The organism is Pseudomonas sp. yb_2, from assembly GCF_043103905.1.
Taxonomy (GTDB): Bacteria; Pseudomonadota; Gammaproteobacteria; order Pseudomonadales; family Pseudomonadaceae; genus Aquipseudomonas; species Aquipseudomonas alloputida.
This window is the reverse complement of the sequence record NZ_JBICKH010000085.1, coordinates 56102-113772: the sequence shown is the minus strand read 5'-3', so window position 1 is coordinate 113772 and position 57671 is coordinate 56102. Positions and strand designations below refer to the sequence as shown.

Here is a 57671-nt window from a genome sequence, read left to right as displayed (position 1 = left end):
GACAGCCTGTTTGCCGGCAAGGCAGAATTAGGCAGCAACGAAACCGGGCGCTTTGCCCTGTACTGGTCGCAGCCACGCGCAGGCCAATTGACCTCGATGGCCCTGCCCGAACATGACATGGCCAACACCGAGATCGGCCCCAGCGGCCAGCCGGCCAACACCTGGTGGGTATGCCCACGCACCTCCGGCAAGGTGTGTGTGGTGGAGCCCTACTTCTACGACATCGACGGCCAGCAGGTACTGATGACCAGCATCGTGTTCCCGCTGGCGGTCAACGGCAAGATCATTGCCACCCTGTCCATCGACATCAACCTCAATAGCCTGCAGGCGCTGAGCCAGGAGGCCAGCCGCAGCCTCTATGAAGGCCGCACCACGGTCGGCATTCTGACCCCGGTCGGCCTGCTGGCCGGCTACAGCGCCGATGCCAGCAAGCTGGCCCAGCGCTTCGACCAGGTAGACCCGACCAAAGGCGCCGAGTTGGTGCGCAAGCTGGCCGATGGCAAGCTGACCACCCTTCACGACCGGCAGCGCTTGAAGGTGCTGGCGGCATTCCGGCCAATCCCGGACGCCCAGCCCTGGGGCGTGTTGCTGGATGTGCCGGAAAACGCCCTGACCGGGCCGGCCGAAACCCTGAAGCAGGAACTTGACGCGCTCAATACCAGCGGCACCTTGCTGGAACTGAGCCTGGGCCTGGCCGCCGCCATTGTCGGCCTGCTGCTGGTATGGCTGATGGCCCGCGGCGTTACCCGGCCGATCCTCGGCGTGGCCGCCATGCTCAAGGACATTGCCAGCGGCGAAGGCGACCTGACCCGTCGCCTGACCTACCAGAAACAGGACGAACTGGGCGAACTGGCCGGCTGGTTCAACCGCTTCCTCGACAAGTTGCAGCCAACCATCGCCGAGGTCAAACGCTCGGTGCAGGCCGCCCGAGGCACGGCCGACCAGTCCTCGGCGATTGCCACTGAAACCAGCGCCGGCATGGAGCAGCAGTACCGCCAGGTCGACCAGGTGGCCACCGCCTCGCATGAAATGAGCGCCACCGCCCAGGACGTTGCCCGCAGCGCCGCCCAGGCTGCGCAGGCGGCGCGCGATGCCGACCAGGCCACCCGCGAGGGCTTGGCGGTAATCGACCGCACCACCAGCAGCATCGGAGCCCTGGCCGCCAACATGAGCGACACCATGGCCGAAATAGAAGGCCTGGCGCAGAACAGCGAGAAGATCGGCTCGGTACTGGAAGTGATCCGCTCGATCGCCGAACAGACCAACCTGCTTGCGCTCAACGCTGCCATCGAAGCTGCCCGCGCCGGAGAGGCCGGCCGTGGCTTTGCCGTGGTCGCCGATGAGGTGCGCAACCTGGCCCAGCGCACTCAGGAGTCGGTGGAAGAAACCCGTCAGGTCATCGAAGCCCTGCAGAACGGCACCCGCGAAGTGGTCGGCGCCATGGACCACAGCCACCGCCAGGCCCAAGGTGGCGTGGAGCAGGTCGGCCAAGCCGTCACGGCATTGCAGCGCATTGGCCAGGCGGTGACGGTGATCACCGACATGAACCTGCAGATCGCCTCTGCCGCCGAGGAGCAAAGTGCGGTAGCCGAGGAAATCAACAGCAACGTGGCGACCATTCGTGATGTCACTGAATCCCTGTCTGGCCAGGCCAACGAGTCGGCGCGGGTCAGCCAGTCGCTGAACAGCCTGGCCAACCAGCAGCAAGCGCTGATGGACCAGTTCCGCGTCTGAAGCGAACGGGGCCACGCCAGTGGCCCTGAAACTGACAAAACCTCGTCGTCTACACTTGCCCCACTGCCAAGGCGTGGCGAACGACGAGGTTTACATGAAGAGCATTTCAACGCTGCTGGCCGGGCTGCTGTTGACGGTGGGTTTGGCCAGCACCGACAGCGCCGCATCGGCAGAGCAACCTGCGCCTATCCACTTTGGTGCCATCGGCTGGGAAAGCGGCGCCCTCACCACCGAGATCCTGCGCCTGATCGTGGAGCGCGGCTACGGCTACCGCACCGACACCCTGCCTGGCAGCACGGTCAGCATGGAGGTGGCCCTGGCGCGCAATGACCTGCAAGTGATCGCCGAGGAATGGGCCGGGCGCAGCCCTGCCTGGATCAAGGCCGAACAGGCCGGCCAGGTGTTCGCACTGGGCGATACGGTCAAAAATGCAGAAGAAGGTTGGTGGGTACCGGCCTATGTGATCGAGGGCGATGCCGCACGCAACCTGAAGCCCGTGGCGCCTGAGCTGCACAGTGTCGAGGACCTCAAGCGTTACCCGCAGGTATTTTCTGACCCCGAATCGCCCGGTAAAGGGCGTTTTCTCAACAGCCCAAGCGGCTGGACGTCTGAAACTGTCAACAGCCAAAAGCTCAAGGCCTATGGCCTGGATGGCCTCTACAACAACTTCCGCAGTGGCTCCGGCGCCGCGATGGACGCCGAGATCGGTTCGGCAATCCGGCGCGGCAAACCCGTGCTGTTCTACTACTGGAACCCGACCCCGCTGATGGGGCGCTACAAGCTCATCCGGCTGGAAGAACCCCCGTTCGATGCCCAGGCCTGGGCCACCCTCACCGACCCCGCCAACCCCAACCCGAAAGGCAGCCGCTCGCTGCCGGCAAAGTTGTCGATTGGCGTGTCAAAAGCCTTTCGCGAAAACTACCCAGACCTGGTCAACGTGTTCGAACAGGTAGACCTGCCCATCGATCGCCTGAACAAGGCCCTGGCCGTCATGAGCGAAAAACGCACGCCCCCGCGCGAAGCCGCCCTGACCTTCCTTCGCGATAACCGCGAGGTGTGGAAAGCCTGGCTGCCGGCGGACATCGTCGCCAAGGTCGAGGCCAGCCTGTGAGCAGCGGTTTCCCGCAGACCCTGCAGTTTTCCTTTGCCGACAGCATCAACCGCCTGGTCGACTGGTTGGTATTGAACTACGGCGACCACCTGCGCAGTTTGTCTGACCAGTTGCTGCAACTGCTGGTCGGCCTGGAGAACCTGTTGCGCCTGTTGCCTTGGTGGCTGTTGTTGTTGCTGGTGGGTCTGCTGGCCTGGCACGCCAGCCGCAGCCTGCTGCGCAGCGCCGTGCTGGTCGCGCTGCTGGCCCTGATCGGTATGCTCGGGCTCTGGGACAAGTTGCTGCAGACCCTGGCCCTGGTGCTGGTCAGTACCGGTTTGTGCGTACTGGTGGGTGTACCGCTGGGCATCCTGCTGGCCGCCCGGCCACTGGCCAGACGGCTGCTGTTGCCGGTCCTCGATGTGATGCAGACGCTGCCTGCGTTCGTTTACCTGATCCCGGTGCTGATGCTGTTTGGCCTGGGCAAGGTGCCTGCCGTGTTCGCCACGCTGATCTACGCCCTGCCGCCGCTGGTGCGGTTGACCGAACTGGGCTTGAGCCAGATCGACCCCTCGTTGCTGCAGGCCGCACATGGCCTTGGCGCCAGCCGCTGGCAGCGGTTGCGGCGCATCGCCCTGCCCCTGGCGCTACCAAGCATCATGGCCGGGCTCAACCAGTCGGTCATGATGGCCCTGTCGATGGTGGTCGTGGCGTCGATGATCGGCGCCCGTGGGTTGGGTGAGGATGTGCTGGCGGGGATCCAGACCTTGAATGTTGGCCAAGGGATGGAGGCCGGGCTGGCAATTGTCGCCCTGGCCATGGTGATCGACCGGATCAGCCAGGCCTATGGGCGTAGCAGTCGCTGAGCCGTATCGGCAAGGCCTGGAAGCAGCCTTGTGCTGCGAGAGGGCCGGGCCTGACAATACGCCTCTGTCAGCTGAGAACCGGACCTCAACCGCATGTCCCTGAAAGCCCTGCGCACCTTGGTGACCATCGCCCGCCACGGCACCTTTGCCCGCGCCGCCGACCTGCTCAGCCTCACCCCCTCGGCGGTCAGCCTGCACATCAAAACCCTCGAAGACGAACTGAAGGTGACCTTGTTCGACCGTAGCCGCAGGCAGGTGGTGCTGACCGAAGCCGGCCAGTTGGCGGTGGCCCGCGCCGAGAGCCTTCTGGCTGCCTATGACGAACTGGCCGATGCCCTGGCCAGCGGCCCAAGCCTGCGCGGCCGCTTGCGCCTGGGGGCGATCCACACGGTGCTGGCGCGGCGTTTGCCCAAGGCGCTGGTGTGGATCAAGGCCCATCACCCGCAGCTACACATCAGCGTGGCCTCGGGTATGTCGGCGGAGCTGGCGCGGCGCGTGGAAGACGGTGAGCTCGATGCAGCGATCACCACCGAGCCGGTCAGCCCTTACCCGCAGAACCTGGACTTCACACCGCTGTTCGAGGACCGTTTCTGGGCCATTGCCAGCCCTGAGCTGGCCGGGTATAGCGTGCCGCAGTTGCTGTCCAGCCAGCCATTCCTGCGCTTCGACAAGCGTGCCTGGGCCGGCCGGCAGATCGAGCAGGAGCTACGCCGCCAGCAGGTGCAGGTGAGCGAACTGATGGAACTGGACAGCCAGGAAGCCCTGGCGCGCATGGCGGTAATGGGCCTGGGCGTGGCGGTCATCCCCATGGCGGATGACGACCTGCAACGCTTGCCACCCGCCACCTGCCTGCCGTTTGGCGAGCCGCAGCTGACCCGGCGGGTGGTGTTGCTGGAGCATGAAAAAAGCCAGCGGCGGCATTTGAGTGCGGTGTTGAAGACCGCCCTGGAAGCCTGACGCCAGGCTGATCCAAAGCGCGATCTGCACCCACCAACATGCATTTTTCCTCAACGGTCACTGAAGAAAACAACGTTTTTACAGATCGATCCGCCCCCGTAGTCTGTGCACGTACCCGACCACGGAATGCTGACCATGCTGCACTTGCTGCTGACCACCCTGCTCCCCATCATCCTGCTGATTGCCCTGGGTACCTTCCTGCGCCTTCGCGGTTTTCTTGCCGAAAGCTTCTGGCCTGGTGCCGAGCGCCTGAGCTACTACGTCCTGCTGCCGTCGCTGTTCCTCCATGGCCTGGCCACCGCCAACCTCGATGGCATACCGGTGCTGGGTATGGCCGGCGCACTGATGCTCTCGACCCTGGCCGGTGCCGTGTTGCTGGTGCTGTATCAGGGCGCGGCGAACCATGATGGAGCCGATTTCACTTCGGTGTTTCAGGGCGGTATCCGCTTCAACAACTACATCGGTGCCACCCTGGCTGCGGGGATTTACGGCAGCGCCGGGATTGCCCTGGCGGCGGTGGCCAACGCAGCCATCGTGCCCTTGGTAAACCTGCTCTGCGTGCTGGTGTTCGCCCGCTTCAGCGCCCGTCACAGTTCGCCAGCCACAGTGCTTCGGGCGATCTTCGCCAACCCGTTGATCATCGGCTGCGCAGGGGGGCTGGTGCTACGGGCCACGGGGCTGGGCTTGCCGGCCGGTATCGACGCCACGGTCAAGGCCTTGGGCCAGGCCGCGCTGCCGCTGGGCCTGCTGTGTGTCGGCGCTGCCCTGGGGGGCGCCAGCCTCGGCCAGCAGGTACGGCCGCTGATGGCAGCATCGGCGTTCAAGTTCCTGGTCATGCCACTGACCACCTGGAGCGTTTGCCGGCTATTCGGCCTGAGTGGCCAGGCAGCGGTGGTGGCGGTGTTGTTCCAGGCGCTGCCAACCGCTTCGTCGTCTTATGTCATGGCCCGGCAAATGGGCGGCAATGCGCCACTGATGGCTACCCTCATCGCCCTGCAGACCGTGGCTGCGGCCGCCACCCTGCCTTTGGTATTAATGCTTACGCTTGGCTAGACTGAAATTCTGCCCAACTGCCTGGTAATGTGCCCATGCGCCTTCACTTGATGCTGATCGGCTTGACCTCGGCCCTGCTCGCAGGCCCCCTGTACGCCGCTGACCCGGCCAAGGCCGCCGTTGCCGAGGACAAGGCCGCAGTGCTTGAAGAAAAGGTCGTCGAAGATGCGCCGCCCCCCAGGAAGGCAGAGAAACTGACCCCAGGCGAAACGCAGGCAGTGGACCCGGCTGGCCAGGCGCCGCTGGATGACAGCATCACCTGTCTGGCACGTACCATCTACTGGGAAGCCAAGGGCGCCGACGCCAAAGACATGACCGCGGTGGCCAGTGTGGTGCTCAACCGCCTGGGCCACGATGGCTTTCCCGATACCATCTGCGCGGTAGTCAAACAGGGGGTGGAGACCAAGGCCTGTCAGTTCTCATGGTGGTGTGACGGGCGCCCGGACCAGGTGGAGGAACCGCAACGCTACGACGTTGCCAAAGAGATCGCACGCAAGGCACTCAACCAGCAGTTGAAAGACCCCACCGGCGGTGCGTTGTACTTTCACGACCGCACGGTGCGCCCCGACTGGGCGAAGGCTTATCGCAAGACCGCGCAGACCACCCACTTCCTCTTCTACAAGCCGAACCAGACGTTGGCCCATTGACACGCAAACAGCTGACAACGCTGGCCCGATGCGAATGACTGGCACCTGACCGCACTTTTCCACTGGCCTGGGGTCTACTCCCTCTTTTGCCGCCAGTAACGATTGCCGGTGTTTTCATTGCCTTGCACGACCTCGGGCCAAAAGCCCCGGGCTTGTGTAGGATGAGCAGCGCACACCACGACGCTGCCAGTCATAGGGAGATCCACATGCGCGTCCTGACATCCGTTGTCGCCTTGTCACTGGGCCTGGTCGTTTCGACCAGGGCGCTGGCAGCCACCGGCGAAGAGGCGCAGTTGATCGATTCGATCAATGTCTACCGCAGCAAGGCCCAGCCCTGCGGTGGCGAGGCGTCGTTGGAACTGCCGCCGCTCAACAGCGACACACGCCTTGCGCTGTCGCCAGAGGGCACCCGCGACCTGCAACAGGCCATGACCCGCGCCGCCTACCCCATGGTCAGCGTCCAGGCCATCAGCCTGTCGGGACCACGCGACGCACGCGCCGCCATGCATGCCATCGAGGAAAGCTTCTGCCAGGTGGTGCTCGACCCGCAATTCGTCGATATCGGCGTCAGCCAGGAGGGCCGTGACTGGCGCATCGTGCTGGCACGGCCGCTGCTCAGCGGCCGCCTGGGCGACTGGCAGGCCGAGGGACAGAAGGTGCTGCAGGAGGTCAACGCCGCGCGCAAGGTGCCACGGCAATGCGGCGGCCAGCCGTTTGCCGCCGCCCCGCCACTGAGCTGGAGCACAGTGCTGGCTGGGGTCGCCGCCAACCACACACGGGCCATGGCCAACCAGAACTTCTTCGACCACATCGACAAAGATGGCCGCACACCCGGTGACCGGGCGGAACTGGCCGGGTACCTGTACCAGCAGATCGGCGAAAATATCACCGCCGGGCGTGACACCGCGCAAAAGGTCGTCAACGGCTGGCTGGACAGCCCAGGGCACTGCGCCACGCTGATGAATCCGGACTTCCGTGAACTGGGCGCTGCCTATGCGATAGACCCCAAGAGCGATGCAGGGATCTACTGGACAGGGTTGTTCGGGACACCGCAGTAGATCACGTGAGCGGGTAATGACCTGCACGCAACTGCAGGGCCGTACACCCAAACCGACGCCGCACGCACTTGCCAAGGTAGCTGGCATCACCCAGGCCCACCTCATCGGCAATCTGCGCCAGGCTGTGGCTTGAGTTGAGCAAACGCCAGCGCGCCTGCTGCAAGCGCATCTCCAGCCACCAGGCCTTGGTGCTCATCCCGTGGCTGGCCTGGAACTGCCGGTCCAGTTGACGCCGGCTGATGCCCAGTTCTGCGGCCAGCTGCTCCACGGCCAACGGCGTGCCCAGGTGATGGCGCATCAGTGCTTGCGCCCGCTGCACCTGGCGCCCCTGACCAGCACCCAGCTCCAGCGAGCGCAAGGCGTGACGGCTGTCGCGGGTCTCGTCCACCAGCATGTCAGCCAGCCCTTTGAGCGCACGGGTTCGCCCGCAAGCGCGTGACAGTAGTGCAACGGCCAGGTCTATGGCGGCAGTACCACCGGCGCACGTGATGCGGTTGCCATCGATGCAGTACAACTGCTCGCGCAACAGCTGCAACTGCGGAAACGCAGCACGAAACTCGGCTTCGTGACGCCAGTGCACCACTACCTTGTGCCCCTGCAACAGGCCGCAGGCAGCCAGCAGGAAGGCGCCATTGTCGACCCCCACCAGCTTGACTCCCGCCTTGGCGGCCTGCCTGAGCAACGCCTGGTAACGTGGCGCCAGCGCCGCGGTGGCCATGGCACTGCGACCGCCGAACACCACCAGGTAGTCGAATAGGTCAAGGTCGAGCTGATCGGCAATGGCCTCGACCTGCAGCACCGCGCCACTGCTCGACGGTACCGGCTCGAGGCTGAGCCCCGCCACCATCCAGCTGCAATAGCGTTGTTGGCTGTAGTCCTCGTCGTCGGCGCTGAAGCGCAATTTGTCGAGAAAGGCGCCAAACGGCAGCAAGGCAAAATCCGGTAACGGCATGATCAGCAAGCGGATGTCGGGCGGCATGAAACCACGTCCAGAAAAGACCCTTTTATGACCAGATAATACTCTTTCAGCGTGAGCGTTGCGCCATAGACTGTCGCCCTCTCTCGAACAAGGCAGTTTTCAACATGGCACTGGACACCTGGCTCATCTACCTGCTGGCCAGCATCGGCCTGTCGCTGACCCCGGGGCCCAACAGCCTGTTGGCGTTGACCCATGGCGCGCTCTATGGCGCACGGCGAACGCTGTTCACCATCGTGGGCGGGGTCTTGGGTTTCAGCGCCCTCATCGCCTTGACCATGTTCGGCCTCAGCGCACTGCTGCAGACCTCGGCGGCAGTGCTGAGCGTCCTGAAGTGGGTGGGTGGGGCTTATTTGATCTGGCTGGGCATTCAACTGTGGCGCAGTCCAGGCCTGCAGCTGGAACTGACCGCGCACAGCGCGCGGCTAGGCAATGCCGGGCTGTTTCGCCAGGGCCTGCTTTCGGCCATGGCGAACCCCAAGGTGCTGCTGTTCTATGGTGCCTTCCTGCCGCAGTTCATCGACCCACAGCGAGGGCTGGTGCTGCAATTTGCGGTGATGGCCGCGACCTTTGCCAGCGTCGAGTTTCTGGTCGAATACCTGCTGGCGCGCCTGGCGTTTCGCATTCGGCCATGGCTGGCCAAGGGTGGCAAAGGTTTCAATCGCTGCTGCGGGAGCCTGTTTGCCTTGATTGGTTTGGCGCTGCCGCTTGGCCGATAGCGGGCCCGCGAACACGGGCTAAGCCCGTGCCCTGCAACGCGTAACGGTTCAACCCCGGCGTGCTTTGAGTAGAAACACAACCAGCGCCACACCCGGCAACCCCGCCCCCACCAGTGCCACGCCATGCCAGCCAAACTGGCTGAACAGCGCACTGGCCACCGCCGACCCCAGCGCCCCGCCGAGGAAGATGCTGGTCATGTACACCGCATTTAGCCGCCCGCGGCTGGCCGGGTCCAGTGCGTACACTTCACGCTGGCCGATGACCATGTTCATCTGCACCGCAAAGTCCAGCAACACGCCGGTAAGGCCCAGGCCAATCACGCTGTAACCCGGCACTGTCAGCCCCAGCAACAAGGCCGCCGGCGCCAGCAACAGCGCCAGCAGCGAGCCGGCCCGGGCATGCCCGGCATCGGCCAGGCGGCCGGCCATGGGCGCAGCAACGGCACCCACCGCGCCGACAAGGGCGAACACGGCGATCTGGCTTTGTGACAGGCCAAGCTCCCCGGCAAGCGCCATCGGCACCGCCGTCCAGTAAAGGCTGAACGCTGCAAACATCAATGCCTGGTACAACGAACGCTGGCGCAACAGCGGATAACGACGCAGCAGTGTGAGCAGCGACAGCATCAGTCCGGCATAGCTGGCTTTGTGCTCGGGCCGCCGCTGCGGCAAGGTCAATGACAGCAACAGGATGATCGCCAGCATTACCCCGGCGGCGCCAATGAACACCGCACGCCAGCCGAAGTGGTCGGCCACCAGGCTCGACAGAGGTCGCGCCAGCAGGATGCCCAGCAGCAAGCCGCCCATGATGTTACCGACCACACGTCCACGCTGCTGCTCCGGCGCCAGATGCGCCGCCAGCGGGATGAGCATCTGCACCGACACCGAACTGAAGCCGATCAGCAGTGCGTAACCCAGGAACAGTTGCCCCTGGCCACTGCTGCTGGTGCCCGCCAGCAGCAGGCTGACACAGGCCAGGACCGCGGTGGCCACCATCAGGCGGCGGTTTTCCAGCAGGTCGGCAAGCGGTACCAGCAATAACAAGCCCAGGGCATAGCCCAATTGAGTGAGGGAAACGATCAGGCTGGCATGCTCGGTGGACAGCCCCAGGTCCGGGGCGATCAGCCCGACGATGGGCTGGGCGTAGTAGATGTTGGCAACGATCGCGCCGCAGCAGAACGCCAGCAGCACTACCAGAGCCCGGCTCAGGCTGGCAGCTGCCGGTTGCGCTGTCGCAAGGGAGGGGTTCATGCGAAGTTCCTCGACAAGGGTTGGGTATATGCCGGCCACCTTACCCATGGACGTCAGCGCCGAGAATCCGGCGGTGGCGCAATGCGGCTTTGCGCACTGCGCAACACTAGTGACCGTGTATGAGCAAATTTTCGCAAAAGTCGATGAATGCGTTTACCCGCCGTGAGCCCCGGTGGTTGGGCATATACAGGGCGTTGATGCTGCTATTGGCTGCGCCAGGACTGGCCTGCCAGTCGGGGAATATTCGCTGCAGGCGCCCTGCCAACACATCCTCGCGTACCAGCCAGTCGGCCAGCAGTGCGATACCACTGCCTGCCAGTGCCGTTTCACGCAACATGTCGGCATTGGCGCTGCGCAAGGGCCCGCTTACGTCCAGTTCCAGGCTGTCCTGGCCACAGGTCAGGCGCCAGGGGCGCGCTTTCTGCCCATAGCGAAAGCGCAGGCAGGCATGGTCAAGCAACTCCCGGGGATGCTGCAGTGGCTCACGCCCGGCCAGGTAGGCCGGGCTGGCCACCAGCCAACGCTGAAAACGGCCGAGCCGGCGGCACACCAACTCGTCATTGGGCGAGGGGTCGCCCAGGCGAATCGACAGGTCATAGCGCCCGTCAAGCAAGTCGTCCAGGCGGTCGCTGAGGTCGATGTCCAGTTCCAGTGCCGGGTGCTGCGCCAGGAATGGCCCCAGGTGCGGGGCGATGACCCGCCGGCCGAACTCCACTGGCAGGCTCAGGCGCAGTACACCCACAGGCTCCTCGCCGCGATCGGCGATGCTGGCATCCGCCTCGTCCAGTGCTTCAAAAATGCCCCGTGCCCGCTGGTAGTAACGGGCGCCAGCCTCGGTCAGGCTGACCTGGCGCGTCGAGCGGTTGAGCAAGGTGGCGCCCAGCGACGCTTCCAGGGCATCGACCAGACGTGTCACCGACGATGTCGCCAGCCCTAGCCTGCGCGCGGCAGCAGAAAAGCCTTGGGCATCGACAGTGGCCACGAACATTTTCATCGCCAGAAGCTTGTCCATGTTCAGCCCGTCTTCCAAAACTCGGAAAGTTCTTACAAACAGCCGGGCGGGTCAAGCCGCGCGCGCCAAGGCGATTGCGTCCATAGTGGAATCCACCCATTTCCAAGGAGGCTTACCATGACCCTGAACAACCTGCTGACCGCCCTGCCGCCCTGCGACCCCGCAAGCGCCGAACGTGTCGACGAACTGCTCAGCCGCCCTGGCATCCGCGTGGAGCGTATCGTCTCCAGCGGGCAGGCCAGCCCACCCGGCTTCTGGTACGACCAGGCCGAAGGCGAGTGGATCATGTTGCTCAGTGGTGCTGCCGCCCTGCGTTTCGAGCACGAGCACCACACCCGCCTGCTGGCGCCGGGCGATTGTCTGGACATCCCCCCGCACGACCGCCACCGCGTGGAATGGACCGCGCCCGGCACGGCCACCATCTGGCTCGCGGTGTTCTATAGCAGCAGCACCCCATGGCCGGCATGAAGGGGCCATGCCGGCCCGTGCACAAGGCGCAGTTGTCCCGTCGCCGTGCAAGGTTGGGCTTACGACCAAAGCATGAATACAAATCGAAGACGCGTCATAAACGCCTCGTTCAATGCGTTTTTCAGCACCTTATCTATACTTTTGGCCACATCTTCGTAAGTTCAGCCCTGCGACAATCAGCCTCGCTCAATTATGTACCAACTTGTTAATTAGCAAGCTAAGGGCTTAAACTGCGCGCATTCCACCTGCTGAGATCCCTGGCATGAAAGAAACACCGCGCGCCTCTGGCGCCACAAACTTCATCCTGGTCGGCCTGGGCGTGATCATCGCCCTGCTCGGCCTCCTCCTCGCTGCCGGCGGCGTCAAGCTCGCCGGTCTGGGCGGTTCCTGGTACTTCCTGATCGGCGGCTTGGCCATGGCCATCGCCGGTGTCCTCATTGCTCGCCGCAAGAAGGCGGGCGCCTGGCTGTATGCCGTGTTCCTGGTCGGTACTGCCATCTGGGCACTGATCGATGCGGGCCTGGTGTTCTGGCCGCTGTTCTCGCGCCTGTTCATGTTCGGCGCAATCGGCATGGTCGTGGCGCTGGTCTACCCGCTGCTGGCGCGTGCCAACGGCGCCAGCGCCGGGCGCGGTGCGTACGGCGTAGCCGGGGTAATGGCCGTGGTACTGGTGATCGCTGTCGGCAACATGTTCGTTGCCCACCCAAGCGTCGCGCCCACCGGCAAAGGCCCGGGCATGACCCCGGTCGAAACCGGCAAGGAACAGAAAGACTGGGCCCACTACGGCAACACCGAAGGTGGCAGCCGCTTCGCCGCGCTTGACCAGATCAACCGGGACAACGTCAACAAGCTGAAAGTGGCCTGGACCTACCAAACCGGCGACGTTGCAATCAGTGACGGCAACGGTGCCGAAGACCAGCTCACCCCGCTGCAGATCGGCAGCAAGGTGTTCATCTGCACCCCGCACAACAACCTGATCGCACTCGATGCCGACACCGGCAAAGAGTTGTGGAAGAACGAAATCAACGCCCAGTCCAAGGTCTGGCAGCGTTGCCGTGGCATGGCCTACTTCGACGCCACTGCCGCCATCGCCCAGCCAACCCAGCCGAACAGCTCGCCGATCACCGGCGTTAGCGTAGCGGCCGGTGCCAACTGCCAGCGTCGCCTGCTGACCAACACCATCGACGGCCGCCTGATTGCCGTCGACGCCGACACCGGCGAGTTCTGCCAGGGCTTCGGCAACAACGGCCAGGTCGACCTCAAGGCAGGCCTGGGTGATGTCCCGGACTCCTACTACCAGCTGTCCTCGGCACCGCTGATGGCCGGCACTACCGTAGTGGTCGGCGGCCGTGTTGCCGACAACGTTCAGACCGACATGCCAGGCGGTGTGATCCGTGGTTTTGACGTGATCACCGGTGAAATGCGCTGGGCCTTCGACCCGGGCAACCCGGAAGACCGCCAGGCTCCGCAGGGCGACAAGACCTACGTGCGCAGCACCCCGAACAGCTGGGCACCGATGTCCTACGACCCGGCAATGAACACCGTGTTCCTGCCGATGGGCTCGTCCTCCACCGACATCTACGGCGTTGAGCGCAGCAAACTGGACCACACTTACGGCGCTTCGGTGCTGGCTTTGGACGCCACCACCGGCAACCAGAAATGGGTGTTCCAGACCGTGCACAACGACCTCTGGGACTTCGACCTGCCCATGCAGCCAAGCCTGATCGACTTCACCAAGGACGACGGCCAGTCGGTGCCTGCGGTGGTGATCGGCACCAAGGCCGGGCAGATCTACGTGCTCGACCGCGCCACTGGCAAGCCGCTGACCCAGGTCGACGAAGTACCGGTCAAGCCAAGCAACATCCCAAACGAGCCGTACTCCCCAACCCAGCCCAAGTCGGTGGGCATGCCACAGATCGGCGCGCAGACCCTGACCGAATCGGACATGTGGGGCGCCACCCCGTATGACCAGCTGCTATGCCGCATCGACTTCAAGAAGATGCGCTACGACGGCCTGTACACCGCGCCGGGTACCGACCTGTCGCTGAGCTTCCCGGGTTCGCTGGGTGGCATGAACTGGGGCAGCATTTCTACCGACCCGGTACATGGCTTCATCTTCGTCAACGACATGCGTCTGGGCCTGTGGATCCAGATGATCCCGTCGCAGAACAAAGGTGGCGCGGCTTCCGGTGGCGAAGCACTGAACACTGGCATGGGCGCGGTACCGCTCAAGGGCACCCCGTATGCCGTGAACAAGAACCGCTTCCTGTCGGTCGCCGGCATTCCATGCCAGGCACCGCCGTTTGGCACCCTGACCGCCATCGACATGAAGACCCGCCAGGTGGCCTGGCAGGTGCCGGTAGGCACCGTTGAAGACACCGGCCCGCTCGGCATCCGCATGCACCTGCCGATCAAGATCGGCCTGCCAACCCTTGGCGGCACCCTGTCGACCCAAGGCGGCCTGGTGTTCATCGCAGGTACCCAGGACTTCTACCTGCGCGCCTACGACAGCAGCAACGGTAACGAAATCTGGAAGGCTCGCCTGCCCGTGGGCAGCCAGGGCGGCCCGATGACCTACGTCTCGCCGAAGACCGGCAAGCAGTACGTGGTGATCACTGCTGGCGGCGCCCGCCAGTCGACTGACCGTGGCGACTATGTGATTTCTTACGCTCTGCCGTAAAACCGCGTCGCCTGCTTCGCGGGCAAGCCCGCTCCTACAAGGCCCCTGTAGGAGCGGGCTTGCCCGCGAATGCCCCTCAAAGACAACCCGAGATTCTGTAATGCCATCCGCAATTCGCATCACCCCCACCCTGCTGCTGGCCCTGGCCAGCACCACTGCCCTTGCCAGCGACGATCTCATGACCCGCAGCACCCTGACCGGTGACTGGGGCGGCCTGCGCCATCAACTCGAAGAAGACGGCGTCAAGATCACCGGCGACTACAGCGGTGAAACCGCCTACAACGCCCACGGTGGCCTGCACCGTTCGGCGCGCTATTCGCAGAACGTCAAGCTGGGCGTGCAGTTCGACCTGTCGAAACTGTACGGCCTGGACAACGGCGGCAAGGTCCAGCTGACCATCAACGACCGCCGCGGCAACAGCGCCTCGGAAGACCTGGTAGGCAACCGCCTGCCAATCCAGGAAAACTACGGTGGCCTGTACACCCGCCTGACCGAGCTGAGCTACGAGCGCACACTGTTCACCCCGGCGCTCAACGTCAAGCTGGGCTACATGGCCATGGGCAACGACCTCGGCGGCCTGGACAGCGGCATCCTGTGCAATTTCATGAACGCCGGCTTCTGCGGCCACCCGCTGAACATGTCGGGCGGCAGTGGCTGGACCAATTACCCCAACGCCCACCTCGGCGTGCGCGTGAAGTACGACCTGTCACCTGCCTGGCAGTTGCGCGTGGCGGCGTTCAACGTCGACCCCGAAAGCAACGGCAACTCCAGCCGCGCCTGGCACCTGGGGCCCAAGCACACCACCGGCACCGTGGTACCGGTAGAACTGGTATACAAGCTGCAGGGTGAACTGCCAGGCGAGTACAAGCTTGGTTTCTACTACGACAGCTCTGATGTGAAACGCATCGGCAGCGATGATGAAGTGTCCGGCCGAGGTGGCCATTACCTGCTGGTCGACCAGGCGGTGTGGAACGACCAGGCCTCCCCAGGCCGAAGCCTGCACGCCTTCGGCCAGTACTCGGCGTCGAGCAAGGCCGCTTCGCCGTTCACCAAGTGGTATGGCGCCGGCGTGGTGCTGTACAAGCCGTTCGAAGGCCGCCCGAAGGATACCGTGGCACTGGGTTACGGCCGCGCCGTACCCAACCCGCGTAGCCGCGATGTGCTGGAAGATGCCGCGTTCAACGCGGGCCAGCAGTTCCCGGACATCGACAGCGCCGAACAGTTGATCGAACTGAGCTACGGCTACCAGGCCACGCCATGGCTGAACCTGCGCCCGGACGTGCAATACATCATCGAGCCAGGGGCGTTCTCGGGCAAAGACATCGACAACGCACTCGTGGTCGGCCTGCAGGTCAAGGCGACCTTCTGAACCGCCGGGGCCGCACCGCGGCCCCATCCGCCGGCGCAACCCTCAAGCCTGTTTGAGGTAGTCCACCAGCCTCAGCAGCATGGCATCACAGCCGCGCAACTGCTCGACACTGACAAACTCATCCGGCTTGTGGCCCTGGTCCATGCTGCCAGGGCCGCACACCACGGTGGGGATGCCCGCCTGGTCGAACAAGCCACCTTCGGTACCAAACGCTACCGTGCCGAACGTATCCGAACCGCTGAGTAGCGCCACCAACCGCGCAGCCTCGCTGTCTTCCGGTGTCGCCAGCCCCGGATAGGCACTCAGCGGCGCCAGGCGAATGGCGCTGGCGGTATTGACCTTGCGCATACGCGGCAGCAACTCGGCTTCAGCATAGGTTTGCAACTGGTCGGCGACCGCCTGCGCCTCGAACCCGGGGAGCGCACGCACTTCGAAATCGAACTCGCACTCGTCCGGCACGATGTTCAGCGCCCTGCCCCCTTTGATCACGCCGGCCTGCACCGTGGAGAACGGTGGATCGAAGCGCTCGTCGTGATGAACCGGCAGTGCCAGGGCCTCGCCGATTTCACCCAACTTGCCAATCAGTTTCGCCGCATACTCGATGGCGTTCACCCCATACGGCGCGTACGCCGAATGGCACGCTGCGCCCTGCACCTGGCAACGCATTGCCAGCTTGCCCTTGTGCCCCAGTACCGGTTTGAGTTCGGTGGGTTCACCGATCAGGCACAGCCGTGGTTTACACGGGCGCTGTTGGAGGGCAGCCAGCATCGAGCGCACGCCCAAACAACCGACTTCTTCGTCATAGGAAAACGCCAGGTGTACCGGCATGCGCAACGGCTGCGCGAGAAACGCGGGCACAGCAGCCAACACCGAGGCGATAAAGCCTTTCATGTCGGCCGTGCCGCGGCCATACAGGCGGCCGTCACGCTCACTCAGGGCAAACGGCTCGACTGTCCAGGCCTGGCCATCCACCGGCACCACATCGGTATGCCCAGACAGCACCACACCACCAACATCCCTGGGGCCGACAGTGGCGAACAGGTTGGCCTTGGTGCCCTCCGGGTTATGGAACAGCTCGCACTCCACCCCCAGCTCGGCCAGGTAATCACGGATAAAACCGATCAGCGCCAGGTTGGAGTCGCGGCTCACCGTGGCAAAGCCGATCAGCCGGGCCAGCAGCGCGCGACTGGCAAATTCACTCATCGCCCGGCACCCCATAGCTTGGCGCGGCGGTCGGGTTGAGGGCGCGGGTGACGTAATCCTGCATCTGCGGGCGATAGGCTTGCCACAGGCCATCGAGCACGCCGATCGGGTCGCTGTCGGCCCAATCGACGCGCAGGTCCACCAGCGGCCAGGTCAGCTCGCCAGCAATCTTCAGCGCCGCCGAGTGCACGGGCCCGGCTTCGCCACCCGCTGCCATCGCCGCGTGCATGGCTGCCAGCAGGCGGTCGGCCAGGTGGCCGCCGGCCTGTTCAAAAGCCAGCACCATGGCTTCGATCACCTGGGTCGAGGACAGCAGGTTGCCAGCCGCCGCGCATTGTTCGCCGGCCATTGCATGGTGTGTGCCCAGTGCTTCCCGCCCGGTGAACAGGGCCACCTGGCCGTGGCTGTCGATCACCGTGACCTGGCGGTACTCGCTCCAGCCATTGGCACTGAGCACCCTGTCCAGCGCAGCGGCGGGCGGCAACTGGCCATGCTCCAGGGCATCGAGAATCTGCGGGCCCAGCGCCGGCAGGGTGATGTTCTGGGTCGAGACTGCGCCCACACCGGCACGCACCCAGGGGCAACGAGCACCCACGGCGATGCTCGACGAGCTGATGGCGATACCGACCTGGCCGGTTTCCTGGCAACGACCAATGATGGAGAACGTCATGTCATGGTTCCTGTTGTGCTGTGCGATACACGGCATTCTGAGTGGAACCTTCGGGCGGGCGAAACGACCTTTTTCCGAGGGGGTAGGCAGGAAAAAACTATGCTCTAGGGCCCGCTCTCTGCACCCGCTCGAAAAACCACGCCACCCACCCGGCCAACCTGCCCCACAGGCCAGAAAACTCAAGGCCTTCGCCGTTTTATCGGCAAGTACCAGCTAAATACTATTTTCGCCATTTCCACGGCATCCCTAGTCTGGCTCCAGGCAACGGCGGTCCTCCAAACCGACCTGACAAAAACCGCCTGAACAAGGGCTCGGACATGACACTGAACAACCTCGAAATCGACACCCTCGTCGTCGGCGCCGGCCAGGCCGGCGTGGCCATGAGCGAACACCTGAGCAAGCTTGGCGTGCCGCACCTGGTACTGGAGCGCAACCGCATCGCGCAGGCCTGGCGTACCGGCCGCTGGGACTCGCTGGTCGCCAACGGCCCGGCCTGGCACGACCGCTTCCCGGGGCTGGAATTCAACCTCGACGCCGATGCATTCGCCGGCAAGGACCAGGTGGCCGACTACTTCGAGCAGTACGTACGCAAGTACAACCTGCCCGTGCGCACCGGCATTGAAGTGAAGCGCGTGGTGCGTAACAGCGACCGCCCTGGCTTCACCATCGACACCAGTGAAGGCGTGATTCGCGCCAATCGCGTAGTCGCCGCCACCGGCCCGTTCCAGAAACCGGTGATCCCGGCCATCGCGCCGAAAGACAGCAACCTGCACCAGATTCATTCCGCCGCTTACTTCAACCCAGAGCAGTTGCCTGAAGGCGCGGTACTGGTGGTCGGTGCCGGCTCTTCCGGCGTGCAGATTGCCGAAGAGCTGATGCGCGCCGGACGCCAGGTGTACCTGTCGGTCGGCGCCCACGACCGCCCGCCGCGTGCCTACCGCAACCGCGACTTCTGCTGGTGGCTGGGCGTGCTGGGCGAGTGGGACGCGGAAATTGCCAAGCCCGGTCGCGAGCATGTGACCATCGCGGTCAGTGGCGCCCGTGGTGGCCACACCGTGGACTTCCGTGCCCTCGCCCACCAGGGCATGACCCTGGTCGGCCTGACCCAGTCGTTCGAAAACGGCGTCGCGCGCTTCCAGGACAACCTGGTCGAGAACATCAATCGCGGCGACGACAACTACCTGGCCCTGCTGGATGCGGCCGATGCCTACATCGAACGCAACGGCCTGGACCTGCCGGAAGAGCCCGAAGCGCGCCAGCGACTGGCCGACCCGGAGTGCATGCGCAACCCGCTGCAGCAGCTGGACCTGGCCAAGGCCGGCGTCAGCAGCATCATATGGGCCACCGGTTACGGCGTGGACTTCAGCTGGCTGCAGGTAGACACCTTCGATGCCAACGGCAAGCCCCAGCACCAGCGTGGTGTGGCCCGTGAACCTGGCGTGTACTTCCTCGGCCTGCCGTGGTTGTCGCGCCGTGGTTCATCGTTCATCTGGGGGGTGTGGCACGACGCCAAGCACGTCGCCGGCCACATCGCCACACAACGCACCTACACCGCCTACCGCGACCGCGAGCAACGCGCAGCGGATGAGCAGCAAACCGCCAAGATCAGCAATGTCAGCACCCTCGGAGCCCACTGATGCCTACCCATACTCGCATCCGCATGTTCAACACAAAAGAAACCTACCCCAACCAGACCCTGGACAACGACTTGTGTCAGGCCGTGCGGGCGGGCAATACCATCTACGTGCGCGGCCAGGTCGGTACCGACTTCGAAGGCAAGCTGGTGGGCCTGGGTGACCCGCGCGCACAAACCGAACAGGCGATGAAGAACGTCAAGCAACTGCTTGAAGAAGCCGGCTCGGACCTGTCGCACATCGTCAAGACCACCACCTACATCACCGACCCGCGCTTCCGCGAGCCGGTGTACAAGGAGGTGGGCAAGTGGCTCAAGGGCGTGTTCCCGATTTCCACCGGGTTGGTGGTGGCCGGGTTGGCCCAGGCCGAGTGGCTGATGGAGATCGACGTGATCGCCGTGGTTCCCGATCAGCAATGACCGCAGGCCTGAATGGCGGGTGGTGACTGCCACCTGCCGTTCAGCCACGCCTGGGTTGCGCTCCCGCCGCTGAGGCCGAACACGAAATCCGTGGTAAGGGCTATCACCAGGCCGATTGCCACACATGCCACCGGTGACGATAGCGGTTTGGCCTTGCAGGTGCTGGCTGATTGTTTAGCTCCATTCTGGAATGGCAAACAACGGTGGGCTAGGCAAACCCGAACAATCGCCGAGGGGTGTCCCACATCACTGTTCGGCGCAGCCGGGTATCCGGCATCAGCCGCTCGGCCAGCTTCAGCAGTGGGCCGTAGTCCACCCGCGCGGGCTGGCGAATGAACGGCCAGTCCGAACCCCACACACAGGCTTGGGCGCCAAAGGCTTCGAGCAGGGCCTGCACGTATGCACTGCACTGTTCGAACAAGGCATCCGCTGCGGCAAACTTCTGCATGCCTGATAGCTTCACGCAGGCGCGGCCACTGTCGGCCAGCCGCAGCAACGCCTGGAAGCCGGCTTGCTGCACACCGGCAGCGACATCCGGGCGGCCGCAATGGTCAATCAACAGACGAGCCTGCGAGCCTTGCAGCAGGCCGTGCAGGTCCAGCAACTGGTCGTCACACACCTGCAGCTGGGCGAACATGCCAAGCTCGGCGAGCTTGCCGAACAGCCCGTCAACGCCCTTGAGGCTGGCTACTCCATAAAGCGCGGGGTTAAAGGCGATTCCCACCACGCCTTGCGCTTGCAGCGCCGCCAGCGCATCGAGGTCGACGTCCGCCTTGACCACCGCCACCCCCTTGAACCGCCCCTGCCCGCTGGCCAAGGCATGCAGCAGGCAGCGGTTGTCGGTGTGGTAGCCGCTGTTGGGGCCCACCAGCAAGGCATGTTGCACGCCGTAAGCCTCCATCACCCGGGTGAACTGCGCCTGGGTGGCGACCTCCTGGCCGGAGGGCGCGTAGGGTGCATCGGGGTGATAGGGGAAACGGGCGGGGTCAAACAAATGGTTATGGCAATCGATCTTCGCTTCGTCAAATATGTTCACGCAGCACTCCCGTCAAGCGCCACTGCGCTTGTCTGCAGATCTTGTTATCGTCCGCCGCAAGGGCAGTCAGGCTGGGGTTCACGATACTGTGTGGCCAGCTTTGACGCTCATACCCAGATGGCGAAAACCATAACCGAAGGTAATACACATGCTGCTTGGCAACGAAGGCGCAGACGCAAGCCCCATGGTGTTCAAGCTGCGGCACATGGAAGTGTTCAGGGCGGTGATGCTGACGGGCTCGATCAGCGCGGCGGCCAAATTGCTGTATGTGTCGCAGCCGGCGGTGAGCAAGCTGATCCAGTACATCGAAGCGCGCCTGGCCTACCCGCTGTTCGAGCGCGTCAACAACCGCCTGGTGCCGACGGCCGAAGCGCAGGTGCTGTTTCGCGAGGTCGAGCGGGTGTACCAGGCAGCGTTGCAGGTCAACGAATGTGCCCTGGCGCTGGGCGCTGGTGGCCAGCGCAAGTTGCGTATCTCGTGCAGTGCATCGTTGTCCACGGTGGTGATCCCGATGGCCCTGGCCCAGCTCAAGCGTGAATCACCGTCACTGAATATCGAGTGGCAAACCTCGTTGATGGGCGAAATGCCCAACCAGATCTTGTCGAAGAAGGTCGACCTGTCGATCGCCGCCCTGCCGGTGGTGCACGACCACCTGCATTCGCAAGCGTTCATGCGTGGACGCATGGTAGTGGTGATGCCGCCGGGTCACCCGTTGGCCGGTCAGCCCGCGCTGACCCTGCAGCAGCTGGAGGGCCATGCGTTGCTGCTGTTCCGGCCCGACATGCCGTTTGGCGAGCTGTTGGCCGACCACATCGGGCGCCGCGGGCTACAGCTGAAATCACTGTTGTCGTTCACCAATGCCAACGAGGCTGTGGCGTTGGTCAAGCAAGGCATGGGCATCAGCGTGATCGACGAGTTCGTTGCACAGGACAGCGGGCTGGCGGTGGTGCCGTTGGCCGATGAGATTCACTTCGATATCAGCTTCGTCTATTCGCGCTTCGAGCCGCCCTCGCATGCAGCGCTGCAGTTGATGCGGGTGTTGCAGGGGCAGGCGCAGAAGCTGGGGCGGGCGCTGGCGCCGGGCTGATCATCTACGCAACTGCCCCCCCTGTGGGAAAGGTTTCAGCCGCGAACACTGCCGAAGCCGGTGCCATGCACCGAGTCGCCAGATTCGCGGGCACGTCCGCTCCCGCTGGGTATACAAGGGTGCGGTTTAAAAGCCGACCGTGGCCGAGAGCAGATAGGTCCGCGGGGTGGACAGGGTCAACCCCGGCTCACTGTCATCCGACGCCCCTGCCGAGCTCCAGTAGCGATCATCGAGCACATTCTCGACACTGGCCCGCAAGGTAACCTCGGTGGCGTCCACCTTGAAGGCATAACGTGCACCCACGTCATAACGCTCCCAGCCATCGATGCGCTTGCTGTTGTTCTGGTCCAGGTACTGCGAGCTGGAGTGAATGCCGCGCGCTGTGAAGGTCAGGCCGTTCACCCCTGGCACGTCCCACTCAGCCCCCAGATTGACGTTGTATTCGGGCGTGGCCGGCGCGCGGTTGCCATCGTAGGCACCGCCGACGGTGTCGGTCAGCTCGCTGTCGATATACATCACCCCACCCAGCACCCGCACGCCCTGCACCGGCTCACCGAACACACTCAGCTCGATGCCGCGGTTGTCACGCTTGCCATTGGGGCCGAACACCCGCGAGGTGGGGTTGGTCTCGTAGGCCGGCTGGCGAATGCGGAAGGCGCTGGCGGTAAAGGCCACCTGGCCGAGGTCGTACTTGGCCCCCACCTCGATCTGGCGGCTGGTGAACGGCGGGAAGATCTGGTCTTCGTTGATCGAGGTCGATGGGGCGATCTTGCCTTGGCTCAGGCCCTCCATGTAATTGGCATACAACGAGAGCTGGTCGGTGACCTTGAGCAGTACGCCCCCAGAAGGCGAGACCTTTTCTTCGTCATAGCCGGTATCGCCTTTGATGCCGTCGCTCCAGTCATCCACCTGCACCCGTTGCCAGCGCGCACCCAGAGTCAACAGCAGGCGGTCGTCAAAAAAGCCAAGGGTATCGGCCAGGGCCACGCCGGAGAAGCGGTTTTCCGTGTAGACCTCGGGGTCGAGGCGGGTTGGCGTACCGGGTGTCGGTGCGGCCACCGGGTCGTAGAGGTTGCTCGGCGCCGAGGCATAGCGCGCCCCGCCGTTGGTGAAGTCCATGTAGTAATAGGTGGCGGCCAGGTTCAGCTCGTGGCTCACCGGCCCGGTATGGAACCAGTGACGTAAACCAGCCATGGCGGTGCGCACCGACTCGTCCCGGGTAAAGTCACGCGGCTGCACGGTAAAGTCGCCGGCATCGTTGGTGATCGACACGTTATGGCGCAGGAAGTCATGGTTGCTCTTGCGCGCGCCAACCGCACCATAGGCCAGCAGCGATTCGCTGATATCGTACTCGGCGTTCAGCGCACCGAAGGTGTCGTTGGTACGCGCCTTGCTCCAGGCCTGGGCGTAGTTGTGGCGTACGTCATTGGCATTGGGCACCTTGGCATTGGCACCGACCAGCACACGCTCCTGCGGGGCGTCAGTGTCGCGTTCGGTGTGGCCAAGGTCTGCCGAGAGACGCAGGCGCTCGCCTCGAAAATCCAGGCCCAGCACCGCCATTTCGCGGTCGACGCGCTGGTGGTCCCATTCGGTATCACCGGCCTGCTTCACGCCATTGAAGCGCACGCCGAACTGCTGGCCTTCACCAAAGCGACGGCCGATGTCCACTGCGCCGCCAGCCTGGCCGGCCGAGGCGTAGCTGCCGGTGAATTCGGTGATCGGCTTGTCAGCGGCTCGCTTGGGCTGCACGTTGATACCGCCGCCCACGCTGCCACGCGGTGAAATGCCGTTGATCAACTGGCTGGGGCCTTTGATGATGTCGACCCGGTCGGCCATTTCCATGTCGATCGAATAGGTCGGCAAGATGCCATAGAGACCGTTGTAGGCCACATCACTGTTGAACAGGCTGAAGCCGCGAATGGTGAACTGCTCGAAACGCCCGCCCGCCGGGTTGGTAGCACGCACTGAAGGGTCACTGGCAATCAGCTCGCCCAAGGTGCGCGCCTGTTGGTTCTTGACCAGGTCGCTGGTGTAGCTGGTGATGCTGAACGGGGTTTCCATGAAGTCGCGCGAACCGAGCAAACCTTGTGCCCCTTGGCGTGCCACTTGGCCACCGGCATACGGCTGCGCTTCGTTGCCTGCGGCCAGGCCGCCGACGATGCGGGTGGGGGCGATTTCAAGCGCGCCACTGGCCTGAGGGGCTGGCATCAGGGTGAAGGCCCCCTCACCCACTGGTAGCGCCTGCAGGCCGCTACTGCGCAGCAACTGGTTGAAGCCTTCATCGACACTGTAACGACCGGACAAGCCGTTACTTTGCCGGCCCTCTACCAATGCCGGGTCCAGCGAAAGGCTGACACCGGCCTGGTCGGCGAAATGGGTCAAAGCGGCACCCAGGCTGGCTGGCGCCACCTGGAACGTACGCCGGGCCGGCTCATCGGCCCAGGCGGGTGCACACAACAGCAGGCTCATCGCGAACAATGGATGTGCTGCGCGCGCCAGTGGGCGCAGGCGGCAAGATTTTACTGCAGGCATTGAACAAGGCTCCCCTTTTATTTTCTCCTACCGGTAATGACCGGCGAGTGAAAAAAAGGGGACAGTCTCATGATCGATTTTCTCGTGCGGTCAGGCTCACCCAATAACGCGTGCGGGTCTGCACCTGCAACGGCAGGCTGGCGGCGAGCAGGGCCAACACCCGGTCGGTGTCGTCAAGGCGGAACGTGCCGGTAACACGCAAGCGCTCCAGTTCTGGTGCCCAGCGCAGTACGCCGGGGCGATACCTGCGCAGTTCGTGCAGCAACTCGCCCAGCGGTCGGTCGTCCAGCCGTAGCGCACCTTCGCGCCAGCCCAGTTGCCATGCGTCGAACGCTTTGACAGGGCCAACGCCGGCCGCCTGCAAACTGGCCTGGTGGCCGTCCTGTAGCATCACGGCTGGACCCCGCAACGGCTGCAGGCTGACCGCCCCCTTGATCGCCGACACCCGGCAGGCCTCATCAAGCAGGCGCAGGCACGCCTCGCCCTCACTGAGCACCACCCGGCCGTAAGGCACCTGCAAGGTGAGGCTCAGGTTAGCGGGCACGCTCACGGCCACTTCACCGCGCAGCAGTGCCACGCGGCCTGCACCCAGCTCGATATCGACCGCACTGTCGGTGTTCAACTGCAACAAGGTGCCGTCGCTCAGCAGTGCCTGCCTGCGCTCCCCGACTGCGGTGCGCATGTCGGCGGTCCAGGCATCCAGCGGCAGCTCACGGCTCACCAGCCAGGCCACCGGCAACAACGCCGTCACACCCAGGGCTTGTTTGAGCAATGCCCGACGACCGGCATCCGGACGATCCAGGGCGGCCATCGCCAATGCGCCGGGCAACCCGGCAAATCGCGCTCGCAGCAGTGATGCCTTTTGCCAGGCGTCTTCGTGCAGGTGACTGCTGGCGCGCCATTGCGCCAGACGCTGCAGGTCAGATTCGCTTGCGTCGCCAGAATCCAGTAATGCCAGCCAACGGGCTGCAGCACGCAGCGCCTCGCGGGTTTCTGGGGTGTGGGGGCTCATTGCAACTCGGCCAACAGGCAATGTTCGTAAGCCTGCGCCATGTAGCGTTTCACTGAGCGCTGGCAGACGCCCAGGCGCTGGCCAATTTCGGCGTAGCCCAAGCCTTCCAGCTGGCTCCAGAGAAAGGCCTTGCGTATCGCCGGCTTGAGGCCGTCGAGCAATTCATCCAGTGCTTGCAGGGTTTCGAGCAGTACCCAGCGCTGTTCTGGCGACGGCACGTGTTGCTCGGGCAACTGCGCCAACGCATCAAGGTAGGCCTGCTCCAGGCTACGTCGCTGGTGGAAGTTGCTGAGCAAACGCTTGCCCACAGTCAGCAGGTAGGCACGCGGTTCGCGTATGTCTGCCAGCGGCTGGGCGCTGGCCAGAATGCGCAGAAAAGTATCCTGGCTGAGGTCGGCGGCATCCCAGGCATTGCCCATACGCCGGCGCAGCCAGGCTTCAAGCCAGCCGCGATGCTCCCGGTACAGGGCAGGCAGGCCAGGCTCCGGTGGCGGCGCGGCGTCGATCATGAGGAGGGTCCTGCGGCGGAGTAAATAAGATTAATTCTAATTTACATCACACCACAGAACCAAGCGGTTTGTTACCGGTCAGGCAATGGCTTCATCGACCAGCACTTGTGCTTCCTGCACCAGACGCTGCAAATGCGCCTCGTCGATGAAGCTTTCGGCGTAGATCTTGTAGATGTCTTCAGTACCCGACGGGCGCGCGGCGAACCAGCCATTGGCCGTCATCACCTTAAGCCCGCCAATCGCCTGGCCATTGCCTGGGGCGTGGCTGAGGATCTGCACGATCGGCTCACCGGCCAGCTCTGTCGACTTCACCTGCTCCGGCGCCAGCTTGCTCAGCAACGCCTTCTGCCGCGCATCGGCCTTGGCCTCGACACGGGTGGCGAACGGCTTGCCCAGCGCCTCGGTCAGGTCGGCATAAGCCTGGCTCGGGTTACGCCCGGTACGGGCGGTCATTTCGGCGGCCAGCAAGGCCGGGATCAACCCGTCCTTGTCGGTGGCCCACACCGAGCCATCGCGACGCAGGAACGAAGCCCCTGCACTTTCTTCGCCACCAAAACCGAGCGAACCGTCGAACAGGCCCTGGGCGAAGAACTTGAAGCCCACCGGCACCTCATACAGATCGCGGCCCAGCCGTTGGGTAACGCGGTCGATCAGGCCGCTGGAGACCACGGTCTTGCCCACGGCGGCGTCACTGCGCCACTGCGGGCGGTGGCGGAACAGGTAGTCGATGGCCACGGCGAGGTAGTTGTTGGGTTGCAGCAGGCCGTCAGGGGTGACGATGCCGTGGCGGTCGTGGTCCGGGTCGCAGGCGAAGGCCACGTCAAAGCGCTCGCGCAGACCTATCAGGCCCTGCATGGCATACGGCGAGGAAGGGTCCATGCGGATCTGACCATCCCAGTCGACGGTCATGAAGCGGAAGGTCGGGTCGACCTCGGTGTTCACCACTTCCAGGTCCAGCTGGTAGTGCTTGGCAATTGCCGACCAGTAGCGTACCCCTGCCCCGCCCAGCGGGTCGACGCCCAGGCGCAGCCCAGCGCCACGGATGACATCGAAATCGATGACGTTTTCCAGGTCGGCCACATAGTTGCTGACGTAGTCGTGGCGGTGGGTGGTCGGCGCCTGCAGCGCCTGGGCATGGTCCATGCGCTTGACGCCCGCCAGATTAGCCGCCAGCAGCTCGTTGGCCTTGCCCTCGATCCACTTGGTCACGTCGCTGTCGGCCGGGCCGCCGTTGGGTGGGTTGTACTTGAAGCCACCGCTTTGCGGCGGGTTGTGCGACGGGGTGATGACGATACCGTCAGCCAGGCCCTGCGTGCGGCCGCGGTTGTGGCAGAGGATGGCGTGAGAAACCGCCGGCGTAGGCGTGTATTCGTCATCCTTGGACAGCATCACCTGCACGCCGTTGGCGGCCAGCACTTCCAGGGCGCTGGCGGTCGCCGGCGCTGACAGGGCGTGGGTATCGGCGCCAATGAACAGCGGGCCATCGATGCCTTTTTCCTGGCGGTACAGGCAGATCGCCTGGCTAATGGCCAGGACGTGATACTCGTTGAAACTCAATTCAAGCGAACTGCCCCGGTGCCCCGAGGTGCCGAAGGCCACGCGCTGGGCCGCCACGGTAGCGTCTGGGCGGCCCGTGTAATAGGCGGTAAGCAGCCGGGGAATATCGACCAGCACGCTGGCCGGAGCCGGCTTGCCTGCCAAAGGACTGAGCGTCATGCAAAAACCTCGAGTTCAACGGATGTTGGTGTTGGAACGTGCAGTGTACTGAGAGTTGCAATGCCGTGCGATGGGGGCATCAAAGAAACCCCAGGCCCTGCAGGGTATTGCGCATCCCGCCCAACCCTATGACGGTCTAGAGTACAAGCCATACCCCTTGTGAACGAGGCTCCATGGCTTTCCATCGTCTGACCCGCACCCACCCTCGCCTGAGCCTCGCCGCTGCAGTCGGCCTCGCTGGCGCCTGGCTGATCCCCGCCGGTGATACCGTGCAGCACATCCTCGCTGGCTGGAACCTGGGGGTGTGGCTGTACCTGCTGCTGGTGCTCTACCTGAGCTGGACAGCCAGCCCGGAAAAGGTCCGCAAGGTCGCCGGCGTCGAAGACGAGAACGCAGGCCTGGTCCTGCTGACCGTGTGCATCGCCGCCATCGCCAGCCTTGCCGCGGTCACCCTGCAACTGGTCTCCAGCCGCGGCCTGCAAGGCACGGCCCTGGCCGTGCACTATCTCTACACTGGCCTGACCGTCGCCGGTTCCTGGCTGCTGATCGGCTGCATATTCACCCTGCACTACGCCCGCCTGTTCTACACCGGGCAAAACCACGAACCCCCACTACGCTTCGCTGATGGCGAGCGCAACCCGGATTACTGGGACTTCCACTACTTCTCGTTCACCATCAGCGTGGCGGTGCAAACCTCAGACGTGGGCGTCGCCGGGCGTGGGTTGCGGCGGGTGGTGCTGGCGCATTCGCTGGTGGGCTTCGTGTTCAATACGGCGATTCTGGGGTTCACTATCAACATCGCCGCCGGATTGCTGGGCTAAGCAAGCCGCTCGTCTGAAAAACCTGCGCGTCGAACGTCCGCGAAAGTCACCAAATCCGAAGGTTACCTGGCACCTTGCGGCCGGGAAAACGTTTGCCATGCAGCCAGCCGTCACACTGCGCCCATGACAAGGGTGTGACCAGCGTCATGCATTCGCACATTTGTCGTACTTGCAAGCGAAAATTGCGCCTAGCAGGTGCTATCTTTAGTTTCCCGGCGGCCGCATCGATGTGGCCACCCGCTCATCACGTCCAGGTACGGACAAGGAGGTTGGCATGAACAAGATGACGTTCCCCAACGCCTGCCAGGTGATGCGCTGGCATTTCCATCCGTTGGGCTTCGAGGCCAGCATGGATGCGCCACGCAGCATGGTCGCGCGGCTGTTCGACCGCGCCAGCGGTGAAACCCTGCTGGCGATTGCGGGTATCCCCTGTGCAGCGATCATGGCCGCCGCCGATGTAGAGCGCATCATCGAGGCCGTCGAGGCGGAAATGGATGCCTTCATACCCGCCTTTACCTTGCGCGATGCAGTCTAGCCCGCAGCAGTGAGTTCCGGGCCCATGGCCTGCAACTTGCTCATGAACTGCTCGGCCGGCACGGGCTGGCCCAGCAGGTAGCCCTGCAACGAATCACACCCCAGACGGGTCAGGAAGTCCTGCTGCTTGTCGGTTTCAACCCCCTCGGCAACGATACGCAGGCCCAATGCCTGGCCCAATGCGACAATTGCCGAAACAATCGCTGCATCGTCACTGTCCTGCTCCAGGTCGCGTACGAAGCCGCGGTCGATTTTCAGCTCGTTGGCTGGCAGGCGCTTGAGGTACATCAGGCTGGAATAGCCCGTACCAAAGTCATCAATGGACAAGTCCACGCCCATGTCGGACAGGCGCTGCAGCACGGTCAGGCTGGCGTCGGCATCGTGCATGGCGGTGGTTTCGGTAATTTCCAGTGTCAGGCAGTTGGCTGGCAAGCCGTTCTGCTGCAGGGCGCGGGCCACGCTGTCGACCAGACCGGTATGGCAGAACTGGATGGCCGACAGGTTCACCGCCATGCGCCAGCCATGGTGCCCCTGGTCCAGCCACTGACGCATCTGACGGCAGGCCTCAGTGAGTACCCACTCACCAATGGGAATGATCAGGCCGGTCTTTTCCGCCAGGCCGATGAAGCGGTCAGGCAGCAGCAGGCCCTGCTGCGGGTGCTCCCAGCGCAGCAACGCTTCGGCACCGATCGGTTGGCAGGCCTGGGCGTCGAACTTGGGCTGGTAATGCAAGCGGAACTGGCGCTGCTCCAGCGCCAGGCGCAAGTCCTGCAGCAGCTGCAACTGCTGGCGCGCATCGCTGTTCATCGACACATCGAAGAAGCTGTAACCGTTCTTGCCGGCGCTCTTGGCATGGTACATGGCAGCGTCGGCGTTACGCAGCAGCTCGTGCTGGTCCTGGCCGTTGCCCGGATACAGGACGATGCCCAGGCTCGCCGACAGTTGCAGGTCGTGCTCGGCCACGCGGAAAGGCCGGGACACCAGGTTGACCTGCTTGACCGCCACGTCCATGGCATCGTTCGGCTCCTGCAGTTCCACCAGCAGCACGAATTCGTCACCGCCAATCCGTGCCAGCGTGTCCTGGCTGTGCAGGTGGCCGCGCAGGCGGGCCGCTACCGCTTTGAGCAGAAGGTCACCGATATGATGGCCAAAGGCATCGTTGACGGGTTTGAAACCGTCCAGATCAATGAACATCAGGGCAAAACAGCCGCCCTGCTCCGCCACTTTGGCGATGGCCTGTTCGATGCGATCGGCCAGCAGGGTACGGTTGGGCAGATCGGTGAGGGTGTCGTGCAAGGCCAGTTGGGTCAGTTCCTGGTTGGCCAAGGTCAGCGAACGGGCCAACTCGGCTGTACGTGCCTCGAGACGCGCGTCCAGCACCGAAGTCAGCAAAGCCACTGCCAGTACTGCCAGCGTGGTGATCAGCACTAGGTAAACCAGGCTGTCCCCCTGCAACCCGCCGCCCAGCGCGCCGCAAAAGCTGCCCTCGGGGAAGTTCGCCGCTGCCATGCCGGTGTAATGCATGCCCACGATGGCAACGCCCATGACCACCGCCGCCAGGCCGCGGATCTGCCGTACATAGGGGGTGTGTCTGCGCAGGCGGAACGCGATCCACAATGCCGCCGCCGAGGCGCCTACGGCAATCAGCAGCGAAGCACCGAACAACGTCGGGTCGTAATCGATGCCCGGCAGCATGCGCAGGGCAGCCATGCCGGTGTAGTGCATGCAAGCGATACCGGCGCCCATGATCAGCGCGCCAAACCCCAACTGCAGCGCTGGCAGGCTCGGCTGGCTGACCAGCCACAAGGCAAAGCCCGAGGACAGCACAGCGATCAGCAGCGAGAACGCGGTCAGGGCCAGGTCGTACCCCAAGTCGATGGGCAAGCTGAAGGCAAGCATGCCAATGAAGTGCATCGACCACACACCGATGCCCATGGCCAACGCACCGCCGCCCATCCACAGGCAGGCAGCGCGGCCCTTGGCCGTGGCGATGCGGCCGGTCAGGTCAAGGGCGGTATAGGATGCCAGGATCGCCACGCACAGCGAAATCAGCACCAGCGAAGAGGAGTAGCTACCGGTCAGCATTGAGAGTTCCAGCGCCGGGAAAGGGGGCCCGGCAAAAGCTGACGATTGTACTCAAGCTTAAGCGAAACGCACGGGGTTTTTGCGAATGGGAATGGATCCAATAACCCCAGCGCCCCGCCCTTGCGCGTGGTCAATTCTGCTCGGCAAACGCCTGCTCTGCATCCCAGCCGCCGCCCAACGCAGCCACCAGTTGCACACTGGCCACCAGGCGCCCTTGCAGCAGGTTCAGCACGCTGCGCTCGTTGCTCAGCGCCGTGGTTTGCACGTTGACCACATCCAGATAGCCGATCAGCCCGGCGCGGTACTGGTTCTCGGTCAGGCGCAACGACTCGCGGGCAGCATCAAGCGCCTCTTGGCGCACCACGGCTTCATCGCCATACACCTTCAGCTGAACCAGCAGGTTTTCCACTTCCCTGAAACCGTCCAGCACGGTCTGGCGGTACTGCGCCACCGTCTGGTCATACACGGCCACCGTGCGGTCGACCTCGGCGCTGCGTTTGCCGGCGTCGAACAGGGTCAGCGCCAGCTGCGGGCCTACCGACCAGTAGCGGTTGGGCAGCTCGATCCAGTTGCTGAAGCTGCTGCTGGAATAACCGCCACTCATGCTCAGGCTGAGGTCCGGGAAATAGGCTGCCCGCGACACCCCGATGTTGGCGTTGGCCGCCATCACGTTGCGTTCGGCTGCAGCGATGTCCGGGCGCCGCTCCAGCAGCTGCGAAGGCAGCGAAACCGGTATTTGCGGCAACGCGGGAATCGCCTTGCTGTCGGCCAGGGCGAAGTCGGCCGGAGCCTTGCCCAGCAGCACGGCGATGGCGTTTTCGAACTGCGCACGCTGCCAGATCAGGTCAATCAGGTCAGCCTGGGTACTTTTGAGCTGCGTACGGGCCTGGGCCACGGCATCCGGGCCGGCGACACCGGCGCGGTACTGGTTTTCGTTCATTCGCAGCGAGCGCTCATAAGCCGCCACGGTGGCTTCCAGCAAGCGCTTCTGCTCATCGATCACCCGCAATTGCAGGTAGTTCTGCACCAGTTCCGACTGTTGGCTCAAGCGGATCGACGCAAGGTCGGCGAAACTGGCTTCGGCACTGGCCTCGTTGGCATTCAGGGTTTCGCGCAGCTTGCCCCACAGGTCGATCTCCCAGCTCACGCCCAACTGCGCGTTGTAGGTGTTGCGAATGCCGCTGCTGTTATTGGACAGGCTGGAACTGGAGCTGCCGGTGCCCTGCGCCGAGCGGTTCTTGCTGGTGCTCAGGTCCAGGCTGGGGAACAGCGCCGCACGGCTGCTGCGCACCAGCGCCTGGGCCTGGCGATACTGGGCTTCTGATTGCGCCACGGTCTGGTTGCTGCGGTTGAGCTCTTCGACCAGCGCATTGAGCCCGGCATCGCCGTAGATTTCCCACCAGGCGCCGCGGGCGATGGCGTCGGACGGCGAGGCCTGGGTCCAGCCTTCGGCGTGCTTGAACTGCGCCGCCGTGCTGTTCAGCTCGGGGCGGTGGTAGTCGGGGCTCAGGGTACAGGCACTGAGCAAGGCCACGCACAACCCGGCACCGAGCAGGCGCGAGCCACGGCCACGGGTCAGTGCTTGCAGGGCACGGTGAAGTGGGGTCTGGGCAAAAGTCATAGCGGGGTTTCCAGAGCGGCGTCGGTACGCACGCCGCGCCAACGGTTGAAACGGTGGCGCAGGCGGTCCAGGTACAGGTAAACCACCGGCGTCGTATAAAGGGTGAGGATCTGGCTGAACACCAGGCCACCGATGATGGTCAGGCCCAGCGGCTGACGCATTTCTGCGCCTTCAGCCTGGCTCAGCAGCAACGGCAATGCGCCAAGGATCGCCGCCAGGGTGGTCATCAGGATCGGCCGCAGGCGCAGCAGGCAGGCCCGGCGGATCGACTCTTCCGGCGAAAAGCCCTGATGGCGCTCCAGCTGCAAGGCCAGGTCGATCATCAGGATGGCATTCTTTTTCACCACCCCGATCAACAGGAACAGCCCCAGCAACGAGATCAGGCTGAACTCGCCACCGGTGACGTACAGCGCCAGCAAGGCACCGACGCCCGCCGAAGGCAGTGTCGAGAGAATGGTCAGCGGGTGTATGTAGCTTTCATACAGAATGCCCAGCACCAGGTACACCAGCAGCAGTGCGCCAAGAATCATGAATGGCTGGCCCTGCTGGGTCTGGGCAAAGGCATCGGCAGTGCCGCCGAGCTTGGCAATCACCTCCTCGGGCAGGCCCAGTTTGGCCACCGCGCGCTCCAGTGCCGCCATGGCCTGGTCGGGGCTGTAGCCCTCGGCGACGTCGAAGGCGATGTCTTCCGAAGCGAACTGGCCTTCGTGGCTGACCCGGTCGTTGGCCAGGCTGTTCTCGTAGTGGGCGATGGTCGACAGCGGCACCCGGGCGCCGTCGGCGGTGATCACCTGCACTTGCTCCAGCGTGCTCGGGTCCCAGGCGTATTTGGGGTTGATCTCCAGCACCACCTGGTACTGGTTGAGGCTGTCGTAGATGGTGGAGATCTGCCGCTGGCTGTAGGCGTTGTTCAGTACTGCGGTGACCATGTCCATGTCGATGCCCAGGCGCTTGGCCTGGTCACGGTCGACCACCAGCGTCACCTGTTGGGTACCGGCACCATCGCGGGCGTCGATGGCGGTCAGCTCAGGCAGTGCACGCAGCGCCGCGACCACCTTGGGAAACCATTCGCGCAACGCCGCCAGGTCGCCGCTTTGCAGGGTATACAGGTACTGAGAAGAGGTCTGGTCACGCCCACCACCCCCCAGTTGCAGGTCCTGGTCAGCCATCAGGAACAGGCGCCCGCCGGGCACCTTGGGCAGTTCCTTGCGCAGGCGCTCGATCACCTTCTGCGCGTCGATCTTGCGCTCGCTGATCGGTTTCAGGCGCACCAGCACAAAGGCGTTGTTGGTACCGCTGTTGCCACCGATGAAACCGGCGACGCTCTGTACTGCCGGGTCGGCCAGCAAGGCGCGGCGGTAGATTTCCATCTTCGGCTGCATCACCGTGAACGACAGGCCGTCGTCACCCCGGATGAAGCCCATCAACTGGCCGGTATCCTGCTGGGGCATCAGCGTCTTGGGCACCACCACGTACAGGGCGATGTTGATGCCGATGGTGGCCAGCAGGCTGAGCAGGGTCAGCCGCTTGTGGCGCAGGGCCCAGCCCAGGCTGTGGTCATAGGCAGCAACCATGCGCTGATGCAGCGTGTCGCTCCAGCGCTGCAGGCGTGTCTGCTCGGCCTGTTGCGGCTTGAGCCAGCGGGCGCAGAGCATCGGTGTAAGGGTGAGCGACACTACCAGCGAGACAATGATCGCCGCCGCCAGGGTGATGGAAAACTCCTGGAACAGGTTGCGCACGATGCCGCCCATGAACAGGATGGAGACGAACACCGCCACCAGCGACACGTTCATCGACAGCAAGGTGAAGCCCACCTCCTTGGCGCCCAGGAAGGCCGCCTTCATCGGTGGCTGGCCGTTCTCGATATGCCTGGAGATGTTTTCCAGCACCACGATGGCATCGTCCACCACCAGCCCGGTGGCAAGGATCAGCGCCATCAGCGACAGGTTGTTGAGCGAGAAACCGCACACGTACATGACTGCGAACGTGCCCACCAGCGATACCGGCACCGCCAGGCTGGGGATCAGCGAGGCGCGCAGGCTGCCGAGGAACAGGTAGACCACCAGGATCACCAGCACCACGGCGATCAGCAGGGTGTGCTCGGCCTCTTTGAGGGTGGCCTTGATCACGGGCGAGCGGTCCATGGCCACGTTCAGTTGCACGCTGGCTGGCAGCAACGACTGCAGTGCCGGAAGCTGCGCCTTGATCTGGTCGACCGTTTCGATGATGTTGGCGCCGGTCTGGCGGTTGACCACCAGCAGCACCGCTGCCTGGTCGTTGAAGAAGCCGCTGTTGTAACGGTTTTCAACGCCGTCGGTGACGGTCGCCACGTCAGACAGGCGCAGAATGGTGCCGTTCTGTTGGCGAATCACCACCGGCTCGTAATCCTTGGCGCTTTCCAACTGGTCGTTGGCCCGCACCTGCCAGTTGCGCTCGGCGTCTTCGACAAAGCCCATGGGCCGGCGCTGGTTGGCGTTGGATACTGCGGTGCGCACTTCGTCCAGCGACAGGTTGTACTGGTTGAGCAGTTGCGGCTCGACGGCAATGCGCACGGCCGGCAGCGAACTGCCACCGATCTGCACCTCCCCTACCCCCGACACCTGAGCCAGGCTCTGTGAAAGGATGGTGTCGGCCAGGTCATACAGCTGGCCTTTCTGCAACACATCCGAAGTCAGCGACAGCACCATGATCGGCGCCTGCGACGGGTTGATCTTCTTGTAGGTGGGCATGCTGCGCATGCCACTGGGCAGCAGGTTGCGGGTAGCGTTGATCGCCGCTTGAACCTCACGGGCTGCGCCATCACGGCCCAACTCGAAGCCGATGACTACCCGTGTCGAACCCTGGTTGGAGCTGCTGGTGAGCGTGGTGACGCCGGCGATGCTGCCCAGCTTGCGCTCCAGCGGTGTGGCCACGGTGGACGCCATGACCTCGGGGCTGGCACCAGACAGGTTCGCCGACACCACGATCACCGGGAAGTCCATTTGCGGCAGAGGCGCCACCGGCAGCAAGCCAAAGCTGACCCCGCCCAGCAGCATGATCGCCAGGCTCAACAGCATGGTCGCCACCGGGCGACGAATGAAAGGCCCGGACAGGTTCATGCCTGGGCCTGCTTCACGTCAGTGGCCGGGCGCAGGCGGCGGGCCAGGCGATCGAAGTACAGGTAGATGACCGGAGTGGTGAACAGCGTCAGCACCTGGCTGACCAGCAACCCGCCGACCATCACCAGGCCCAGTGGCTGGCGCAGCTCGGCGCCCGAACCGGTGGCAAGCATCAGCGGCACCGCACCAAACAACGCGGCCAGGGTGGTCATCAGGATCGGCCGGAAGCGCAGCAACGCCGCCTGGTAGATGGCATCGCGCGGGCTCATGCCCTGATTGCGCTCGGCCTCCAGGGCGAAGTCGATCATCATGATCGCGTTCTTCTTGACGATACCGATCAGCAGGATGATGCCGATGATGGCGATCATGCCCAGGTCGTTACCGCTGATGAGCAAGGCCAGCAAGGCACCGACCGCCGCCGACGGCAGGGTCGAGAGGATGGTGATCGGGTGGATGTAGCTTTCGTACAGCACCCCCAGCACGATGTACATGGTCACCACCGCCGCCAGAATCAGCAGCAGGGTACTCGACAGCGACGCCTGGAAGGCCTCCGCCGCACCCTGGAAGCGGGTCTGCACACCCAGCGGCATGCCGATGTCCTTCTGCACCTGCTCGATCACCTGCACGGCTTCGCCCAGCGACGCGCCGTGGGCCAGGTTGAACGACAAGGTCACAGCCGGGAACTGGCCGATGTGGGAAATAGCCAGCTGCGCTTGACGCTGCTCGATCCGCGCCAGCGCCGAAAGGCGCACCTGGCCGCCATCGGTGGCCTTGACGTGGATCGACTCCAGCGCCTGCGGGCCGATCGTGGCGGCGTCACTGGACTGCAACACCACGCGGTACTGGCTGGCCTGGGTGTAGATGGTCGAGATCTGCCGCTGGCCGAAGGCGTCGTACAGGGCATTGGTGATCTGCGAGACGCTGATCCCCAGGCGGCTGGCCATGTCACGGTCGATTACCAGGTACACCTGCAAGCCCTTGTCCTGCAGGTCGCTGGCCACATCGGCCAGTTCCGGGCGCTGCTGCAGCGCCTGCACCAGCTTGCCGCTCCACTGCGCCAGCAGGTCGGCGTCCGGCGACGACAGGCTGAACTGGTACTGGGTCCGGCTGACCCGGTCCTCGATGCTGAGGTCTTGCACCGGCTGCATGAACAGGCGGATGCCCACCAGCCGGTCGACCTGCGGCTGCAGGCGGCTGATCACTTCGCTGGCGCTGACATCGCGTTCGCCGTGGGGCTTGAGGTTGATCAGCAGGCGACCACTGTTGAGCGTGGCGTTGTCGCCGTCTACGCCAATGTAGGACGACAGGCTCTGCACGGCCGGGTCTTGCAGGATGACCTTGCTCAGGGCCTGCTGACGTTCGCTCATGGCAGCGAACGAGGTGGACTGCGGCGCTTCGGAAATACCCTGGATCACCCCGGTATCCTGCACCGGGAAGAAGCCCTTGGGCACGACCATGTACAGGAACACCGTGAGCACCAGGCTGGCCACCGCCACCAGCAAGGTCAGCGGCTGATGCTTGAGCACCCACTGCAGGGCACTGCCGTAGTGCTGGATCAGCCAGTCGATCCAGGCGCCACTGGCGCGGTAGAAGCGGCCTTGTTCTTCTTCCTTGGGCTCGCGCTTGAGCAGACGCGCGCACATCATCGGCGTCAGGGTCAGGGACACCACCAGGGAAATCAGAATGGCCACTGCCAGCGTGATGGCGAACTCGCGGAACAGGCGACCGACCACGTCCGCCATGAACAGCAACGGGATCAGGACCGCAATCAGCGAGAAGGTCAGCGAAATCAGGGTGAAGCCAATCTGTCGGGCGCCCTTGAGTGCCGCCTGCATGGGCGTCTCGCCCTCTTCGATATGCCGGGAGATGTTCTCCAGCATGACTATGGCATCATCGACCACAAAGCCGGTGGCGATGGTCAGGGCCATGAGTGTCAGATTGTTGACCGAGAACCCGGCCAGGTACATGACCCCGAACGTCCCGATCAGCGACAGTGGCACGGCAATCGACGGAATGAGGGTGGCGCTGAAACGGCGCAGGAAAACGAAGGTGACCATCACCACCAGAACGATGGCGATCAGCAGTTCGTGCTGCACGTCCTTGACCGCAGCGCGGATGGTCTGGGTGCGGTCGGTCAGCACCGATACATCGAGGCCCGCCGGCAGGTTGTCGGTGATCGACGGCAGCAAGCCCTTGATGCGGTCGACCACTTCGATCACGTTGGCGCCCGGCTGACGCTGGATGTTCAGCAGCACTGCATGGTTCTCGTTCGCCCAGGCGGCCAGCCGCTCGTTCTCGGCGCCGTCGACGATTTCGGCCACATCCTTCAGGCGCAGCGGCGCACCGTTGTTGTAGGCCAGGATCAGGTTGGCGTACTCCTCGGGAGAGCGCAGCTGGTCGTTGGCATCGAGCATCGACACCCGGGTCGGGCCGTCGAAGTTGCCTTTGGGCTGGTTGACGTTGGAGGCACCGATCAGCGTGCGCACGTCATCCAGATTCAAGCCATTGGCCGCCAGGGCGTCGACGTTGACCTTGATGCGTACCGCCTGGCGCTGGCCACCGGCAATGCTGACCATGCCCACGCCGCTGATTTGCGCAAGCTTTTGCGCCACGCGGGTATCGACCAGGTCGTTGAGCTTGGGCAGCGGCATGGTCTTGCTGGAGATGGCCAGGGTCAGCACCGGGGTGTCGGCCGGGTTGACCTTGTTGTACACCGGCGGTGCCGGCAGGTCACTGGGCAGCAGGTTGCTGGCGGCGTTGATCGCGGCCTGCACCTGTTGCTCGGCAACGTCCATGTTCATGTCGAGGTTGAAACGCAAGGTCAGCACCGACGCACCGCCAGAACTGGTCGAGGCCATCTGTTCCAGGCCCGGCATCTGGCCGAACTGGCGTTCCAGCGGCGCGGTGACGGCGCTGGTCATCACCTGCGGGCTGGCGCCGGGGTACAGGGTCATGACGCGAATGGTCGGGTAATCCACCTGCGGCAAGGCGGAAACCGGCAGCAACTTGTAGGCGATCAGGCCGGCCAGCACGATGGCCAGCATGCTCAGCGTGGTGGCGACCGGGCGCAGGATGAACAGGCGCGAGAGGTTCATGCGCCCGCCTTGCCTGCTGCGTTGCCGGGTTGTGCTTCACCTGTTTGCGCCGCGCCCTTGGCTTCCTGCCCTTGCAGGTGCTGGCCCGGGCTAGTCGGCACTTGCGAGCTGTCTTCGACCACTTCCACCTTGGTGCCTTCGCGCAGGCGGTCGGTGCCTTCCAGCACCAGACGGTCGCCGGCCTTCAAGCCGTCGAGAATGACGCTGTTCTCGCCATCGCTGACACCCACCTTCAGCTTGCGGACATTGACGGTGCTCTGCTCATTGACCACATAGGCGAAGGTGCCATCGTTGCCAAACTGGATGGCCGCGGCCGGGGCCATGACCACCTGTTTGAGGGTGTCGGCCAGCAAGCGCACGTTGACGAACTGGTTGGGGAACAGGGCCAGGTCCTTGTTCTCGAAACGGCCTTTGAACTTAAGCGTGCCGGTGGTGGTGTCGATCTGGTTGTCGATGCTGCCCAGCACACCGGTGGATTGCAGCTTGCTGTCACCGCGGTCCCAGGCCTCGACCGGCAGGCTGGCGCCACTGCGGTAGCGCTCCAGCACAGTGCTCAGTTCGGTTTCCGGCAGGGTGAAGGCGACGTTGATCGGCTCGGTCTGGGTGATCACCACCAGCGCGGTGGTGTCGTTGGCGGCCACCAGGTTGCCCAGATCGAGCTGGCGCAGGCCCACACGGCCACTGATGGGCGCACGGATCTGGGTGAAATCGAGGTTCAGGCGGGCGTCGTTGACCTGTGCCTGATTGGTCTTGACCAGCCCCTGGAACTGCGCAACCTGGGCTTCGGCGGTGTCCAGTGTTTGCTTGGCGATGCTGTCTTCAGCGTACAGGCCTTTATAGCGGGCCAGGTCGACCTGAGCGTTCTTCAACTGTGCCTGGTTCTGCGCCAAGGTGCCTTCGGCCTGCTGCAGGGCGATGCGATAAGGGCGCGGGTCGATTTCGGCCAGCAGGTCGCCAGCCTTGACGCGCTGGCCTTCCTTGAAGTGGATTTTCACCAGTTCGCCAGCCACGCGGCTGCGCACATTGACCGTATTGGTCGCGGTAACCGTGCCCAAGGCTTTGTAGTAGAGGGGGAAGTCGCCTATCCGCACCGGCACGACGCGTACGGGTACCGGGTCGCTGGAGCCGCCAAAACCTGGGCGGCCACCGATCATGCCCATGCCCTTGCCACCGCGCACGCCACCGGCTTCTTTATGCGCAGGCGTCGCTGCGGGCCACAGCCACCAGGCTAGTGCAGCCACCAGCAGCAGGATCAGCAGGCCGACGAGCCAGCGACGAAGGGAACGGGAATTGGACGCTTGCATGGGTTGAACGAACCTTGTTCGGAATGACGACTTGAGGAGGATGAACGATAAGCACTGCCATCGTTTTAGCAAAGGGCCTTTACCAGAGGTTTACCTTTGCCTGACGTTGCCAAGAGGCGGAATTTTAAATGAAAACGGCCCGGAACGTGTTCCGGGCCGTTACAGGGTGTTGCTTGGAGCGGTGGCGGGCCTGAAGGTTCGGTTGCCTGGTCTGGCCCTTTCGCGGGTGAACCCGCTCCTACGGGGATGTCACAGCCTTTGAAAACTGTGCCGCACGTTGTAGGAGCGGGTTTACCCGCGAAGAGGCCAGCACAGGCTACAGACGCCCGCCCTGCCCCACGCAATCCTTACCTCAGTACAGCCAGCGCCGCCTCGTAGTTCGGCTCGTCAGCAATTTCGCCAACCAGTTCGCTGTGCAGCACCTTGTCGTTCTCGTCCAGCACCACCACGGCGCGGGCGGCCAGGCCGGCCAGCGGGCCGTCGGCGATGGCTACGCCGTAGTTCTCGAGGAACTCGCGGCCACGCAGGGTCGACAGGTTCTTCACATTGTCCAGCCCTTCGGCGCCGCAGAAACGTGCCTGGGCGAACGGCAGGTCAGCCGAGATGCACAGCACCACGGTGTTGGCAACGTCGTTGGCCTGGGCGTTGAACTTGCGCACCGAGGTGGCGCAGGTCGGGGTATCGACGCTTGGGAAGATATTCAGCACCTTGCGCTTGCCGGCGTAGTCTTTCAGCGACTTGTCAGCCAGGCCTTCACCTACCAGGGAGAAAGCCGGAGCCTGGGCGCCGGCCTGTGGCAGGTTGCCGTTGACCTGGACCGGGTTGCCTTTGAGAGTCACTTGAGCCATGACGAAATCCTTATGCGGGGTTTGAAAAGGACACTGAGTTAAGCATGAAGGCAGCCGGGTGCCTATGGGGGCAGGTGAAATTGTTCCATTGCCGGACGATTTTTGTGGACAAAAAATGCCGATAGCCGCGGTTATGGCCAGTTGCCTCACCGCTGCCGAACGCCCATCCCGACCTCTCCATACAATTCCTACACCTCTATCGGAAGTTTCGCTACCAAGCTCACCTTGTACATCTTTAGCGTACTGATTTACTGGATGACGAAAGCTATTTCTTGCAGTTCCAATCGAGGAGTTAATGGCATGAACCGCCCCGCTGGTTCGCTCCGGCGCCACCTGTGCTCGACGTTGCTGATTTTGTTATGTCTGCTGGGTGTGTTTCCTCTGGACGTGATCCTCCCATCATTCCCTGCGCTCTCAGATGAGTTTCGGGTCGACACAAAACAGATTGCGTACTCAGTGAGCTTTTTTGCTGTTGGTGTGGCCATGGCGCAAATCGTGATCGGCCCACTGTCGGATGGCATCGGGCGCAAGCGTTTGTTGCTCGCTGGGTTGAGCGTATCCATTGTGGGGGCGCTCGGTTGCGTATTTTCAACTCATTATGAAACGTTCATGGCCTTTCGCTTGGTGCAGGCCCTGGGTTGCGGCAGCCTCGTGCTAGGCCAGGCGCTTGTGCAGGACCTCTACAGCGGTACACAACGCAATGCCATGCGCATCCTGTTAACAAGCGCGAGCGGGTTGTTCATCTCCCTGTCACCGCTGGCAGGTGCCTTTCTTCAACAGTCCTTTGGCTGGGAGGCCAGCTTTACGGTATTCGTGATCATCGCTGCAATCGTTTCACTTTTATCGTGTGTGCTGCTCCATGACACACCTGCGTCGCATGACCGGGCGCCAAGCATGTCCAGTTATCGGGTGATGCTGCGAGACACGGACTATCTCGCGCATTCCATGCTCTCCAGCCTCGCCTTTGCCTGCCATTTTTCCTTTATCGTCATAGCACCCTTGCTGCTGATGGGCAGGCTGGAGCTGACGGCCTATCAATTCTCTCTGGTCTTTATCGGCTATGGGTTGGCATACATCGTCGGCGGCATGGCTGCGGCCTACCTGAACAGTCGCGTAAGCCCGCAAACTCAAATAAAAGCAGGCTTGCTGCTTATAAGTACTGCGGGCATCACCCTTTTGATGTGGGAATGGGTGGCAGGTTTATCTGTGCTGGGGGCTCTACTGCCGATGATTGTCTGTACCACCGGGACAACCCTGGTACGCCCCGCCGCAACGACCCAGGCTTTGGCGCGCTATCCGCGTCAGGCAGGTGCGGCAGCGTCGCTCAATACGACATTGCTGTTCGCCGGTGCCGGTTTCACGAGCAGTGTGGTCGCAGGTTTGGAAAGCGAGCTACCGGCCGGCTTGGGCGTGCTGTTCGTGGTGGCCAGCCTGTGCGGAGGGTGGCTGCTTGCATGCACCAAGGATGATGGAATGCAACGCTGCTGAAACCTTGATCAGGCAAAAAAATACCCGGGTGGCGACAAGCGACCCGGGCATTCTTGAATGAAACGGGTGAATCAGCTTACAAGGCCGTACACCACCGAAGTCAGCGCAACCAGGCCGACCACAACGACGAACACGTTGGAGGCCGCACCGCTGTACTTGCGCATCGATGGCACTCGGCGAATGGCGTACATCGGCATCAGGAACAACAGCACCGCGAGAATCGGGCCGCCGAGCGACTCGATCATGCCGAGAATGCTCGGGTTGAGCGTGGCGACGATCCAGCACACCACCAGCATCAGTGCGGCAACCACGCGGTCCAGGGCCTTGGCGCCTGGGCGCGCACCGGTCTTGGCGATGATGCCCTTCAGGCCTTCGCTGGCACCGATATAGTGGCCGAGGAACGACTTGGCGATGGCCACGAAGGCGATCAACGGCGCAGCGAACGCGATGGTCGGGTTGCTGAAGTGGTTGGCCAGGTACGACAGGATCGACAGGTTCTGCGCCTTGGCTTCGGCCAGCTGGGCGCTGCTCAGGGTGAGCACGCAGCTGAACACGAAGAACAGCACCATCACCACCATCAACAGGTGGGCACGACGCAGGATCTGGCCGCTGCGCTCGTCGGCGTGCGCGCCGTAACGGCGCTTCTGGTCGACGGCAAAGGCCGAGATGATCGGCGAATGGTTGAACGAGAACACCATCACCGGAATGGCCAGCCACAGGGTGTGCAGGAAGGCCGAGGCCGGCGGCACCTCTGTGGCGCTGTCGAGAATGCCACCGGTCCAGTGCGGCACCAGGTACAGGCCCAGCAACGCCAGCGCAACGATGAACGGGTAGACCAGCAGGCTCATGACCTTGACCGTGGCCTGCTCCCCGCAGCGCACGATGGCCAGCAGGCCGAGGATCAGCACGAATGACAGGATTGCCCGTGGTGGCGGCTGCATGTGCAGCTGGTGTTCCATGAAGCTGGACACGGTGTTGGTCAGCGCCACGCTGTAGATAAGCAGGATCGGGAAGATGGCGAAGAAGTACAGCACGGTGATCGAGGCACCGGCGGTGATGCCGAAATGCTCCTTGACCACTTCGGTGATGTCGCTGCCATCGCGCCCGGAAAGGACGAAACGGGTCAGCCCGCGATGGGCGAAATAGGTCATCGGGAAGGCCAGCACGGCCAGGATCAGCAGCGGCCAGAAGCCGCCAAGGCCGGCGTTGATCGGCAGGAACAGTGTCCCGGCGCCGATGGCTGTGCCGAACAGGCCCAGCATCCAGGTGGTGTCGTGACGCGCCCAGGTGCCGAGGGCGGCGGGGGTCGATTCTGCAAAGCGTTGTTCAACGCTTGGGGCCTGCTCATTCATTCCGGGTGAAGCTCCACTCGCAAGACTGCAACAGGCTGAGAATGGCGAAATAGACGTTTCGCCCAACTCAACCGGAAAAGAGGGGCGCGATTGTGCACGGAAAGGTTGCACTTGCGAAGCCCTTTTCCGAGGAGCGGTTGCACTTGTCTTTACAAGCGGAAGGCATTGCTGGTGTCGATCGGTGGAATGTAGCGGCCTGGGCGCCTGTGGGGCAGCCTCTGGGGGCCGCTCCCACAAAGTCCAACCGCGCCCCACAGGAGGGGCCGCAGTTGGCCCGTTGGCGAGTTACTTCTGAACGGCAGCGAACGCTTCGGCAACCCGTTGCAGGTTGGCCGGGCGCAGGCCGGACATGCACACACGGCCGCTGTCGATCAGGTACACGCCGAACTCGTCACGCAGGCGACGTACCTGCTCGACGCTAAAGCCGGTGTAGCTGAACATGCCGCGCTGGCGCAGGAAGAACTGGAAGTCCTGGCCCGGCAGCAGCACGGCCAGGGCATCGACCAGCGCCTGGCGCATGTCGAGAATACGCTTGCGCATCACTTCGACTTCTTCGGCCCACTGGGCATTCAGGCCAGCATCGCTCAGTACGCCGGCAACCAGCTGGGCGCCGAAGTTGGGCGGGCTGGAGTAGTTGCGGCGCACGGTGGCCTTCAGCTGGCCAAGCACGCTCTGGGCAGTGGCCTCGTCATCGCACACCACCGACAGGCCGCCCACCCGCTCGCCATACAGCGAGAAGATTTTCGAGAAGGAGTTGCTGACCAGGCACGGCACGCCGGCACGGGCCATTTCGCGGATGGCGTAGGCGTCTTCTACCAGGCCTTCGGCGAAGCCTTGATAAGCGATGTCGAGGAACGGGATCAGCTGGCGTGCCTTGACCACTTCGACCACTTGTTGCCACTGGTGCTGCTCCAGATCGGCACCGGTAGGGTTGTGGCAGCACGGGTGCAGCAGCACCACGCTGTTGGCCGGCAGGCTCTGCAAGGTGGCCAGCATGCCGTCGAAGTCCACGCCACGGGTGGCCTGGTCGAAGTACGGGTAGGTGTGCACCTTGAAGCCTGCACCCTCGAAGATGGCGCGATGGTTGTCCCAGGTCGGGTTGCTGACCCAGACTTCGGACTGCGGGAAGTAGCGCTTGAGGAAGTCGGCACCGACTTTCAGGGCGCCGGAGCCACCCACGGTCTGTACGGTGGCCACACGACCGCCGGTCACGGCCGGGTGATCAGCACCGAACAGCAGCGCCTGGATGGCTTGGCGGTAGCTGGCCAGGCCTTCCATTGGCAGGTACAGGGAGGCTTCGTGGTCCTGACCGGCAATGCGTTTTTCCACCGCATCCACCGCCGCCAGTTGCGGCACCACGCCGGCCTCATCGTAGTACAGGCCAATACTCAGGTTGACCTTGTCGGCGCGCGGGTCGGCCTTGAAGGTTTCCATCAACGAGAGGATCGGGTCGCCGGCATAGGCATCGACATGTTTGAACACAGCGTGCAGCTCCTTGGATCAGGACGGTACGGAAAGTCAGTGTTGAGCATACCCGGAGTGCGGGTTCAGGAACATCCACTATTGTGCAAGGTTGTCTATGCAACATTGCATGACCGGGATGAGGGCTGGCTTCTTCGCGGGTAAACCCGCGAAGGGGCCAGATCAGCCAAGCAGCTCTTTCAGGCCTTGCAACTCCTGCTCGGTCACCGCCACCCCCTCCTCCTCGGCCACCTCGCGCTCACGATAGCGCCGCTCGCCTGGCATGCGCGTCAGCCCCACCGCCTGCATGTGCTCCACCAGCTCGCGGCTGCGCTGGGCAAACCGCTGGCCTTCGGCCTTGCCCGGGTCGATGACGATGATCAACTGCCCGGTCCATGGCGTTTTCGCCCCCGGATGCCCGGACCAATCGAACTCCCAGGAGAAATGACCGCCGGTTAGCGCCGCCGCCAGCAGCTCGACCATCATCGACAACGCCGAGCCCTTGTGCCCGCCAAATGGCAGCAAGGCCCCGCCTTCCAGGACCGCCTTCGGGTCGGTAGTCGGCTGGCCATCGGCATCTACCCCCATGCCCTCCGGCAATTGCTGGCCAGCACGTGCGGCAATCTGCACATCGCCATGGGCCATGGCACTGGTGGCCATGTCGAAAACGATCGGGTCATGCTCGGCGCAAGGCGCAGCGAACGCGATGGGGTTGGTACCGAACAGCGGCTTGCGTGCACCATGCGGCACCACGCAGGTCATGCTGTTGACCACGCTGAGGGCTACCAGGCCCTCTTCGGCGAACGGCTCGACATCCGGCCACAACGCAGCGAAATGGTGCGAGTTGTGGATCGCCAGCACGGCAATGCCTGCGCTGCGCGCCTTGGCCACCAACAGCTCACGAGCCGCCGCCAGTGCCGGCTGGGCAAAACCGCCCGCAGCATCGACGCGCACATAGCCGGCGGCCACGTCGCTGACCTGTGGCGTGGCCTGGCCATCGACCCAGCCGCTGGCCAAGGTCGAGACATAACCGGGCATGCGGAACACCCCATGGCTATGGGCGCCATCGCGCTGGGCGCTGGCGCAGTTGTGGGCCAGCACCCGGGCCACGGCCTCGCTGCACCCATGGCGCTGGAAAATGGCCTGCAACAGGCTTTGCAGCTCGGGAAAAGGCACGCGCACAACGGTGCTGGTGGAAGGTGCGGACATCTGAAGCTCCTTGTTGATTTTGGAATGGCTACAGCGTTGCAACGACAAAAACTTTCCTTCATGTGACAGCAATCTGTCAAATGTTGACTTGATGACAGAAAACATTCATTTTCTTCCCAAGCCTCACCCCTGGAGCCGCAGCATGAGCCAACTGATCAAGCAACGCCTGGAAAACAGCCTCGAAGGGGCCGCTGCCTCGGGTCGCAAGATCGCCACCTACATGCTTGCCAACCTGCACGAACTGCCGTTCCAGACCTCGGCCAGCATTGCCGCCAAGCTGGGCGTCAGCGAATCCAGCGTCGGGCGCTACTGTCGCTCACTGGGTTATGCCCACCTCAAGGCGCTTAAGCAAGACCTGCAGAACGACTTGGGCGATGGCCCGTGGCTGGTAGGCGATCGCCTGCAAGATTACCGCCAGAACCAGGACGCCAGCGACAACGCCGGCAGCCTGGAGCTGGAAATCGCCGCCCTGGTGCGCGTACACGAATACCGCCAGAGCCCCGCCTGGCACAACGTGGCGCAACGCCTGGCGAGCAAGCCGCGGGTGTTCATCGCCGGCTTCCAGACCGAGCGCGGCATCGCCATGTGCATGAGCCACCTGCTGCAATACCTGCGCGATGGCGTGCAACTGGTCGACATCAGCGCCGGGCACTTCGGCGAAGTGCTGCTGGGCCGTGCCGAAGACAGCGCCCTGGTGGTGTTCGAGGCGCGCCGTTATTCCCGCCATGCCCTGATGCTGTGCCAGAAGGCGCGCGAGGCTGGCATTGCGGTCACCCTGGTGACCGACACCTTCTGTGACTGGGCGGATGCCAATGCCGACGAGGTGTTCCGCATCCCCACCGAGTTCAACCTGTTCTGGGAATCCACCTCGACGATGCTGTCGTGGGTGCATCTGATGGTCAACGAGGTCTGCAAGAAGCTCGGACCGGATGTTGAAAAACGCTTAGAAGCAACTGCCGCTCTACATAACGAATTCGTCGGCTACACCTCGTGGTCGACGGGCAAACAACAATAGCAAGAGTGCAATGAGGTGCGAGATGAACAAGTCCATGGCCTTGCTGGGTGCGTGCGCCCTGCTGCTGGCGGGTGCCGCCAGCGCTGAAACCCTGCGGTTCGCCACCGAGGGTGCCTACCCACCCTTCAACTATGTAGACGCCGATAACAAGCTGCACGGCTTTGATGTCGACATCACCCATGCCCTGTGCGAACAGATGAAAGTCGAATGCACGCTGGTGGCGCAGGACTGGGAAGGCATCATCCCCGCCCTGATGGCGCGCAAGTATGACGCGATAGTGGCATCGATGATCGACACCGAAGAGCGACGCAAGAAGATCGCCTTCACCGACCACTACTACCGCACGCCCCTGACCGTGGCGGTTGCCAAGGACAGCAAGATCGACAGCGCCCAGACCGACTTTGTCGGCTACACCGTCGGTGCGCAGTCTTCCTCTACCCAGGCCATCTACGCCGAAGACGTGTACGGCAAGGCCGGTGCCGACGTGAAACTGTACCCGACCATGGACGAAGCCAACGCAGACCTGGCGGCCGGCCGCCTGGACGGCGTGATTGCCGACAAATTCCCGCTGCACGAGTGGATGAACAAGAACGGCGGGGATTGCTGCAAGATCCTTGGCGACGTGGCGGACACCAAGGCCGATGCCGCCATCGCTGTGCGCAAGGACGACGAAGCCCTGCGCCAGCGCCTGAATACCGCGCTGCAACAGATTGTGGCCAACGGCACCTACCAGAAGATCGCCAGCAAATATTTCGCTTTCGATATCTACAACTGATCTTCAGGAAGTTGTGCGAACGCCCAGTGGGGGCGGCCTTGCGTCGCGACAGGGCCGCAAGGCCGCTCCCCCCAAGGCCGCATAACCTGCCCAAGAGGTTCGTCATGCTCGATCAATTGTCCTTGCTGTCATTCGCCAGCGGAGGCTGGGGCCAGGCGTTGCTGGCCGGCGCGCTGGTTACTGTTTCCCTGGCCCTGGCCTGCCTGCCCATCGGCCTGCCACTGGGCCTGGTGGTCGCGCTGGCGGCGCGCTCGCGCAAACGCCTGCCACGGGCCTGGGCCACCACTTTTTCCACCGTCTTCCGCGGCCTGCCCGAGCTGCTGACGTTGCTGATCATCTATTACGGCTGCCAGATCGCCGCGCAGAAGATCCTCTCCGCCATGGGCTACCAAGGTGAGTTCCTCATCAACACCTTCCTCGCCGCGATGATCGCCTTCAGCCTGGTGTTCGCCGCGTTTTCCAGCGAGATCTGGCTGGCAGCCTTCAAGACCCTGCCCAAGGGCCAGCTGGAAGCCTGCTCGGCGCTTGGGCTTAGCAAGCGCACCGGTTTCTTCAAGGTGCTGCTGCCACAACTGACCCGCATCGCCCTGCCCGGCTTGTCCAACAACTGGCTGTCGCTGCTCAAGGACACCTCGCTGGTGTCGACCATCTCGCTGGTCGACCTGATGCGCCAGACCAACCTGGCGGTCAGCGTAACCAAGGAACCGATGTTCTTCTACGGCGTCGCCTGCCTGGGCTACCTGCTGTTCGCGGCACTGTCCGGGCGCGTGTTCGCCTACATCGAACGGCGCAGCAACCGCCACCTGCAAGGAGCACGCGCATGAGCTTCGATCAACTGCTGGCAATGGTGCTCGACCCCGACCTGCTGGAGCGCTATGGCCCGCGCTTCATCGACGGCCTGCTGGTAACTGCCAAGCTGGTGGCGATTTCCTTCAGCCTGGGTGCTGTGCTCGGTCTTCTGCTGGCCCTTGCACGCCTGTCTCGCAGCCTGGTGCTGCAGCGCATGGCTGCCGGCTACGTGTACTTCTTCCGCGGTTCGCCGCTGCTGGCGCAATTGTTCCTGCTGTATTACGGCCTGGGCTCGCTCAAAGGTTTCTGGCAGGACGTCGGCCTGTGGTGGTTCTTCCGGGATGCGTGGTTTTGCACCTTGCTGGCGTTCACCCTGAACACTGCCGCCTATCAGGCCGAGATCTTCCGCGGCAGCCTGATGGCGGTTGCGCCTGGCCAGCATGAAGCGGCGCGGGCGCTGAACCTGAAGCGCTCGACCACCTTCTTCAAGGTGATATTGCCGCAGTCGCTGCTGGTGGCCATTGGCCCGTTGGGCAACGAACTGATCCTGATGATCAAGGCCAGCGCGATCGCCTCGCTGGTGACGATCTACGACCTGATGGGCGTGACCAAACTGGCCTTCTCGCGCAGTTTCGACTTCCAGATCTACCTGTGGGCCGCTGTGCTCTACCTGGTGATCGTCGAACTGGTGCGGCGCCTGCTGAAACACCTGGAGGCCCGCCTGGGCCGCCACCTGAACTGACCGAAGGATACGTTTCATGCATTGCCAGACCCTTGTCCTCGGCGCCGGCATCGTCGGCGTCAGCACCGCGCTGCACCTGCAGGCACGCGGGCGCCAGGTAATTCTGATCGACCGCGACGAACCGGGCAGTGGCACCAGCCACGGTAACGCCGGGCTGATCGAGCGCTCCAGTGTCATCCCCTATGCCTTCCCGCGGCAACTGAGCGCACTGCTGCGCTACGGCCTGAACCGCCAGCCCGATGTGCGCTACAGCCTGGCGCACCTGCCCAAGGCCGCACCGTGGCTGTGGCGTTACTGGCGCCAGTCGGCACCCGGGCGCCTGGCCGGCGCCGCCGCCGATATGTTGCCGCTGGTGCAGCGCTGTGTCGACGAGCATGACGCGCTGATCGCTGCCGCCGGCCTGGAAGGCCTGGTGCAAGCCAAAGGCTGGATCGAAGTGTTCCGCGACCCCGCGCTGTTCGAGCAGGCAAAAACCGATGCCAAGGGCCTGAGCCGCTACGGCTTGCGCTTCGAAATCCTTGAATGCGGGCAGTTGCAGGCACGTGAACATCAGCTGGACGCCACCGTGGTCGGTGGCATCCACTGGCTCGACCCGAAAACCGTGAACAACCCCGGCGCGCTCACCCGTGGCTATGCGGCGTTGTTCCTGCAACGCGGCGGGCAGTTCGTGCATGGCGATGCGCGCAGCCTGCGCCAGGCCAATGGCCAATGGCGGGTAGAGAGCCGTCGCGGCCCGATCACTGCCGACGAGGTGGTGGCCTGCCTTGGGCCACAGTCAGCCGACCTGTTCAGCGGCCTGGGCTACCAGATCCCGCTGGCAATCAAGCGGGGCTACCACATGCACTACAGCACCCGTGACGGCGCTCAGCTGGAGCACTCGATCTGCGACACCCAAGGCGGCTATGTACTGGCGCCGATGGCGCGCGGTGTGCGCCTGACCACCGGCATCGAATTCGACGCAGCCAGTGCGCCTGGCAACCAGATCCAGTTGGGCCGCTGCGAGGCCTTGGCGCGCAAGCTGTTCCCGGCCCTCGGCGATCGTCTGGACGACACGCCATGGCTGGGCCGCCGCCCCTGCCTGCCGGACATGCGCCCGGTGATCGGGCCGGCGCCGCGCCACCCAGGGCTGTGGTTCAACTTCGGCCATGCCCATCACGGCCTCACGCTGGGCCCGGTCTGCGGCCGGCTGCTGGCCGAGCTGCTCACTGGCGAGCCCCCCTTCACCGACCCCGCGCCTTACAGCGCGACCCGTTTCGACTGAACCCACGCGGGAGAACAACAAGATGACCGCACCACTGAGCCTTGCCACCCTTGCCCCCAAACCCGACCCGCGTCCGGTGCTGATTCGCATCGAAGGCCTGAACAAGCACTATGGCGCGTTCCACGTGCTGCGCGACATCGACCTGCAGGTGCGCGAAGGCGAACGCATCGTGCTGTGCGGGCCGTCCGGCTCGGGCAAGTCGACCCTGATCCGCTGCATCAACCGCCTGGAAGTCGCCCAGCAGGGCAGCATCCAGGTGGACGGCATCGACCTGGCGGCCACCACACGCGAGGCAGCACAGGTACGCAGCGACATCGGCATGGTGTTCCAGCACTTCAACCTGTTCCCGCACATGAGCGTGCTCGACAACTGCCTGCTGGCCCCCACCAGCGTGCGCGGGCTGTCACGCAAGGACGCCGAGGAGCGGGCACGCATGTACCTGAGCAAAGTCGGCATCGAAAGCCAGGCGCACAAGTACCCCAGCCAGCTGTCCGGTGGCCAGCAGCAGCGCGTGGCAATCGCTCGGGCGCTGTGCATGAAGCCGCGGATCATGCTGTTCGACGAGCCCACTTCGGCGCTGGACCCGGAAATGGTCGCCGAGGTGCTGGACGTGCTGGTGCAGCTGGCGGGCACGGGCATGACCATGCTGTGCGTCACCCATGAAATGGGCTTTGCCCGGCAGGTCGCCGAGCGGGTGCTGTTCCTTGAGGGTGGGCAGATCATCGAGGACAGCCCGCCGCAGGTGTTCTTCAACCAGCCGCGCACCGAGCGGGCCAAGGCGTTTTTGGCGCAGATCCTGCACTGATTGAAAGCCTGTCACTGTGGGGGGTTTACCCGCGAAGAAGACACCGCCGTGGATGGCACGGGCTTCGCCCGTGTTCGCGGGCAAGCCCGCTCCCACAGAGACCGAGGTTACTTGAAGTTACCTATTCATTGCACCGCTGCAATGACCCAACTGCATCGTTAAATATTATTGACCGCAGACCCTGCCAAACCCACGCCGCGACAGGCCCGCATCGGTTTCAGCCCCCAGAAAACGGCGTATCCCCCGCGTTAAAGCCCGCTTCCGTCGTTTGACATATCGAACGGCTCTGGCAAGCTATCTACAAGCCCCGACCGGAATCGTCGCCTCTGACGAGCCGGCAGTGCTCGGGGCTACAGGCAGCACCCAAGGCCCCGAGCCGTGCGCCTGCACAACAACGACAGGTCGAACCTGTCCCAAGGTGACATATGTCCAACAGCAACATTGGCAACAAGCAACCTTCCCTGCGCAAACCCGTCGTCCTGATGACCATGGGCAGCCAAGAGCGCAAAGGCCATGACTACCAGGTCATGACCCACAAATACATTACCCCGCTGGTCGAGTTCTCCGATTGCGTCCCGGTGTTGGTGCCTACCTGCTGCGGCACTGAAGACCTCGAGACCTACCTGGACATGGCCGACGGCGTGTACCTGACTGGCGCTGGCAGCAACATCGACCCGGCCCTGTATGGCCAGGAAAACCAGACCCCGGGCAAAGGCCAGGACCAGAACCGCGACCTGTTCGACATTCCGCTGATCAAGGCGGCGATCAAGCGTGGCCTGCCCATCTTTGGCATCTGCCGTGGCATGCAGGAAATCAACGTGGCCCTGGGTGGCGACATTTACCAGAAGGTGTATGCCGAACCTGGGTTCAATGACCACCGGGAAAACCCGGAAGACCCGGTCGAAGTGCAGTACGCCCAGGTCCATGGGGTGAAGATCCAGCCGGGCAGCTGGCTGCACGACACCCTGGGTACCGATGAGATTCGCGTCAACTCGCTGCATGGCCAAGGCCTGCACAAGCTTGGCGCCGGTATTGAAGCGATCGCCCGTGCCGAAGATGGCCTGGTCGAAGCGATTCACGCGCCAAGCATTTCGCCGTTCTTGTTCGCGGTGCAGTGGCACCCTGAATGGCAAGCGGCGAAGAACCCTGATTCGATAAAGATCTTCCAGGCTTTCGGCGATGCTTGCCGGGCCCAGGTACGCAAGGCGCAAATCAAGCGCCAGCACGCGGCCTGACCTTCAGTTTCCTCTGCTTTGATCGCGGGGCGGCGCAAGGCCGCCCCCGCTTCCCCGGTCACCCTCTGCTGGTCCCAGAACTCTTCCCGTGGAATCGGGCGGCGGGCTTGTGCCTGTCTCCGCGATCGTTTTTTCCTTTCCCTTAAGAGATACGATGACTGCTATGTGTTTGTCGTCGTACCTGCTGCGCCTGTGAAATCGAGCGCCGCCCGCGCGGCGCTTCGCGGGTAAACCCGCTCCTACGTTTGTTTCGGGCCAGTATCGCCTGTTTCAGACGCGCGCGACCGCCTTGTTTGTACGACGCGATATCGAGGCGTGCGCCAAGGCGTTCGCGCGCAAATGCCACAGGCATAACTGGCCCGAAACAAACGTAGGAGCGGGTTTACCCGCGAAGCGCCGCGCGGGCGGCGCTCGATCTGCGCCACAACACATATATCCAGACAACCACCGTGGCGAGAACACAAAATTCTGAAAAAGGACTAGTCATCACGTAGGTTGTACGATAACTTACATCCAACGCAAAACAACACCCCTCACCCAAGCGCCACAGGATGCCAACAACAATGAATCCACAAGAACTCAAATCCATCCTCTCCCACGGCCTGCTGTCTTTCCCGGTCACCGACTTCAATGCCCAGGGCGACTTCAACCCGGCTGGCTACATCAAGCGCCTTGAGTGGCTGGCCCCCTACGGCGCCAGCGCGCTGTTCGCCGCTGGCGGTACAGGTGAATTCTTCTCCCTGGCCGCCAGCGAATACAGCCAGGTGATCAAGACCGCGGTCGACACCTGCGCCACTTCGGTGCCGATCCTCGCCGGTGTCGGTGGCTCCACCCGTCAGGCCATCGAATACGCGCAGGAAGCCGAGCGCCTGGGTGCCAAGGGCCTGCTGCTGCTGCCGCACTACCTGACCGAAGCCAGCCAGGACGGCGTCGCCGCCCACGTCGAAGCGGTGTGCAAATCGGTAAACATCGGTGTGGTGGTGTACAACCGCAACGTCTGCCGCCTGAACGCCGACCTGCTGGAAAAACTGGCCGAGCGCTGCCCGAACCTGATTGGCTACAAGGACGGCCTGGGTGATATCGAGCTGATGGTGTCGATCCGTCGTCGCCTGGGCGAGCGCTTCAGCTACCTGGGTGGCCTGCCGACCGCCGAAGTGTATGCTGCTGCCTACAAGGCCCTGGGCGTACCGGTTTACTCCTCCGCGGTGTTCAACTTCGTGCCGAAAACCGCCATGGACTTCTACAACGCCATCGCCCGTGACGACCACGCCACCGTGGCCAAGCTGATCGACGATTTCTTCCTGCCCTACCTGGACATCCGCAACCGCAAGGCCGGCTACGCCGTGAGCATCGTCAAGGCCGGCGCCAGAATTGCCGGTTACGACGCCGGACCGGTGCGTACCCCGCTGACCGACCTCACCGCCGAAGAGTACGAAATGCTCGCCGCGTTGATGGACAAGATGGGCCCGCAGTAAGCGCTGCCCGCGGCCTGCCAGATGCCGCGCCCGGAGTGGGCCTGCCCCACTCCGGTTACAATTCGTGAGCCCGCACAAAAATAACTAGTGGGAGTATTGCCAGCATGCAAGCGACTAAGAAAACGCATGTGCGCTACCTGATCCTGTTCATGCTGTTTCTGGTGACCACGATCAACTATGCCGACCGCGCCACCATTGCAATCGCAGGCTCCAGCCTGCAGAAAGACCTCGGCATTGACGCCGTAACCCTCGGTTATATCTTTTCCGCCTTCGGATGGGCTTACGTGGCTGGCCAGATTCCTGGTGGCTGGCTACTCGATCGCTTCGGTTCCAAGAACGTCTACGCCTTCAGCATCTTCACCTGGTCGCTGTTCACCCTGCTGCAGGGTTTTGTCGGTGGCCTGCCGGTTGCCTGGGCCGTGGTCACCCTCTTCACCCTGCGCTTCCTGGTCGGTTTCGCCGAAGCCCCGTCATTCCCGGGTAACGCGCGCATCGTCGCCGCATGGTTCCCGACCCAGGAACGCGGCACGGCGTCGGCCATCTTCAACTCGGCGCAGTATTTCGCCACTGCACTGTTCGCCCCGATCATGGGCTGGATCGTGTTCAGCTTCGGCTGGGAGCACGTCTTCGTGGTCATGGGTGTGCTGGGCATCATCTTCTCGATGGTGTGGCTGAAGACCATCTACAACCCGCGCCAACACCCGCGCATCAGCCAAAGCGAGCTCGAGCACATCGAGCAGAACGGCGGCCTGGTCGACATGGACCAGAAGCGCGGCAGCGACGGCCCGAAATGGGGTTACATCAAGCAGTTGCTGACCAGCCGCATGCTGCTGGGCGTATACCTGGGCCAGTACTGCATCAACGCCATCACCTACTTCTTCCTCACCTGGTTCCCGGTGTACCTGGTGCAGGAACGTGGCATGACCATTCTCAAGGCCGGCTTCATCGCCTCGCTGCCGGCGGTGTGTGGTTTTATCGGCGGCGTCCTGGGTGGTGTGATCTCCGACTGGCTGCTGCGCCGCGGCAACTCGCTGACCTTCTCGCGCAAACTGCCGATTGTCTGTGGCCTGCTGCTGTCCACCACCATGGTGTTCTGCAACTACGTCGATGCCGAGTGGATGGTGGTTGGCTTCATGACGCTGGCGTTCTTCGGCAAGGGCATTGGCGCACTGGGCTGGGCGGTGGTCGCGGACACTTCACCCAAGCAGATCGCCGGGCTGTCCGGTGGCCTGTTCAACACCTTCGGCAACATCGCGTCGATCACCACCCCTATCGTGATCGGCTACATCATCAGCGCCACCGGCTCGTTCAAGTGGGCGCTTGTGTACGTGGGTGCCAACGCGCTGGTCGCGGTATTCAGCTATCTGGTTATCGTCGGCCCCATCAAGCGTATCGAATTGCGTGATGCTGCCCCGAAGCCACACGCTGAGCCTGCCACCGACGGCGAACTGGCCAGCTCCCGTCACTGAAAAAACACGCCCGCGCCGGGTCGCCCGGCATGGGCGGATGTACAAAAGCCTGAGAACCTGACAAGTAGGGCCCAAACATGCAGTTGATCGAACATTCCGACTCGCCCCGCTACGTCCGCCTGCACGACGACGACAACGTCGTGGTCGTCGTCAACGACGGCGGCTTGGGCGAAGGCGCCCGCTTCGCCGACGGCCTGACCCTGATCGAAGGCGTACCGCAAAGCCACAAGGTGGCCACCGTGGCCATCGCCAAGGGCGAGCCCGTGCGCCGCTACGGGCAAATCATCGGCTACGCGCTGGAAGACCTGCGCCAAGGCAGCTGGGTGCAGGAAAGCCAGCTGGCCATGCCGGCCGCCCCGGAACTGGACAGCCTGCCGCGCTGTGATGCAGTGCCACAACCGCTGCCGCCGCTTGAGGGCTTCACCTTCGAGGGCTATCGTAACGCCGACGGCACTGTCGGCACCCGCAATATCCTCGGCATCACCACCACCGTGCAGTGCGTGACCGGCGTGCTGGAACATGCAGTCAAGCGCATTCGCAACGAACTGCTGCCCAAATACCCCAACGTCGATGACGTGGTGGCCATTACCCACAGCTACGGCTGCGGTGTGGCAATCAACGCCCGCGACGCTTACATCCCGATCCGCACCGTGCGCAACCTGGCGCGCAACCCAAACCTCGGCGGCGAGGCGCTGGTGATCAGCCTGGGCTGTGAAAAACTGCAAGCCAGCCAGGTGATGCACGACAACGACCCTTCGGTGGACCTCAGCGACCCATGGCTGTACCGCCTGCAAGATGCCAGCCTTGGCTTTGTTGAAATGATCGAGCAGATCATGGACCTGGCCGAAACCCGCCTGAAGAAGCTCGACCAGCGCCGCCGCGAAACGGTCCCGGCCAGCGAACTGATCCTCGGTATGCAATGCGGTGGCAGCGACGCCTTCTCGGGCATCACCGCCAACCCGGCACTGGGCTATGCCGCCGACCTGCTGGTCCGCGCTGGCGCCACCGTGCTGTTCTCTGAAGTGACCGAGGTGCGCGACGCGATCTATATGCTGACCTCGCGCGCGGAAAACCAGGACGTTGCCGACGCGCTGGTGCGCGAAATGGACTGGTACGACCGCTACCTGCAGCAAGGCGCCGCCGACCGCAGCGCCAACACCACACCGGGCAACAAGAAAGGCGGGCTGTCGAACATCGTCGAGAAATCGCTGGGTTCGATCGTGAAGTCGGGCAGCGGCGCTATCCAGGGTGTGCTCGGCCCAGGCGAGCGGGTCAACCGCAAAGGCCTGATTTTCTGCGCCACCCCGGCCAGCGACTTTGTCTGTGGCACCTTGCAACTGGCGGCCGGCATGAACCTGCACGTCTTCACTACCGGCCGCGGCACCCCGTATGGCCTGGCCATGGCGCCGGTGGTCAAGGTGTGTACCCGCAGCGAACTGGCCCAGCGCTGGCCCGACCTGATCGACATCGACGCCGGTCGCATCGCCAGTGGTC

Annotated in this window: 46 protein-coding genes (2 of these 46 running past the window's edge); 27 read left to right on the top strand and 19 right to left on the bottom strand. The window is 63.6% G+C overall.

What is annotated here, in order from left to right; genetic code table 11:
• From ACF8FB_RS24845 to ACF8FB_RS24815, 7 genes are all read left to right on the top strand, one after another.
• A protein-coding gene (locus tag ACF8FB_RS24845; protein ID WP_010954412.1) for a methyl-accepting chemotaxis protein crosses the window boundary here: on the top strand, positions 1–1734 show its 3' portion. It extends 411 nt beyond the left edge of the window; 1734 of the gene's 2145 nt are visible here — the last part of the coding sequence; its start codon lies beyond the left edge, outside the window; the stop codon is at positions 1732–1734.
• 94 nt (positions 1735–1828) lie between these two features.
• Complete coding sequence (locus ACF8FB_RS24840) at positions 1829–2845, top strand: ABC transporter substrate-binding protein (protein ID WP_392512274.1); 1017 nt, start codon at positions 1829–1831, stop codon at positions 2843–2845.
• A complete protein-coding gene (locus tag ACF8FB_RS24835; RefSeq protein WP_049587118.1) occupies positions 2842–3690 on the top strand; it encodes a proline/glycine betaine ABC transporter permease in 849 nt (282 codons plus the stop codon). Before ACF8FB_RS24840 ends, ACF8FB_RS24835 begins: the two co-directional genes overlap by 4 nt.
• 93 nt (positions 3691–3783) lie before the next feature.
• Entirely contained in the window at positions 3784–4647 is an 864-nt protein-coding gene (locus ACF8FB_RS24830) for a LysR family transcriptional regulator (protein ID WP_392512273.1), read from the top strand.
• A 135-nt stretch (positions 4648–4782) separates the two neighbouring features.
• Complete coding sequence (locus ACF8FB_RS24825; protein ID WP_392512271.1) at positions 4783–5700, top strand: AEC family transporter; 918 nt, start codon at positions 4783–4785, stop codon at positions 5698–5700.
• Between the two features lie 35 nt (positions 5701–5735).
• The gene (locus ACF8FB_RS24820; RefSeq protein ID WP_049587121.1) at positions 5736–6347 is read left to right on the top strand and encodes a cell wall hydrolase; all 612 of its coding nucleotides are present in this window, start codon (positions 5736–5738) and stop codon (positions 6345–6347) included.
• A 206-nt stretch (positions 6348–6553) separates the two neighbouring features.
• The gene (locus ACF8FB_RS24815) at positions 6554–7405 is read left to right on the top strand and encodes a CAP domain-containing protein (RefSeq protein ID WP_392512269.1); all 852 of its coding nucleotides are present in this window, start codon (positions 6554–6556) and stop codon (positions 7403–7405) included.
• Between the two features lies 1 nt (position 7406).
• On the opposite strand, the gene ACF8FB_RS24810 is transcribed toward ACF8FB_RS24815, so the two are convergent.
• The gene (locus ACF8FB_RS24810) at positions 7407–8384 is read right to left on the bottom strand and encodes a GlxA family transcriptional regulator (protein WP_392509355.1); all 978 of its coding nucleotides are present in this window, start codon (positions 8382–8384) and stop codon (positions 7407–7409) included.
• Between the two features lie 104 nt (positions 8385–8488).
• On the opposite strand from ACF8FB_RS24810, the gene ACF8FB_RS24805 reads away from it, so the two are divergent.
• On the top strand, positions 8489–9100 hold the full coding sequence (locus ACF8FB_RS24805) for a LysE family translocator (RefSeq protein WP_010954419.1): 612 nt from the start codon (positions 8489–8491) through the stop codon (positions 9098–9100).
• 48 nt (positions 9101–9148) lie between these two features.
• Here ACF8FB_RS24805 and ACF8FB_RS24800 read toward each other — a convergent pair whose 3' ends face one another.
• Entirely contained in the window at positions 9149–10348 is a 1200-nt protein-coding gene (locus ACF8FB_RS24800; RefSeq protein WP_392512267.1) for an MFS transporter, read from the bottom strand.
• 106 nt (positions 10349–10454) lie between these two features.
• On the bottom strand, positions 10455–11360 hold the full coding sequence (locus ACF8FB_RS24795) for a LysR family transcriptional regulator (protein WP_392512265.1): 906 nt from the start codon (positions 11358–11360) through the stop codon (positions 10455–10457).
• 117 nt (positions 11361–11477) lie between these two features.
• Between ACF8FB_RS24795 and ACF8FB_RS24790 the strand changes: the two genes are divergently transcribed.
• From ACF8FB_RS24790 to ACF8FB_RS24780, 3 genes are all read left to right on the top strand, one after another.
• Complete coding sequence (locus ACF8FB_RS24790) at positions 11478–11828, top strand: cupin domain-containing protein (protein ID WP_003247774.1); 351 nt, start codon at positions 11478–11480, stop codon at positions 11826–11828.
• Positions 11829–12090: 262 nt separating this feature from the next.
• Positions 12091–14508, top strand: a complete 2418-nt coding sequence (locus ACF8FB_RS24785; RefSeq protein ID WP_064492649.1) for a glucose/quinate/shikimate family membrane-bound PQQ-dependent dehydrogenase — start codon at positions 12091–12093, stop codon at positions 14506–14508.
• A 100-nt stretch (positions 14509–14608) separates the two neighbouring features.
• Positions 14609–15877: a carbohydrate porin gene (locus tag ACF8FB_RS24780; protein WP_392512263.1), complete on the top strand. Its 1269-nt coding sequence runs from the start codon at positions 14609–14611 to the stop codon at positions 15875–15877.
• A 42-nt stretch (positions 15878–15919) separates the two neighbouring features.
• Here ACF8FB_RS24780 and argE read toward each other — a convergent pair whose 3' ends face one another.
• Positions 15920–17080, bottom strand: a complete 1161-nt coding sequence (argE, locus tag ACF8FB_RS24775; RefSeq protein ID WP_049587126.1) for an acetylornithine deacetylase — start codon at positions 17078–17080, stop codon at positions 15920–15922.
• Positions 17073–17750 (bottom strand): DUF1028 domain-containing protein, encoded by a 678-nt coding sequence (locus ACF8FB_RS24770; protein WP_010954425.1) that lies wholly within the window; start codon positions 17748–17750, stop codon positions 17073–17075. The genes argE and ACF8FB_RS24770 overlap by 8 nt, the downstream gene beginning before the upstream one ends.
• A gap of 317 nt (positions 17751–18067) precedes the next feature.
• Between ACF8FB_RS24770 and ACF8FB_RS24765 the strand changes: the two genes are divergently transcribed.
• Complete coding sequence (locus ACF8FB_RS24765) at positions 18068–19387, top strand: NAD(P)/FAD-dependent oxidoreductase (protein ID WP_010954426.1); 1320 nt, start codon at positions 18068–18070, stop codon at positions 19385–19387.
• A complete protein-coding gene (locus ACF8FB_RS24760) occupies positions 19387–19803 on the top strand; it encodes a RidA family protein (RefSeq protein ID WP_014590706.1) in 417 nt (138 codons plus the stop codon). Before ACF8FB_RS24765 ends, ACF8FB_RS24760 begins: the two co-directional genes overlap by 1 nt.
• A 208-nt stretch (positions 19804–20011) precedes the next feature.
• Here ACF8FB_RS24760 and ACF8FB_RS24755 read toward each other — a convergent pair whose 3' ends face one another.
• A complete protein-coding gene (locus ACF8FB_RS24755) occupies positions 20012–20839 on the bottom strand; it encodes an amidohydrolase family protein (RefSeq protein ID WP_392512260.1) in 828 nt (275 codons plus the stop codon).
• A 148-nt stretch (positions 20840–20987) separates the two neighbouring features.
• On the opposite strand from ACF8FB_RS24755, the gene ACF8FB_RS24750 reads away from it, so the two are divergent.
• Complete coding sequence (locus ACF8FB_RS24750) at positions 20988–21926, top strand: LysR family transcriptional regulator (RefSeq protein WP_392512258.1); 939 nt, start codon at positions 20988–20990, stop codon at positions 21924–21926.
• A 126-nt stretch (positions 21927–22052) separates the two neighbouring features.
• On the opposite strand, the gene ACF8FB_RS24745 is transcribed toward ACF8FB_RS24750, so the two are convergent.
• The 4 genes from ACF8FB_RS24745 to pgm all read right to left on the bottom strand — a co-directional run bounded on the left by ACF8FB_RS24745 (position 22053) and on the right by pgm (position 27695).
• Positions 22053–24458, bottom strand: coding sequence for a TonB-dependent siderophore receptor (locus tag ACF8FB_RS24745; RefSeq protein ID WP_392512256.1), 2406 nt, complete (start codon positions 24456–24458; stop codon positions 22053–22055).
• A gap of 67 nt (positions 24459–24525) precedes the next feature.
• A complete protein-coding gene (locus ACF8FB_RS24740) occupies positions 24526–25470 on the bottom strand; it encodes a FecR domain-containing protein (RefSeq protein ID WP_392512254.1) in 945 nt (314 codons plus the stop codon).
• Entirely contained in the window at positions 25467–25979 is a 513-nt protein-coding gene (locus ACF8FB_RS24735) for a sigma-70 family RNA polymerase sigma factor (RefSeq protein ID WP_010954430.1), read from the bottom strand. The genes ACF8FB_RS24740 and ACF8FB_RS24735 overlap by 4 nt, the downstream gene beginning before the upstream one ends.
• 78 nt (positions 25980–26057) lie before the next feature.
• Positions 26058–27695: a phosphoglucomutase (alpha-D-glucose-1,6-bisphosphate-dependent) gene (gene pgm / locus ACF8FB_RS24730; protein ID WP_020191438.1), complete on the bottom strand. Its 1638-nt coding sequence runs from the start codon at positions 27693–27695 to the stop codon at positions 26058–26060.
• A 173-nt stretch (positions 27696–27868) separates the two neighbouring features.
• On the opposite strand from pgm, the gene ACF8FB_RS24725 reads away from it, so the two are divergent.
• Together ACF8FB_RS24725 and ACF8FB_RS24720 are read left to right on the top strand one after the other, a co-directional pair.
• The gene (locus ACF8FB_RS24725; RefSeq protein ID WP_003247748.1) at positions 27869–28516 is read left to right on the top strand and encodes a DUF1345 domain-containing protein; all 648 of its coding nucleotides are present in this window, start codon (positions 27869–27871) and stop codon (positions 28514–28516) included.
• Between the two features lie 274 nt (positions 28517–28790).
• Positions 28791–29051 carry a DUF1652 domain-containing protein gene (locus ACF8FB_RS24720; RefSeq protein WP_003247746.1) on the top strand — a complete coding sequence of 87 codons (261 nt, stop codon included), beginning with the start codon at positions 28791–28793 and terminating at the stop codon, positions 29049–29051.
• Here ACF8FB_RS24720 and ACF8FB_RS24715 read toward each other — a convergent pair.
• The 6 genes from ACF8FB_RS24715 to tpx form a co-directional block, all read right to left on the bottom strand.
• Positions 29048–31135 (bottom strand): putative bifunctional diguanylate cyclase/phosphodiesterase, encoded by a 2088-nt coding sequence (locus ACF8FB_RS24715; protein WP_392512251.1) that lies wholly within the window; start codon positions 31133–31135, stop codon positions 29048–29050. The genes ACF8FB_RS24720 and ACF8FB_RS24715 overlap by 4 nt on opposite strands.
• 130 nt (positions 31136–31265) lie before the next feature.
• Entirely contained in the window at positions 31266–32756 is a 1491-nt protein-coding gene (locus ACF8FB_RS24710; RefSeq protein WP_010954434.1) for an efflux transporter outer membrane subunit, read from the bottom strand.
• The gene (locus tag ACF8FB_RS24705; protein WP_392512249.1) at positions 32753–35854 is read right to left on the bottom strand and encodes an efflux RND transporter permease subunit; all 3102 of its coding nucleotides are present in this window, start codon (positions 35852–35854) and stop codon (positions 32753–32755) included. Before ACF8FB_RS24705 ends, ACF8FB_RS24710 begins: the two co-directional genes overlap by 4 nt.
• Complete coding sequence (locus tag ACF8FB_RS24700; protein WP_049587130.1) at positions 35851–38949, bottom strand: MdtB/MuxB family multidrug efflux RND transporter permease subunit; 3099 nt, start codon at positions 38947–38949, stop codon at positions 35851–35853. Before ACF8FB_RS24700 ends, ACF8FB_RS24705 begins: the two co-directional genes overlap by 4 nt.
• Positions 38946–40253 carry an MdtA/MuxA family multidrug efflux RND transporter periplasmic adaptor subunit gene (locus tag ACF8FB_RS24695; RefSeq protein WP_392512247.1) on the bottom strand — a complete coding sequence of 436 codons (1308 nt, stop codon included), beginning with the start codon at positions 40251–40253 and terminating at the stop codon, positions 38946–38948. The genes ACF8FB_RS24700 and ACF8FB_RS24695 overlap by 4 nt, the downstream gene beginning before the upstream one ends.
• A gap of 347 nt (positions 40254–40600) precedes the next feature.
• Positions 40601–41101: a thiol peroxidase gene (tpx, locus tag ACF8FB_RS24690; RefSeq protein WP_392512245.1), complete on the bottom strand. Its 501-nt coding sequence runs from the start codon at positions 41099–41101 to the stop codon at positions 40601–40603.
• A 300-nt stretch (positions 41102–41401) separates the two neighbouring features.
• Here tpx and ACF8FB_RS24685 point away from each other — a divergent pair, with 300 nt between their 5' ends.
• On the top strand, positions 41402–42589 hold the full coding sequence (locus ACF8FB_RS24685) for a Bcr/CflA family efflux MFS transporter (protein WP_392509362.1): 1188 nt from the start codon (positions 41402–41404) through the stop codon (positions 42587–42589).
• Between the two features lie 71 nt (positions 42590–42660).
• On the opposite strand, the gene ACF8FB_RS24680 is transcribed toward ACF8FB_RS24685, so the two are convergent.
• The 3 genes from ACF8FB_RS24680 to ACF8FB_RS24670 all read right to left on the bottom strand — a co-directional run bounded on the left by ACF8FB_RS24680 (position 42661) and on the right by ACF8FB_RS24670 (position 46611).
• Positions 42661–43941 (bottom strand): serine/threonine transporter, encoded by a 1281-nt coding sequence (locus ACF8FB_RS24680; protein WP_003247731.1) that lies wholly within the window; start codon positions 43939–43941, stop codon positions 42661–42663.
• A 285-nt stretch (positions 43942–44226) separates the two neighbouring features.
• Positions 44227–45423 (bottom strand): amino acid aminotransferase, encoded by a 1197-nt coding sequence (locus ACF8FB_RS24675; protein WP_103462591.1) that lies wholly within the window; start codon positions 45421–45423, stop codon positions 44227–44229.
• 162 nt (positions 45424–45585) lie between these two features.
• Positions 45586–46611, bottom strand: a complete 1026-nt coding sequence (locus ACF8FB_RS24670; protein WP_392512242.1) for an Ldh family oxidoreductase — start codon at positions 46609–46611, stop codon at positions 45586–45588.
• Between the two features lie 142 nt (positions 46612–46753).
• Between ACF8FB_RS24670 and ACF8FB_RS24665 the strand changes: the two genes are divergently transcribed.
• The 10 genes from ACF8FB_RS24665 to garD form a co-directional block, all read left to right on the top strand.
• Positions 46754–47626: a MurR/RpiR family transcriptional regulator gene (locus ACF8FB_RS24665; RefSeq protein WP_012052078.1), complete on the top strand. Its 873-nt coding sequence runs from the start codon at positions 46754–46756 to the stop codon at positions 47624–47626.
• Positions 47627–47648: 22 nt separating this feature from the next.
• Entirely contained in the window at positions 47649–48401 is a 753-nt protein-coding gene (locus ACF8FB_RS24660) for a transporter substrate-binding domain-containing protein (RefSeq protein ID WP_010954441.1), read from the top strand.
• A 104-nt stretch (positions 48402–48505) separates the two neighbouring features.
• Positions 48506–49225, top strand: a complete 720-nt coding sequence (locus ACF8FB_RS24655) for an ABC transporter permease (RefSeq protein WP_392509364.1) — start codon at positions 48506–48508, stop codon at positions 49223–49225.
• Positions 49222–49932, top strand: coding sequence for an ABC transporter permease (locus tag ACF8FB_RS24650; RefSeq protein ID WP_003247716.1), 711 nt, complete (start codon positions 49222–49224; stop codon positions 49930–49932). The genes ACF8FB_RS24655 and ACF8FB_RS24650 overlap by 4 nt, the downstream gene beginning before the upstream one ends.
• Positions 49933–49948: 16 nt before the next feature.
• Positions 49949–51193 (top strand): FAD-binding oxidoreductase, encoded by a 1245-nt coding sequence (locus ACF8FB_RS24645; protein WP_010954442.1) that lies wholly within the window; start codon positions 49949–49951, stop codon positions 51191–51193.
• A 22-nt stretch (positions 51194–51215) separates the two neighbouring features.
• Positions 51216–51998 carry an amino acid ABC transporter ATP-binding protein gene (locus ACF8FB_RS24640; RefSeq protein ID WP_392512240.1) on the top strand — a complete coding sequence of 261 codons (783 nt, stop codon included), beginning with the start codon at positions 51216–51218 and terminating at the stop codon, positions 51996–51998.
• Positions 51999–52423: 425 nt separating this feature from the next.
• Positions 52424–53233, top strand: a complete 810-nt coding sequence (locus ACF8FB_RS24635; protein WP_392512239.1) for a gamma-glutamyl-gamma-aminobutyrate hydrolase family protein — start codon at positions 52424–52426, stop codon at positions 53231–53233.
• A 563-nt stretch (positions 53234–53796) separates the two neighbouring features.
• Positions 53797–54708, top strand: a complete 912-nt coding sequence (kdgD, locus tag ACF8FB_RS24630; protein ID WP_010954445.1) for a 5-dehydro-4-deoxyglucarate dehydratase — start codon at positions 53797–53799, stop codon at positions 54706–54708.
• A 104-nt stretch (positions 54709–54812) separates the two neighbouring features.
• Positions 54813–56177, top strand: coding sequence for an MFS transporter (locus ACF8FB_RS24625; RefSeq protein WP_003247701.1), 1365 nt, complete (start codon positions 54813–54815; stop codon positions 56175–56177).
• A 77-nt stretch (positions 56178–56254) separates the two neighbouring features.
• On the top strand, positions 56255–57671 hold the 5' portion of the coding sequence (gene garD / locus ACF8FB_RS24620; protein WP_014756302.1) for a galactarate dehydratase. It continues 137 nt past the right edge of the window; 1417 of the gene's 1554 nt are visible here — the first part of the coding sequence; its start codon is at positions 56255–56257; its stop codon lies beyond the right edge, outside the window.

Coding starts and splice junctions, on each gene's coding strand:
- ACF8FB_RS24785 (WP_064492649.1), top strand. CDS start 12,091: ATGAAAGAAACACCGCGCGCCTCTGGCGCCACAAACTTCATCCTGGTC.
- tpx (WP_392512245.1), bottom strand. CDS start 41,101: ATGGCTCAAGTGACTCTCAAAGGCAACCCGGTCCAGGTCAACGGCAAC.
- ACF8FB_RS24805 (WP_010954419.1), top strand. CDS start 8,489: ATGGCACTGGACACCTGGCTCATCTACCTGCTGGCCAGCATCGGCCTG.
- ACF8FB_RS24760 (WP_014590706.1), top strand. CDS start 19,387: ATGCCTACCCATACTCGCATCCGCATGTTCAACACAAAAGAAACCTAC.
- ACF8FB_RS24710 (WP_010954434.1), bottom strand. CDS start 32,756: ATGACTTTTGCCCAGACCCCACTTCACCGTGCCCTGCAAGCACTGACC.
- ACF8FB_RS24700 (WP_049587130.1), bottom strand. CDS start 38,949: ATGAACCTCTCGCGCCTGTTCATCCTGCGCCCGGTCGCCACCACGCTG.
- ACF8FB_RS24780 (WP_392512263.1), top strand. CDS start 14,609: ATGCCATCCGCAATTCGCATCACCCCCACCCTGCTGCTGGCCCTGGCC.
- ACF8FB_RS24815 (WP_392512269.1), top strand. CDS start 6,554: ATGCGCGTCCTGACATCCGTTGTCGCCTTGTCACTGGGCCTGGTCGTT.
- ACF8FB_RS24715 (WP_392512251.1), bottom strand. CDS start 31,135: ATGCTGACCGGTAGCTACTCCTCTTCGCTGGTGCTGATTTCGCTGTGC.
- ACF8FB_RS24790 (WP_003247774.1), top strand. CDS start 11,478: ATGACCCTGAACAACCTGCTGACCGCCCTGCCGCCCTGCGACCCCGCA.
- kdgD (WP_010954445.1), top strand. CDS start 53,797: ATGAATCCACAAGAACTCAAATCCATCCTCTCCCACGGCCTGCTGTCT.
- ACF8FB_RS24655 (WP_392509364.1), top strand. CDS start 48,506: ATGCTCGATCAATTGTCCTTGCTGTCATTCGCCAGCGGAGGCTGGGGC.
- ACF8FB_RS24640 (WP_392512240.1), top strand. CDS start 51,216: ATGACCGCACCACTGAGCCTTGCCACCCTTGCCCCCAAACCCGACCCG.
- ACF8FB_RS24660 (WP_010954441.1), top strand. CDS start 47,649: ATGAACAAGTCCATGGCCTTGCTGGGTGCGTGCGCCCTGCTGCTGGCG.
- ACF8FB_RS24825 (WP_392512271.1), top strand. CDS start 4,783: ATGCTGCACTTGCTGCTGACCACCCTGCTCCCCATCATCCTGCTGATT.
- ACF8FB_RS24725 (WP_003247748.1), top strand. CDS start 27,869: ATGGCTTTCCATCGTCTGACCCGCACCCACCCTCGCCTGAGCCTCGCC.
- ACF8FB_RS24795 (WP_392512265.1), bottom strand. CDS start 11,360: ATGGACAAGCTTCTGGCGATGAAAATGTTCGTGGCCACTGTCGATGCC.
- pgm (WP_020191438.1), bottom strand. CDS start 27,695: ATGACGCTCAGTCCTTTGGCAGGCAAGCCGGCTCCGGCCAGCGTGCTG.
- ACF8FB_RS24810 (WP_392509355.1), bottom strand. CDS start 8,384: ATGCCGCCCGACATCCGCTTGCTGATCATGCCGTTACCGGATTTTGCC.
- ACF8FB_RS24685 (WP_392509362.1), top strand. CDS start 41,402: ATGAACCGCCCCGCTGGTTCGCTCCGGCGCCACCTGTGCTCGACGTTG.
- ACF8FB_RS24765 (WP_010954426.1), top strand. CDS start 18,068: ATGACACTGAACAACCTCGAAATCGACACCCTCGTCGTCGGCGCCGGC.
- ACF8FB_RS24745 (WP_392512256.1), bottom strand. CDS start 24,458: ATGCCTGCAGTAAAATCTTGCCGCCTGCGCCCACTGGCGCGCGCAGCA.
- ACF8FB_RS24770 (WP_010954425.1), bottom strand. CDS start 17,750: ATGACGTTCTCCATCATTGGTCGTTGCCAGGAAACCGGCCAGGTCGGT.
- ACF8FB_RS24645 (WP_010954442.1), top strand. CDS start 49,949: ATGCATTGCCAGACCCTTGTCCTCGGCGCCGGCATCGTCGGCGTCAGC.
- ACF8FB_RS24680 (WP_003247731.1), bottom strand. CDS start 43,941: ATGAATGAGCAGGCCCCAAGCGTTGAACAACGCTTTGCAGAATCGACC.
- ACF8FB_RS24665 (WP_012052078.1), top strand. CDS start 46,754: ATGAGCCAACTGATCAAGCAACGCCTGGAAAACAGCCTCGAAGGGGCC.
- argE (WP_049587126.1), bottom strand. CDS start 17,080: ATGAGTGAATTTGCCAGTCGCGCGCTGCTGGCCCGGCTGATCGGCTTT.
- ACF8FB_RS24800 (WP_392512267.1), bottom strand. CDS start 10,348: ATGAACCCCTCCCTTGCGACAGCGCAACCGGCAGCTGCCAGCCTGAGC.
- ACF8FB_RS24670 (WP_392512242.1), bottom strand. CDS start 46,611: ATGTCCGCACCTTCCACCAGCACCGTTGTGCGCGTGCCTTTTCCCGAG.
- ACF8FB_RS24735 (WP_010954430.1), bottom strand. CDS start 25,979: ATGATCGACGCCGCGCCGCCACCGGAGCCTGGCCTGCCTGCCCTGTAC.
- ACF8FB_RS24695 (WP_392512247.1), bottom strand. CDS start 40,253: ATGCAAGCGTCCAATTCCCGTTCCCTTCGTCGCTGGCTCGTCGGCCTG.
- ACF8FB_RS24740 (WP_392512254.1), bottom strand. CDS start 25,470: ATGAGCCCCCACACCCCAGAAACCCGCGAGGCGCTGCGTGCTGCAGCC.
- ACF8FB_RS24830 (WP_392512273.1), top strand. CDS start 3,784: ATGTCCCTGAAAGCCCTGCGCACCTTGGTGACCATCGCCCGCCACGGC.
- ACF8FB_RS24750 (WP_392512258.1), top strand. CDS start 20,988: ATGCTGCTTGGCAACGAAGGCGCAGACGCAAGCCCCATGGTGTTCAAG.
- ACF8FB_RS24705 (WP_392512249.1), bottom strand. CDS start 35,854: ATGAACCTGTCCGGGCCTTTCATTCGTCGCCCGGTGGCGACCATGCTG.
- ACF8FB_RS24635 (WP_392512239.1), top strand. CDS start 52,424: ATGTCCAACAGCAACATTGGCAACAAGCAACCTTCCCTGCGCAAACCC.
- ACF8FB_RS24720 (WP_003247746.1), top strand. CDS start 28,791: ATGAACAAGATGACGTTCCCCAACGCCTGCCAGGTGATGCGCTGGCAT.
- ACF8FB_RS24820 (WP_049587121.1), top strand. CDS start 5,736: ATGCGCCTTCACTTGATGCTGATCGGCTTGACCTCGGCCCTGCTCGCA.
- ACF8FB_RS24840 (WP_392512274.1), top strand. CDS start 1,829: ATGAAGAGCATTTCAACGCTGCTGGCCGGGCTGCTGTTGACGGTGGGT.
- ACF8FB_RS24650 (WP_003247716.1), top strand. CDS start 49,222: ATGAGCTTCGATCAACTGCTGGCAATGGTGCTCGACCCCGACCTGCTG.
- ACF8FB_RS24625 (WP_003247701.1), top strand. CDS start 54,813: ATGCAAGCGACTAAGAAAACGCATGTGCGCTACCTGATCCTGTTCATG.